62 protein-coding genes and 1 tRNA gene (2 of these 63 cut by a window edge) are annotated in these 55261 nt (G+C 38.8%); 22 read left to right on the plus strand and 41 right to left on the minus strand.

Annotation, left to right across the window (positions count from 1 at the left end):
• The 3 genes in view from EP1X_RS03025 to EP1X_RS03035 are tightly spaced (at most 20 nt apart) and all read left to right on the plus strand, a layout consistent with a single transcriptional unit that may run on beyond the window.
• A protein-coding gene (locus EP1X_RS03025; RefSeq protein ID WP_055281599.1) for a universal stress protein crosses the window boundary here: on the plus strand, positions 1-2 show a 2-nt sliver of it. The gene continues 541 nt to the left of window position 1, outside the view; a 2-nt sliver of its 543-nt coding sequence is all that appears in the window; its start codon lies off the left edge, out of view; its stop codon straddles the left edge of the window (only 2 of its three bases are visible, at positions 1-2).
• A gap of 20 nt (positions 3-22) precedes the next feature.
• Complete coding sequence (locus EP1X_RS03030; protein ID WP_055282079.1) at positions 23-1294, plus strand: SLC13 family permease; 1272 nt, start codon at positions 23-25, stop codon at positions 1292-1294.
• 3 nt (positions 1295-1297) lie between these two features.
• Complete coding sequence (locus EP1X_RS03035; protein ID WP_055281601.1) at positions 1298-1747, plus strand: universal stress protein; 450 nt, start codon at positions 1298-1300, stop codon at positions 1745-1747.
• 123 nt (positions 1748-1870) lie between these two features.
• Here the strand turns inward: EP1X_RS03035 and EP1X_RS03040 are convergent, their stop codons facing one another.
• The 10 genes from EP1X_RS03040 to EP1X_RS03085 form a co-directional block, all read right to left on the minus strand.
• Entirely contained in the window at positions 1871-2143 is a 273-nt protein-coding gene (locus EP1X_RS03040; RefSeq protein WP_055281603.1) for a hypothetical protein, read from the minus strand.
• Complete coding sequence (locus EP1X_RS03045; protein ID WP_055281605.1) at positions 2136-2651, minus strand: winged helix-turn-helix transcriptional regulator; 516 nt, start codon at positions 2649-2651, stop codon at positions 2136-2138. Before EP1X_RS03045 ends, EP1X_RS03040 begins: the two co-directional genes overlap by 8 nt.
• Positions 2652-2724: 73 nt before the next feature.
• Positions 2725-2801, minus strand: a tRNA-Thr gene (locus tag EP1X_RS03050).
• A gap of 243 nt (positions 2802-3044) precedes the next feature.
• A complete protein-coding gene (locus EP1X_RS03055; protein WP_055281606.1) occupies positions 3045-4070 on the minus strand; it encodes a polyprenyl synthetase family protein in 1026 nt (341 codons plus the stop codon).
• A 4-nt stretch (positions 4071-4074) separates the two neighbouring features.
• The gene (locus EP1X_RS03060) at positions 4075-5397 is read right to left on the minus strand and encodes an RNase J family beta-CASP ribonuclease (protein WP_055281608.1); all 1323 of its coding nucleotides are present in this window, start codon (positions 5395-5397) and stop codon (positions 4075-4077) included.
• A gap of 136 nt (positions 5398-5533) precedes the next feature.
• Positions 5534-6658, minus strand: a complete 1125-nt coding sequence (fni, locus tag EP1X_RS03065) for a type 2 isopentenyl-diphosphate Delta-isomerase (RefSeq protein ID WP_055281609.1) — start codon at positions 6656-6658, stop codon at positions 5534-5536.
• Positions 6652-7434, minus strand: a complete 783-nt coding sequence (locus tag EP1X_RS03070; protein ID WP_055281611.1) for an isopentenyl phosphate kinase — start codon at positions 7432-7434, stop codon at positions 6652-6654. Before EP1X_RS03070 ends, fni begins: the two co-directional genes overlap by 7 nt.
• On the minus strand, positions 7431-8432 hold the full coding sequence (locus tag EP1X_RS03075; RefSeq protein ID WP_055281613.1) for a mevalonate kinase: 1002 nt from the start codon (positions 8430-8432) through the stop codon (positions 7431-7433). Before EP1X_RS03075 ends, EP1X_RS03070 begins: the two co-directional genes overlap by 4 nt.
• An 86-nt stretch (positions 8433-8518) precedes the next feature.
• A complete protein-coding gene (locus EP1X_RS03080) occupies positions 8519-8941 on the minus strand; it encodes a hypothetical protein (protein WP_055281615.1) in 423 nt (140 codons plus the stop codon).
• Positions 8942-9045: 104 nt separating this feature from the next.
• Positions 9046-9924: an MEMO1 family protein gene (locus EP1X_RS03085; protein WP_055281617.1), complete on the minus strand. Its 879-nt coding sequence runs from the start codon at positions 9922-9924 to the stop codon at positions 9046-9048.
• Positions 9925-10037: 113 nt separating this feature from the next.
• On the opposite strand from EP1X_RS03085, the gene EP1X_RS03090 reads away from it, so the two are divergent.
• The 6 genes from EP1X_RS03090 to pfkC all read left to right on the plus strand — a co-directional run bounded on the left by EP1X_RS03090 (position 10038) and on the right by pfkC (position 14929).
• Complete coding sequence (locus tag EP1X_RS03090) at positions 10038-10742, plus strand: ATPase domain-containing protein (protein WP_055281619.1); 705 nt, start codon at positions 10038-10040, stop codon at positions 10740-10742.
• Between the two features lie 2 nt (positions 10743-10744).
• Entirely contained in the window at positions 10745-11347 is a 603-nt protein-coding gene (locus EP1X_RS03095; protein ID WP_055281621.1) for a hypothetical protein, read from the plus strand.
• Positions 11340-11969, plus strand: a complete 630-nt coding sequence (locus EP1X_RS03100; protein ID WP_055281623.1) for a hypothetical protein — start codon at positions 11340-11342, stop codon at positions 11967-11969. The genes EP1X_RS03095 and EP1X_RS03100 overlap by 8 nt, the downstream gene beginning before the upstream one ends.
• Positions 11969-12559: a hypothetical protein gene (locus tag EP1X_RS03105; protein WP_055281625.1), complete on the plus strand. Its 591-nt coding sequence runs from the start codon at positions 11969-11971 to the stop codon at positions 12557-12559. The genes EP1X_RS03100 and EP1X_RS03105 overlap by 1 nt, the downstream gene beginning before the upstream one ends.
• A 179-nt stretch (positions 12560-12738) precedes the next feature.
• Positions 12739-13452 carry an aspartate/glutamate racemase family protein gene (locus tag EP1X_RS03110; protein ID WP_055281627.1) on the plus strand — a complete coding sequence of 238 codons (714 nt, stop codon included), beginning with the start codon at positions 12739-12741 and terminating at the stop codon, positions 13450-13452.
• Positions 13453-13543: 91 nt separating this feature from the next.
• Positions 13544-14929, plus strand: a complete 1386-nt coding sequence (gene pfkC, locus EP1X_RS03115) for an ADP-specific phosphofructokinase (RefSeq protein WP_055281629.1) — start codon at positions 13544-13546, stop codon at positions 14927-14929.
• Between the two features lie 164 nt (positions 14930-15093).
• On the opposite strand, the gene xerA is transcribed toward pfkC, so the two are convergent.
• The 3 genes from xerA to sfsA form a co-directional block, all read right to left on the minus strand.
• The gene (gene xerA, locus EP1X_RS03120; protein WP_055281631.1) at positions 15094-15933 is read right to left on the minus strand and encodes a site-specific tyrosine recombinase/integron integrase; all 840 of its coding nucleotides are present in this window, start codon (positions 15931-15933) and stop codon (positions 15094-15096) included.
• Between the two features lie 28 nt (positions 15934-15961).
• A complete protein-coding gene (locus tag EP1X_RS03125) occupies positions 15962-16804 on the minus strand; it encodes a toprim domain-containing protein (RefSeq protein ID WP_055281633.1) in 843 nt (280 codons plus the stop codon).
• Between the two features lie 66 nt (positions 16805-16870).
• Positions 16871-17563 carry a DNA/RNA nuclease SfsA gene (gene sfsA, locus EP1X_RS03130; protein WP_055282081.1) on the minus strand — a complete coding sequence of 231 codons (693 nt, stop codon included), beginning with the start codon at positions 17561-17563 and terminating at the stop codon, positions 16871-16873.
• A gap of 167 nt (positions 17564-17730) precedes the next feature.
• On the opposite strand from sfsA, the gene EP1X_RS03135 reads away from it, so the two are divergent.
• Positions 17731-18777 (plus strand): M42 family metallopeptidase, encoded by a 1047-nt coding sequence (locus EP1X_RS03135; protein ID WP_055281634.1) that lies wholly within the window; start codon positions 17731-17733, stop codon positions 18775-18777.
• A 1-nt stretch (position 18778) separates the two neighbouring features.
• Here the strand turns inward: EP1X_RS03135 and EP1X_RS03140 are convergent, their stop codons facing one another.
• The gene (locus EP1X_RS03140; protein WP_055281636.1) at positions 18779-19042 is read right to left on the minus strand and encodes a hypothetical protein; all 264 of its coding nucleotides are present in this window, start codon (positions 19040-19042) and stop codon (positions 18779-18781) included.
• A 68-nt stretch (positions 19043-19110) separates the two neighbouring features.
• Between EP1X_RS03140 and EP1X_RS03145 the strand changes: the two genes are divergently transcribed.
• A complete protein-coding gene (locus EP1X_RS03145) occupies positions 19111-21051 on the plus strand; it encodes a helicase C-terminal domain-containing protein (protein WP_055281638.1) in 1941 nt (646 codons plus the stop codon).
• A gap of 1 nt (position 21052) precedes the next feature.
• Here the strand turns inward: EP1X_RS03145 and EP1X_RS03150 are convergent, their stop codons facing one another.
• A complete protein-coding gene (locus EP1X_RS03150; RefSeq protein ID WP_055281640.1) occupies positions 21053-21241 on the minus strand; it encodes a PLDc N-terminal domain-containing protein in 189 nt (62 codons plus the stop codon).
• 221 nt (positions 21242-21462) lie between these two features.
• On the opposite strand from EP1X_RS03150, the gene EP1X_RS03155 reads away from it, so the two are divergent.
• Genes EP1X_RS03155 through EP1X_RS03165 form a run of 3 tightly spaced genes read left to right on the plus strand, consistent with a single transcriptional unit; the run spans position 21463 to position 23631 of the window.
• On the plus strand, positions 21463-22281 hold the full coding sequence (locus EP1X_RS03155) for a hypothetical protein (RefSeq protein ID WP_055281642.1): 819 nt from the start codon (positions 21463-21465) through the stop codon (positions 22279-22281).
• Positions 22278-23057: a hypothetical protein gene (locus EP1X_RS03160; RefSeq protein WP_055281644.1), complete on the plus strand. Its 780-nt coding sequence runs from the start codon at positions 22278-22280 to the stop codon at positions 23055-23057. The genes EP1X_RS03155 and EP1X_RS03160 overlap by 4 nt, the downstream gene beginning before the upstream one ends.
• A gap of 49 nt (positions 23058-23106) precedes the next feature.
• Positions 23107-23631, plus strand: coding sequence for an NUDIX hydrolase (locus EP1X_RS03165; RefSeq protein WP_216597215.1), 525 nt, complete (start codon positions 23107-23109; stop codon positions 23629-23631).
• On the opposite strand, the gene EP1X_RS03170 is transcribed toward EP1X_RS03165, so the two are convergent.
• Positions 23617-24786, minus strand: coding sequence for an aldo/keto reductase (locus EP1X_RS03170; protein WP_055281646.1), 1170 nt, complete (start codon positions 24784-24786; stop codon positions 23617-23619). The two genes, EP1X_RS03165 and EP1X_RS03170, sit on opposite strands and share 15 nt — an antisense overlap.
• Before the next feature lie 21 nt (positions 24787-24807).
• On the minus strand, positions 24808-25302 hold the full coding sequence (locus tag EP1X_RS03175; RefSeq protein ID WP_055281648.1) for a hypothetical protein: 495 nt from the start codon (positions 25300-25302) through the stop codon (positions 24808-24810).
• Between the two features lie 236 nt (positions 25303-25538).
• Between EP1X_RS03175 and EP1X_RS03180 the strand changes: the two genes are divergently transcribed.
• Positions 25539-26294: an MBL fold metallo-hydrolase gene (locus EP1X_RS03180; RefSeq protein ID WP_055281650.1), complete on the plus strand. Its 756-nt coding sequence runs from the start codon at positions 25539-25541 to the stop codon at positions 26292-26294.
• A 15-nt stretch (positions 26295-26309) separates the two neighbouring features.
• Here the strand turns inward: EP1X_RS03180 and EP1X_RS03185 are convergent, their stop codons facing one another.
• The 5 genes from EP1X_RS03185 to EP1X_RS03205 all read right to left on the minus strand — a co-directional run bounded on the left by EP1X_RS03185 (position 26310) and on the right by EP1X_RS03205 (position 30607).
• Complete coding sequence (locus EP1X_RS03185) at positions 26310-27059, minus strand: class I SAM-dependent methyltransferase (protein ID WP_055281652.1); 750 nt, start codon at positions 27057-27059, stop codon at positions 26310-26312.
• Between the two features lie 170 nt (positions 27060-27229).
• On the minus strand, positions 27230-28057 hold the full coding sequence (locus tag EP1X_RS03190; protein ID WP_055281654.1) for a bifunctional 2-polyprenyl-6-hydroxyphenol methylase/3-demethylubiquinol 3-O-methyltransferase UbiG: 828 nt from the start codon (positions 28055-28057) through the stop codon (positions 27230-27232).
• A 15-nt stretch (positions 28058-28072) separates the two neighbouring features.
• Entirely contained in the window at positions 28073-28393 is a 321-nt protein-coding gene (locus EP1X_RS03195) for a DUF3795 domain-containing protein (protein WP_055281656.1), read from the minus strand.
• Positions 28394-28873: 480 nt separating this feature from the next.
• Positions 28874-29452 (minus strand): GNAT family N-acetyltransferase, encoded by a 579-nt coding sequence (locus tag EP1X_RS03200; RefSeq protein WP_055281658.1) that lies wholly within the window; start codon positions 29450-29452, stop codon positions 28874-28876.
• 411 nt (positions 29453-29863) lie between these two features.
• Complete coding sequence (locus EP1X_RS03205) at positions 29864-30607, minus strand: CPBP family intramembrane glutamic endopeptidase (RefSeq protein WP_055281659.1); 744 nt, start codon at positions 30605-30607, stop codon at positions 29864-29866.
• A 169-nt stretch (positions 30608-30776) separates the two neighbouring features.
• Between EP1X_RS03205 and EP1X_RS03210 the strand changes: the two genes are divergently transcribed.
• On the plus strand, positions 30777-31637 hold the full coding sequence (locus EP1X_RS03210; protein ID WP_055281661.1) for a hypothetical protein: 861 nt from the start codon (positions 30777-30779) through the stop codon (positions 31635-31637).
• Between the two features lie 8 nt (positions 31638-31645).
• Here EP1X_RS03210 and EP1X_RS03215 read toward each other — a convergent pair whose 3' ends face one another.
• Entirely contained in the window at positions 31646-32494 is an 849-nt protein-coding gene (locus EP1X_RS03215) for a DUF6544 family protein (RefSeq protein WP_055281663.1), read from the minus strand.
• Positions 32495-32640: 146 nt separating this feature from the next.
• Between EP1X_RS03215 and EP1X_RS03220 the strand changes: the two genes are divergently transcribed.
• Complete coding sequence (locus EP1X_RS03220; RefSeq protein ID WP_055281665.1) at positions 32641-33387, plus strand: class I SAM-dependent methyltransferase; 747 nt, start codon at positions 32641-32643, stop codon at positions 33385-33387.
• Between the two features lie 42 nt (positions 33388-33429).
• Here EP1X_RS03220 and EP1X_RS03225 read toward each other — a convergent pair whose 3' ends face one another.
• The 8 genes from EP1X_RS03225 to albA form a co-directional block, all read right to left on the minus strand.
• On the minus strand, positions 33430-34659 hold the full coding sequence (locus tag EP1X_RS03225) for an MFS transporter (RefSeq protein WP_055281666.1): 1230 nt from the start codon (positions 34657-34659) through the stop codon (positions 33430-33432).
• Positions 34660-34757: 98 nt separating this feature from the next.
• A complete protein-coding gene (locus EP1X_RS03230) occupies positions 34758-35264 on the minus strand; it encodes a magnesium-dependent phosphatase-1 (RefSeq protein ID WP_055281668.1) in 507 nt (168 codons plus the stop codon).
• 55 nt (positions 35265-35319) lie between these two features.
• Positions 35320-36663 (minus strand): cyclic 2,3-diphosphoglycerate synthase, encoded by a 1344-nt coding sequence (locus EP1X_RS03235; RefSeq protein WP_055281669.1) that lies wholly within the window; start codon positions 36661-36663, stop codon positions 35320-35322.
• A 167-nt stretch (positions 36664-36830) separates the two neighbouring features.
• Positions 36831-37922: a DUF4157 domain-containing protein gene (locus tag EP1X_RS03240; protein WP_055281671.1), complete on the minus strand. Its 1092-nt coding sequence runs from the start codon at positions 37920-37922 to the stop codon at positions 36831-36833.
• A gap of 28 nt (positions 37923-37950) precedes the next feature.
• A complete protein-coding gene (psmB, locus tag EP1X_RS03245) occupies positions 37951-38550 on the minus strand; it encodes an archaeal proteasome endopeptidase complex subunit beta (protein ID WP_055281673.1) in 600 nt (199 codons plus the stop codon).
• A gap of 97 nt (positions 38551-38647) precedes the next feature.
• Positions 38648-39181 (minus strand): cyclic nucleotide-binding/CBS domain-containing protein, encoded by a 534-nt coding sequence (locus EP1X_RS03250; RefSeq protein ID WP_055281675.1) that lies wholly within the window; start codon positions 39179-39181, stop codon positions 38648-38650.
• 57 nt (positions 39182-39238) lie between these two features.
• Positions 39239-39838 carry a transcriptional regulator gene (locus EP1X_RS03255; RefSeq protein WP_055281677.1) on the minus strand — a complete coding sequence of 200 codons (600 nt, stop codon included), beginning with the start codon at positions 39836-39838 and terminating at the stop codon, positions 39239-39241.
• Positions 39839-39951: 113 nt separating this feature from the next.
• Entirely contained in the window at positions 39952-40227 is a 276-nt protein-coding gene (gene albA, locus EP1X_RS03260) for a DNA-binding protein Alba (RefSeq protein WP_048160373.1), read from the minus strand.
• Between the two features lie 185 nt (positions 40228-40412).
• On the opposite strand from albA, the gene purB reads away from it, so the two are divergent.
• Positions 40413-41768, plus strand: coding sequence for an adenylosuccinate lyase (purB, locus tag EP1X_RS03265; protein WP_055281678.1), 1356 nt, complete (start codon positions 40413-40415; stop codon positions 41766-41768).
• A 1-nt stretch (position 41769) separates the two neighbouring features.
• On the opposite strand, the gene tiaS is transcribed toward purB, so the two are convergent.
• Both tiaS and EP1X_RS03275 read right to left on the minus strand, forming a co-directional pair.
• Positions 41770-43056 carry a tRNA(Ile2) 2-agmatinylcytidine synthetase TiaS gene (gene tiaS / locus EP1X_RS03270; protein WP_055282086.1) on the minus strand — a complete coding sequence of 429 codons (1287 nt, stop codon included), beginning with the start codon at positions 43054-43056 and terminating at the stop codon, positions 41770-41772.
• A 152-nt stretch (positions 43057-43208) separates the two neighbouring features.
• Positions 43209-43850, minus strand: coding sequence for a DUF257 family protein (locus EP1X_RS03275; RefSeq protein ID WP_055281680.1), 642 nt, complete (start codon positions 43848-43850; stop codon positions 43209-43211).
• 200 nt (positions 43851-44050) lie between these two features.
• On the opposite strand from EP1X_RS03275, the gene EP1X_RS03280 reads away from it, so the two are divergent.
• Positions 44051-45007: a transcriptional regulator gene (locus EP1X_RS03280; protein WP_055281682.1), complete on the plus strand. Its 957-nt coding sequence runs from the start codon at positions 44051-44053 to the stop codon at positions 45005-45007.
• On the opposite strand, the gene EP1X_RS03285 is transcribed toward EP1X_RS03280, so the two are convergent.
• Together EP1X_RS03285 and EP1X_RS03290 are read right to left on the minus strand one after the other, a co-directional pair.
• Positions 45000-46250: an HD domain-containing protein gene (locus EP1X_RS03285; RefSeq protein WP_055281683.1), complete on the minus strand. Its 1251-nt coding sequence runs from the start codon at positions 46248-46250 to the stop codon at positions 45000-45002. The two genes, EP1X_RS03280 and EP1X_RS03285, sit on opposite strands and share 8 nt — an antisense overlap.
• A gap of 129 nt (positions 46251-46379) precedes the next feature.
• A complete protein-coding gene (locus EP1X_RS03290) occupies positions 46380-47651 on the minus strand; it encodes an AMP-binding protein (RefSeq protein ID WP_055281685.1) in 1272 nt (423 codons plus the stop codon).
• 129 nt (positions 47652-47780) lie between these two features.
• Here EP1X_RS03290 and EP1X_RS03295 point away from each other — a divergent pair, with 129 nt between their 5' ends.
• Together EP1X_RS03295 and EP1X_RS03300 are read left to right on the plus strand one after the other, a co-directional pair.
• Positions 47781-48839, plus strand: a complete 1059-nt coding sequence (locus EP1X_RS03295; RefSeq protein ID WP_055281687.1) for a hypothetical protein — start codon at positions 47781-47783, stop codon at positions 48837-48839.
• Positions 48840-49958 carry a DUF835 domain-containing protein gene (locus EP1X_RS03300; protein WP_055281689.1) on the plus strand — a complete coding sequence of 373 codons (1119 nt, stop codon included), beginning with the start codon at positions 48840-48842 and terminating at the stop codon, positions 49956-49958. It begins immediately after the preceding gene.
• 23 nt (positions 49959-49981) lie between these two features.
• Here EP1X_RS03300 and EP1X_RS03305 read toward each other — a convergent pair whose 3' ends face one another.
• The 3 genes from EP1X_RS03305 to EP1X_RS03315 all read right to left on the minus strand — a co-directional run bounded on the left by EP1X_RS03305 (position 49982) and on the right by EP1X_RS03315 (position 51739).
• On the minus strand, positions 49982-50611 hold the full coding sequence (locus EP1X_RS03305) for a Ribonuclease P protein component 3 (protein ID WP_055281691.1): 630 nt from the start codon (positions 50609-50611) through the stop codon (positions 49982-49984).
• Positions 50608-51063 (minus strand): RNA-binding protein, encoded by a 456-nt coding sequence (locus EP1X_RS03310; RefSeq protein WP_055281693.1) that lies wholly within the window; start codon positions 51061-51063, stop codon positions 50608-50610. Before EP1X_RS03310 ends, EP1X_RS03305 begins: the two co-directional genes overlap by 4 nt.
• Before the next feature lie 91 nt (positions 51064-51154).
• Complete coding sequence (locus tag EP1X_RS03315; RefSeq protein ID WP_055281695.1) at positions 51155-51739, minus strand: 50S ribosomal protein L15e; 585 nt, start codon at positions 51737-51739, stop codon at positions 51155-51157.
• Between the two features lie 156 nt (positions 51740-51895).
• Here EP1X_RS03315 and EP1X_RS03320 point away from each other — a divergent pair, with 156 nt between their 5' ends.
• Entirely contained in the window at positions 51896-52966 is a 1071-nt protein-coding gene (locus EP1X_RS03320; protein WP_055281697.1) for an mRNA surveillance protein pelota, read from the plus strand.
• Here EP1X_RS03320 and EP1X_RS03325 read toward each other — a convergent pair whose 3' ends face one another.
• The 3 genes in view from EP1X_RS03325 to EP1X_RS03335 are tightly spaced (at most 58 nt apart) and all read right to left on the minus strand, a layout consistent with a single transcriptional unit that may run on beyond the window.
• Positions 52967-53953 carry an AIR synthase family protein gene (locus tag EP1X_RS03325; RefSeq protein WP_055281699.1) on the minus strand — a complete coding sequence of 329 codons (987 nt, stop codon included), beginning with the start codon at positions 53951-53953 and terminating at the stop codon, positions 52967-52969.
• A gap of 58 nt (positions 53954-54011) precedes the next feature.
• Entirely contained in the window at positions 54012-54851 is an 840-nt protein-coding gene (locus EP1X_RS03330; protein ID WP_055281701.1) for a methyltransferase domain-containing protein, read from the minus strand.
• Between the two features lie 46 nt (positions 54852-54897).
• Positions 54898-55261, minus strand: the final stretch of a protein-coding gene (locus EP1X_RS03335) for a dipeptidase (RefSeq protein ID WP_055281703.1). 572 nt of this gene lie beyond the right edge of the window; only the last 364 of its 936 coding nucleotides appear in the window; the start codon falls outside the window, past its right edge; its stop codon occupies positions 54898-54900.

The following is a 55261-nucleotide window of genomic DNA, read 5'->3' on the forward strand; positions in this document are numbered from 1 at the left end:
AGGGGGTGAAACAGTGACAAACATGGAGCTCTTTGCATTACTGGTTTTCATTTTTACTTACGCTCTTATAATAAGCGAACGAATTCACAGGACAGTTGCTGCGATGATGGGAGCTTCTATAGTTTTATTGGCAAATATAGTTCCTTGGGAGAAAGTCCCTATTTTTTTGGATTTAGATACAATCCTCCTTCTCGCTGGCATGATGATAATAGTTAATACAACTAGAATGAGCGGTCTTTTTGAATATATTGCAATAAAAACAAGCAAATTAGCTAAAGGCGAACCTATTCGTGTTCTTTTATTGTTTTCCATTGTTACGGCCCTTGTTAGTGCTTTTTTGGATAATGTAACAACAGTTTTACTTCTCACCCCAATGCTTCTTTATATTTCCAAGTTAATGGAAATAAATCCTCTTCCTTTCCTTCTTTCAGAGATTTTTGCCTCTAATATTGGAGGAACGGCGACTCTCATTGGGGACCCTCCCAATATAATGATAGGCTCTGCTGCTGGACTGAGTTTTAATGAATTTATTAGTAATATGGGGCCTATAGCTCTTTTAGATCTAGTAGTTATGATCATTATAGTCTATTTTGCTTACCGGGAGGTATTACGAGTCAGTGAAGAAAAAAAGGAAAGAATTCTGAGAACTCTAGATAGTTTAGATGAAAGAGCTGCCATCAGAGATTTAGCTCTTTTCAGAAAATCAATAATTACTATCTTCGTTGTGATAGCCCTATTTTTTGTTCATGATAGACTTGGTGTAGAACCAGCAGTGGTGGCATTATTTGGTGCTTCTTTGCTCTTATTATGGAGTCGAGAAAACCCCGAAGGGATTTTAGAAAAAGTCGAATGGGCGACTCTTTTCTTCTTTGGAGGCTTATTTATTCTAGTTGGGAGTCTTGTTGAAACTGGATTTATAGAGCAGATAGCCCGTTGGATGATGTCTTATATGCATGGTGAAGGAGAAGCGATGCTGATTATAGCATGGTTCTCGGCATTTGCTTCAGCTATTATAGATAACATACCTTTCACAGCTACTATGATACCTCTTATTAAGGCTATGGGGACGTCTCTTGATACGTATCCCCTTTGGTGGGCTTTAAGTTTAGGAGCATGCTTGGGAGGAAATGGAACTGCCATTGGGGCCTCAGCAAACGTTGTGGTCATTGGAATAGCTGCGAAGGAAGACATAAAAATCACGTTTGTGGATTTTCTTAAAATGGGAATTATAGTAATGACACTCACAGTTGGGGTTGGTATTGGAGTTTTGTGGTTTAGATATGTGTGGTGGTGAAAGATGAGAATACTTGTGTTAATAGATGGATCAAAATGGAGTCAAAAAGCAGCCCTTCATGCACTCACTATTGCAAAAAAGAAAAATGCAAAGATAGTTCTTTTCTCAGTTTTGGACAGGAGAGAGGCCAAAGCAGTTGCTTTCAACCTTGGTGCAAGACAGGGAAGCTTTGAAAAAATTCGTAGCTTTGAGGAGGAAGTGTGGAACAATATGAAAAGGAGTATTCAAGAAGTAATGGGGGAAATGTTGAGATTTTGTCAGAGTGAAGGTGTGAATTGCTCTATAAAAATTGTAGAGGGTATAGCGAAAGATAAAATTCTAGAAGAAGCAAATAGTGGAAAGTATTCTCTAGTTGTGATGGGTGCTTATGGAAAGAGTGGAAAGACGAGAATAGGAAGCTTGCTAGAGGAGATAGCAGGGAATATAAGGCCTCCTCTTTTAATAGTTCGATGATTTATATGGTCCTTTAGTTTGAGATCTTACTTTTTTCTTTTGAAAGCCTCGCCGTTAAGGGCGGGAAGATGTCAGCTTGCTGTAAATATAGAAGGGGAGAGATTAAGATCATAAGGAAAATTCTCAGTCTCTTTTCACTAAAGCCACAAAAAATAGGAGAAGTATTCCGAGTTCTAGAGTCGTTGAAGTAATATCGATAATATCTAATGAGACTGTGCCGTTGAGCAAATGGAAATTTTCAATAATCTTTTTGATGGTAAACATGAGGAATGCTAAGAGTAATAGTAGGATACTCTTCATTCCGCTCTTCTTGTATGCTTTCCACGCAGTTATTGAAAGTAAACCTCCTAAAACAATTACGATACTATCTAGGATATATCCTAGAAGATTAATCATATTCCTCCCCCCTGAAGGTTAAGGTCAAATCAATTAGCTTATCAGCAAGTCTATCCCAGATTTTGGGTTTATATTCTCTGATTATACGGATTAAAACATCCTTGTCATAATTTGGTTGATAAATAACATTCTTTCCATGTTTAATTTTCCTCACAAGCCCCAGTGCTTCAAGTCGTTCCATGTGGTAGTTTATCGTGGATGGAGTTAGATTGAGCTTCTCTGCCAGTTCGTGCTGGTTTTTTTCATCTTCTGCAAGTAAAATTAAGATTTTCCGTTGACTTTCATTTGAAATTGCTATCATAAGGGGTTTGTAACTTTCACTAAAATCTGCAGGGAAGATGTATTTCCTACCTCCAAGTTTTTTTGCAACAATTTTTTTCTCTCTTTCAAGATGTCGAAGGTGGTACTGGAGATTTCCTATTCCCATCTCAAGTTCTTGAGCTAATTTACGAAAAGTTATTCCTGGATTCTTTGTAATATGTTCTAAGACTCTTTCTCTGCTGGTCATAAGTATCAGAATAAGAATGGTATTAAGACTTTTTAACGGTTTATGGTACGATTCTCAAAACAGAGATCTGATATGGAGCCCCGGGCGGGGTTTGAACCCGCGACCTGCCGCTTACCAAGCGGCCGCTCCACCAGGCTGAGCCACCGGGGCACCGAAAGAAAGAAGCCAAAATCGCTATATAAACTTTTCGCTCTGGACTTTTTAAAAGCTGTGTATTTGGCGTGTTATACGGTATACTGTTTAAGTTATAAGTTATATGTGTTAACGTTTTGCGTGTTAGAGGATGCTCTTGAGCCTTTGGGATTAGAATTTCAAGTACTGATCTCCCCCTTGTTTTGAAGGGCGAGGCTTTCAGAAGAAAAAATGTTAAGAAATAGGAGAAGCAGGCATTAATTAGTATTCTCTTTCTACTATGAAATCTGCTAAAAGTTCGAGATACCTTCTAGCTTCACTCTCTGGCAGTATCTCTAGGGATTTTTTGGCCTCCTCTGCAAGTTCTTTTGCAACTTCAGCAGCATAGTTTATGCTTCCATATTTCTTTAAGAGCTCGATTGCCTTTTTGACCTCTTCTTGAACGTCTTCCTCTATGATGCCTTCTCCTTGTACATCTCCAGCATATTTTCCAAATATCTTAAAGAACTCTCTTTTGTCCTCTTCATTTGCATTTTCTAGGAAGTGGGCTACAATAAGGGTCTTCTTACCCTTTCTTATATCGCTTCCCACAGGTTTTCCAAGTTTTTCTTCATCAGCTATAAGATCCAGAACATCATCCCACACTTGGAATGCTATACCGATGTTCCTCCCATATTTTGATAAAGCTTGAATATACTCCTCATTGTCTGTTCCTATAATTCCACCAATTGTGGCTGAAGCGTCTATTAGCGCACCGGTTTTTCCACTTATCATTTTCATGTATTCCTCAATGCTAACACTATCTTTGCTTTCAAATTCCAAGTCCATTGCTTGACCTTCACATAACTCGTTAGAGGTCTTTGAGATAACATCCAGAACTCTTACAACTTTTTTAGGGTCAGTAGGAATCTTTGCAATTGCCTCAAAAACTTTTGAGAAGAGCAAGTCTCCAGCGAGTATTGCCATGTTTATTCCCCAAATCTTATGAACCGTTGGTCTGCCTCTTCTTTTTTCGTCCATGTCCATTATATCATCATGAACCAGAGAATAGTTATGGAGTAATTCCACCGCTGCTGCGGCATAAATTGCTTTCTCTGGATCTCCACCCACAGCTTCTGTGGCCATTAATACTATAAACGGCCTAACTCTTTTCCCTCCAGCTAAGGGGTAATGTCTTGCAGCATCATAAATAACCTTAGGTTCTTTTTCTGGCACAAGATCAAAGATAGCTTCATCAACTACTTTGCTTTTTTCTTTCAATGCTTTGAATAAAGGATCAAACTTCATTCTATCACCTCACATCAACTTTGTAACCGTTTCTTGACACGAAAACGTCCCTTCCTATTAAATATCCTTCTTCTTCGGCAAGTTCGGCATAATATGTAAGCATCCTAAATTCACCATGAGCGGGAATTATATTTTCAGGATTTAAGAGTTTGATTAAATATCTATGGTCTTCTCTACTAGAGTGGCCAGATACATGTAAATCTTTTACCATCCTAACCCCTCTCATTCTGAGTTTGGTCTCTAGGGCGTAGCGTTGGGCAATATTGAGGGGGTTTGGGATAACTCCTGCAGAGAACACAACAGTATCATTCTTTCCAATATCGTAGAGCTCTCCACTAGCCATCCTTGTTAAGATGGCTCCTGGTTCACCTTGATGACCGGTTACAATTAGAAGATAATTCTCTCTAGCCTGAGAGACCTCTCTGAGGGTCTTTTGTACGGCAGCTGGGCTTCTAACGGCTTTAGCCCCTTTCATTTTTATTAATCCTAACTGTTTTGCTATGCCAGTATATTTGGCCAATGACCGCCCTATCAGAACGGCCTGTCTTCCCATGTTATTTGCTATTTCTATTAGTTCTTGAAGTCGAGCTATATGTGAAGCAAAAGTAGTTGTTATCAGGCCTTTTTCTTCCATCCCTTCGTAGTAGAAAAAGTCTTCAAGAAGCAATTTTGCGGAAGCTTCGCTTGGGGTCTTTGTTTGCTCGGCAACTCTTGTAGATTCAGGTATCAAAATTTTTACACCTTCTTGGCCTATTTCCTTAAGCCTCTTATAGTCGGGTTTTTCTCCTAGAGGGTTGTGATTATCGAATTTATAATCACAGGCATAAACTACGGCTCCTTCTGGAGTATGTATTACAACCATAGACGAATGGGGAATTGAATGTGTTATTTGGACAAATTCTATAGCTAGATTTTCACTTACTTGGACTATCTCACCATATTGAGTCTCATACATGGGGTTTGTAACTTCAAAGTACTGTTCGCTTCTAACTTCCCCTTTTGCAAGTTTTATTGTGTAAGGAGTTCCATAAATTGGGACGTTAGAATAGTGAGGTGCAAGTTTTGCTATGGCACCTATATGATCGAGATGGCCATGAGAGAGGGCTATAGCTACAACTTTTTTGTTTCTAATTGAAGTATCGTCTGGAATAGCTCCCAATTTTCTTAAATCTCGCGAACTCATTTGTTGAAAGTTAACATCTTCATGAATAAGAACTCGATCAAGTCTAATCCCCATATCAATTATTATAACCTCATTTTCATATTCTATGGCAGTCATATTTTTACCTACTTCTTCATAACCACCTATTGTGTAAACTTTTATCATTTCAGTTCCTCCACTATTTTATTGAGGCGGACTTTTTGTCGGCCTCGGCCCTTTGGCTGGTGGAGCGGAACTCCACCGGGTTAAGGTATACTAGCTTCGAGGGTTTAAAAATATGTGCATTAGAAAAGAAAAAGCTTCAAAGTCTTCTATCTTTTAAAAACTCCCACAAATCAATTCTTTGCTCAAGCCATTCTCTTGCAAAACCTGTAACTATGATAGGGGCTTTTTTAAGCTCTTCTACGTTTCTTGCTCCTATAAGGAACATAGCATTTTTGAGTTCATCTATGTATCTTTGAAGAATCTTGATCACTCCCTCAACATCTCCATTGACTGCTGGCTTCAGTAGAGGTAAAGCAACTCCTGCAAGGTTTGCGCCAAGTGTTAAGGCCTTTGCAATTGTTATTCCGTCTCTAATTCCACCTGTTGCTATTATTGGCAAGGTAGTTGCATATCTAACTTCAGCAACGCTTAAAGCAGTTGGAATTCCCCAGTCCCAGAATTTTAAGGCTAGATTCCTACTCTTCTCGTCCTTTGCTCTGTAGTACTCAACGCCACTCCATGATGTTCCTCCAAGACCTCCAACGTCTATTGCGTCGATTCCAATGCTCTCCAACTTTATTGCAACTTCCATTGAGACTCCAGCCCCAGTTTCTTTGGCTATTATGGGATATGAAAGCTCACTCTTAAGTTCTGCCAAAGCCTTTATGACTCCTTTATATTGTGTATCTCCCTCCGGCTGGACGCTCTCTTGGAGAGGGTTCATGTGAATAGCAAGGGCATCGGCTTGAATTGTTTCCACAGCTTTCAAGGCCTCCTCAACACCATAGCGGTTTGGCATATTCTCAGCAAATTGGGGTGCTCCCAAATTGCCAACAAGGAAAATGTCTGGTGCAACATCCCTAACGTAGTAGCTTTCCCAGGTTTCGGGTTTTCTAATCATTGCTCGCTGGCTTCCGACGCCCATGGGGATGTTCAGCTCTTGGGCAGCTTTGGCGAGAGTTTTGTTGATTTTGCCAGCAATTTGAGATCCCTTAGTTCCTCCAGTCATGCCAGCGATCATTATTGGGTAATCAAATCTTCTTCCAAGGAATTCAACGCTTAAATCTATTTCCTCTTTGTCTATTTCAGGTAGGGATGTATGAACAAAATGTATGTTCTCGAATTGGGTACTTACATGAGCTTCAACTTGCTTCTTTAAGCAGTGCTCTATGTGTTCAAACTTTCTAATCACAGTAAGCTCTTCTTTATCCAATTTTACCACCTCTTAATAATTGTCCCCGGATTTTCTCCTTTCAAGATTCTTATTAAATTTCCCTTGACGATTCCATTGGCAAAATACACATCTGTGTAGTGAGCTATTTCTAGAGCTTTCTTTAGTTTATTTCCGATACCTCCCGTTACATCTATTCCAGCTGATTCTGAGCTTTTCAGCAGGTGTTTAATTTCTTCTTCGGTAAGTTCTTTAATGAGTCTTGCTCCTTTTTCTCTTGGATTTCTATCATAGATCCCATCAACGTCCATCAAAAAAAGCACTTTGTTTGGTTTGAACATCCTTGCAAGGTAGTTCACTATTTGATCGCCAGAGAGAATGTCTATTCCCTTATCAAGGGCTATTGCTGTGTCACCAAAGAGAACTGGGATGAAATCTTTCTCCAATAGCTTTCTTAAAACTTCGAGCTCACCATAGACAATTTCCCCTTTTTCTATGAGGAATATTGAGGAAGAAGATACAGAATAGGCAGGCAGGTCCTTTTCGAGGAAAGTTTCAACTATTAGACTGTTTAATTTAAGCATTGCTTGGTGTGTTTTGGAGAATCCTATTCTTTTTCTTTTTACATCTCCCATTAGTCCTTCTCGAATTTTGTACTCCCTAGCGTTTGGATGTCCAAAGCTTCCACCACCATGAACGAGAATGAACTGTTCATTTGGATAAAATTGAGTAATTTCCTCGGCTATCTGTTCAATAATCTCTTGATTAAATGAGTAAGGCTTGTTCTTGTTACTTATAACACTTCCACCAAGTTTGATGATTATCATTTCTCAACCTCCTCAATTCTAAGTCCTTCTTTGCTGATCTTGGTTATCATTGGCATCCCACCAGCGATTTTTATGGCTGTTGCAACTTCACTCTGCTTTTCTGGGGCTAAGGCGTACATGCATCCACCTCCTCCTGCTCCAGTTATCTTGGCTCCCAAAGCTCCAGCTTCTCTTGAAGCATACACTAAATCACTCAGACTTTTTGTTGAAACTCCAAGAGCATCAAGGAGGCCATGGTTTATGTTCATTAACCTTCCCAAGAGCTCGAATTTAATTTCTTTATCATATTCTGCTAGTATTATCTCTCTGGCCTTTTCAACGACTTTCCCCATTGAGTTAAGGATAGGATCAATTATCTCTGGCATCTCATCGAAGCTTTTCCTAACTTTAGCAACAAGTTCCTTAGTGCTTCCGCTTGAACCTGTGTATCCCACAACTATTGGAAGCTCCACCACTGGCAGACTTTCAAAGGAGCCATTTTGGTAGTAAAGAAAACCACCAACAGCGGAAACCGTCGGATCAATTCCACTCGACGCACCTTGCACAAGGAGCTCCACTTTGTGTCCAAGTTTGGCTATCTCTGCATTGTTTAACTCCAAGTTCAAAAGCTTTGAAACTGCTCCAATAGTTGCAACTGCTACAGCAGCTGAGCTTCCAAGGCCCGCACCCACGGGAATTTGAGAAGTTATCGAAACTGTTACTCCTTTTTGCTTATTGGCTTCTTCCATGACGAGATTTATAGCTTCTCTTACATAGCTCAAAACCTCTGCGGCTTTTCCATAATCTGTTTCAAAATATATTTGATCTTCTGAGAAAGAAACTGTTAGGCCAGGAGTCCTTATATCCTTTGCCTCTATCCTTATTCTCCCATTTTTATTGAATTCAGCTTTTACATATGTTCTCAAATCAATAGCTGCCGCTATAGCAGGTTTTCCATAAACAACACTGTGCTCTCCAAAGAGAATAATTTTAGCCGGTGCTGAAGCAAGAACCCTCATTTTTGTCCCTCCTTTTGATGATCTTAACTAATCTAATTTTTCATGCTTTAGAGTATGTTTGTTAAATTTATTTTCCTTTTGGTGGTTCATGATTTTCTTTTTAAAAATGGAAGCCACAAAAGGAAGAGGCCTCCAATCGAAACCACAAAAATAACCAGGCCAACAAGGTTTGAAAGCCAATGCATCTCAAAGGTGCTACATGGTAGACATCCTCTTGTTAAAGGTTCTACCCCAACAGCATATCCTGGTAGTGCGGCTAAACCTAGGAGAGCTGTTGCGGCTAGGAGTTTAACTATGCCATTGAGTTCAGAATAGAGGAAAGAAAAGGCGATTAAGGCTATTCCTACTATTAAGAAATACATGGCAGATTTTGTAATGATCTCTATAACATCTGGATCGTTTAGATGGGGATTATCCAGATTGAGGGAAAGGTGGGTTAGGTATAAACCAGCCAAAATAAAAAGGAGGATTCCTATGGACTGAAACACCTTTTTAATAATGTTTTTCATTTTTCCACCTTTCATTAAAACCTATTATTCCATCTTCTCTTTAACATCAGCCCAAAGGAAGTAGAGTAGAGGACTAAACAAATGGAGAGAATAAAGAAATAGCTTTATGCTTTCTTCATAACGACGCTCGCATATCCTACCACTGCATCCGTACTTCTGCTCACCTCAAAGCTTGTGGTGTAATGTAAAACCTCCGTTTCAACAGCTCCAGCAAGCCTTGAAAACACTATCGCAGTAGCCACTCCTCCAGGGCCGCACATTGTGTGACCCATCTTCCTAATTTCATCAAACATTCCTTTATGGTCAAACTCAAGAATCTTCTGAATAACCCTAAAGTCCCACTCTCTAATTCTTCCGAGCAGATCTTCTCCTCTCGCTCTAAAGGGTACATAACCATATGCATACCCATAGTGCATCATATCCGTGCTTGCTATAACAACGATATCTCTTCCAAGCTCTTGACTTGCTTCGAAAATTGCTTTTCCCAAATCCTCAGCCACTTCTTCATCTTGGAGACCAAGAGTTATGGGAACAATCTTCACCTCTTCTTCAGCTTTTTGAGAGATATATTGAATAAAGAGTATCTGCACTTCTATGGAATGTTCATATTTGTGGGCAAACTCGTCTAAGTCTGCTATTCCTGAGTGTTTTGCTATGGCTTTAGCGAGGTCTCCATCAACTTTAATTTCTCCCATTGGAGTTGCCCATTTTCCTTCTGGATAAATAGCCACTGGTGAACCTAGGCCAGTGTGATTGGGGCCTATCACAACAAAAGTTTCTGGTAAACCATCCTCGTAAATAGCTTTATACGTTCTTGAAGCAGTAAATCCAGAGAACACGTATCCTGCATGAGGAGCAACTCCCGCAGTTATTTTTCTCTTCTCTCCGAGTTCCCCAAGGTCTTTGAAAAACTCTTTCAACATCATGTTGAGCTCTTCTCCAGTAGGATAAAAACTACCAGCAACTGTGGGATATCTAAGCATATCGCTCACCAGAATTGATAGAGAATTTGAGGTTTATTAGGATTTGGTTAGAAAAGCTTTTATATTTTGAATATTTTTTTAATAACGATAGATGTGCTTTAGGGTGTGCCGTTATGGCCCGTATCTCTACGGGGATAGAAGGTTTAGATAGGATGTTACATGGCGGTTTGATTTCTGGAAGAGCATATCTTGTAAAAGGGGGTCCAGGAACTGGCAAGACGACTTTGACCATTCATTTCTTAATGGAAGGTGTAAGGAATAATGAAAAGGTGCTGTATATAACCCTTGAAGAGCCGTTAGATGCTCTTAAGCAAGATATGAAAAAGCTGGGGTTGGACATTAGTGCACCTCTTTTTAAGGGAATTGATGCAACTCCGATTGGAGAAAGAAGCCATATATTTGAAGGAACTTATCATGAAGAATTCGCAAAAAGCTTTGGTAAGCTTGTGAAAGCTATAAAAGAGAGATTAGACACTGAGGAGTTTACAAGAGTTGTTATAGACCCAATAACTATGGTAAAGCTGACAATAGAGAACGATCTTAAGTATAGACGAACATTTATAGGTTTTTTAAAGGATCTTGCAAAGTACAATGTTACGCTACTCATAACTTCTGAGCTTCATGAGACTGATCTTGAAGATTACTTAGTTAGTGGAGTGATAGAGCTCAGAACATACGAAATTTCTGGAAAGGTCGTTAGAGGAATAAAAATCTTAAAATTCAGAGGGAGTTCATTTGATGAACAGATAAGACCTTATAGGCTTACGGACAGAGGTTTTGAGATTTACAGTGAGGAAGGTATATTTGTCGGGGATTGAGAATGAAAATAGGTATTTCAGAGCTTGATGAGGTACTTGGAGAAATTGAAGAAGGCAATATTCTTTTACTGGAAACCATCGGTACTTTGGGCGAAGAAGTTATTCTTGAAATGCTGAAAGAGAATAAAGAAAATGCTGTTGCTTTTGTAACAAAAAAGATGCGTGATAGATTCAAGGAAATTCCAGAGCTGACTAAGTTGAAATTAATAGTACTTGGTGAGGAGGTATTTCCAGCAGAACTTTATGCTATATCCTTTAAACTTAGAAATCTGTTTGAAGGGGCTCATGTTGGATTTTTCCTTTTACATCCCCTTTTGGTTTTCCATCCTCCAACAACTGTTTATAAGTTCTTTTCGGAGATTGCATTAATAGTTCAGGAAAAGAAAGTAGTGCTAACTGCAATCATTGATAAGCGTCTTGTGGATGAGAGAATCCTTGCAATGTTTGAGAACTTGGCAACGTACGTTATTGATATTGTTGAGGTCGTGGAAGGTTTTAAAATACGTAGAGGGATAAGAGTGAAGAAATCCCCAAAAGGAGGAACTGGATTTTATAAATTCGAAATTAGAAATGGGGAACTTGTTATAGGTGAGCCAATTGAATGAGTTTATGCAAGTGATAGTACTTTTACAAATTGTGTTCCTGATAGGTTTAATTTATACTCTCCGTATTGAGTTTATTTTGAATGAGTATGACAAAAAAGTAAAAAGATTCGCTGTTCTACAGATTAGTGGAGGTTTAATGCTCATTGTTGGAATTTCCGGTTATGTCTTAACCACATATTTGAATCTTTTCTCTATGAATAATCTCATTTTTGTCTTTTTGACATATTTGGGAGCTGTGGCCACAGTAATGCCTTATAACTCTTCAAGCCTGTTAACAATAGACAAAGAATTTGTGGTTCAGCTTATTGTAATGGTAATATTTATAATTTACTCATTCATTGTTCATATGTCATATGCTGATATTCTTCTTGGAGCAATCGGTATTGTTATAATCTCCTTAATAAGATCTCTCCTTTTAATACATGTCCTCTCAATCTTCTTGAGAACTCTCCTTAGATTAGCCTCTTGGTTGGTGGTCATCCAAACTTGGATAAATCCGTTTATTCCTGAGACTCCTATTACGTGTAAGCAGTTTATTGCACTTTTTATCTATTTTGTTAGTTTGCTCATCTGGCAGTATTCTACAGTGAGGGTATACGACTGCATAAGGAGGTGGATGTAGTGGAGTGCTATTTTATTCATGACCTTGTAGATTTAATTTTTGGTGTTCTTCTTCTCATGTGGTATTATCACAATAAAGAAGTTGGAAAGAATATAAAAACAGCATTAGTTGCTGGATTAATTTTCATCTTGACTTCACTCTTTTATGGTTTTCTTTCTGAGTATATAATAGCTGTGCTGGAACTTTCTGCCTCGGTTCTTTTCTTTATTCTTTTTGCAAGATTCTTCAAAGAAACACTTGGGGATGGGAATACTATCAAAAGGGTAATTGGGGTATTAGTTATAGCACTTCTTGTTCTTATATTTGCTAATATAATGGGAGTGTACAGATCATATATTGTTGTACAGGCGATTTTTTTAACGTGGATAGGATTTAAACTCTTCATAAACTTTGAGAGAATCAGAATAGGAGACAGGAGTATACTATCTCTCATGATTGTATTTTCTGCGTTAAGTGGGGTCTCGAGGATTCTAAATCTGTTAGTGTTAAGTGATTTCTTGTATTTTAGTGCAGTGTTATTTTTACTGCTATCAATTAGTGAGATGATGTACATTTCATTACCTAGAACTTCTAACTTTTTTAGACATTGAATTTATTCTGGTGAAGAGGCTTTAAGGATAGACAGTGATTCCAACCTTTATTGTTTTCTTTATCTCATTTTTGATGCTATCAGAGAATTAAGCCTGGCACTCTTGCTTGTCCTAGCAGTTTTAAGATTTCCTTAGAAAAGCTTAATATACTCCCCATCATATCAATTTTAGGTGAAAGCATGTACGGGTGGAGAGGTAGAATAGGTTTAATAGTCCCATCATCAAACACCACAATGGAGATGGAATTACATTCTGCTTTGCCAGAGGGTGTTTCATTACACACTGCGAGAATGCCACTAAGAAACGTCACTGAAGAGGAGTTATTGGCAATGAGTGGTCTTGCATTAGAAAGTGCGAGACTTTTAAAAGACGCTGATGTGGATTTAATTCTCTACGGATGTACAAGCGGTTCTTTCATAGGTGGAAGGGAGTTTGATAAAGAGCTCTCCATGAAAATAGAAGACGAAGTAAAGCTCCCTGTGGTAACAACGAGTACGGCAATTGTTGAGGCGTTAAAAATTTTAGATGCCCAACAAATCCTTGTAGTCACTCCTTACACAGATGAGATAAATCAAAGAGAAAGAGAATTTTTAGAGGCAAATGAATTCGACGTTATTGATATTCGAGGGTTGGATATAATTGATAATAGAAAAATAGGTCGTTTGGAACCATATGAAGCTTACCGCATGGTTAAAGCATTGTTCACTGATGAAGCAGATGCAGTGTTTATAAGCTGCACTAACTTCAGGACTTTTGAAATCATTGAAGCGTTGGAAGAGGATTTGGGTGTCCCTATAGTTACGAGCAACCAAGCCTCTCTTTGGCTAGCACTAAGAGAACTCGATGTGAGGGAAAAATTACCTTGGCTTGGAAGACTTTTTGTTGAATATTAAGTCTTTTCCTTGGTTTCTTTTTCATCTCAAGATGAGAAATATTTTTAAGTTATTTTGTACACTTCACCTAGTATTCACTGAGGGTGATAGTATGATGGAGTTCCTCAGGGACTTCCAGAGAATGAGCATGTATTTGGCATATAATGTGAACGTTGATGCTATAGTATACTTAAATGAAAAGCACATTGAGAGTCTCATAAAGGAATTTGGAGTAGAGAACATTAAAAGACGGATAGAAGAGTATCCGAGAGAGATAAATGATCCACTAGACTTCGTTGCGAGACTTATTCATGCCCTTAAGACTGGAAAACCACAAGCTGTTCCTTTAGTAGCTCATGAGGCAGACAAGTGGTTCAATTCCCGCTTTACCTATGATGTTGAAAGAATCGGTGGGCAAGTAGGAGTGATAGCCAATCTCCTTGCTAACCTTAATTTTAATAGAGTGATAGCTTATTCTCCTTTACTTGGGAAGAAACAAGCAGACATGTTTGTAAATAGAGATAACCTTCTTTATCCAGCAATTGAAAAGGAAAAAGTTGTTTTAAAAAAGCCATTGGAATCATATAGGGAAGGGGATCCAGTAAAGATCAACAGGATCTTTGAGTTTAGGCAGGGAACTAAGTTCAAGCTTGGAAATGAAGAGATAATTGTTCCATATTCTGGTAGGTTTATAGTTGCATGCCGCTTTGAGGAATTTGCTCGGATAGAAACGTCTCCAGAGCTTAAGCCTCATCTACCAGAAATTGGTGAAATTGTAGATGGTGTTATTTTGTCAGGTTATCAGGGAATAAGAAAGCACTACAGTGATGGAAAAGACGCAAATTACTATTTGAGAAAAGCTAAGGAAGACATTAAGCTCCTTAAAAGGAAAAAAGACGTCAAAGTTCATGTAGAGTTTGCTTCAATTCAGGATAGAGAACTAAGGAAGAAAGTGATCTATAACATCTTTCCCCTCGTAGATAGTGTGGGAATGGATGAAGCTGAAATAGCCCACATATTAAGTGTTCTTGGGTATAGAGATCTAAGCGATAGGATTTTTACCTACAACAGAATTGAAGACGCTGTTTTGGGGGCAAAAATTTTATTGGATGAGCTTAACCTTGAGATTCTCCAGATTCACACAATTTACTATTTAATGTACATTACACACCGAGATAATCCCCTTAGTGAAGAAGAGCTCTCAAAATCCTTAGAGGTTGGCACTACTTTAGCCGCTACAAGGGCATTTTTAGGAGATATAAAACGTCCAGAGGATGTTAAAGTTGGTTTAAATATACCATTCAATGAAAAAGGAGAATTCGTTAAACTTAGATTTGAAGAAGCAAAAGCGAAGATGAGAACTAGAGAATATAAGATAGTCATGATCCCCACAAGGCTTGTTAAGAAGCCAGTTTCCACGGTAGGTCTTGGAGACACGATTTCAGCGGGAGCCTTTGCAAGCTACTTAAGTTTGTTGAGGAAAAATGGCGTATATTAAAGTTCAGAATGATTTATTGCTTGTGAGGTATTTGTTTCCATTTAAATGAAGAGAGTTATAAGTTAGAACTTATGAGTTATAACTTACTTCTTATACTTTCTTAAGTTCTTAAAATTATGGGAGCAATGGAAATACACTCCTTTTGGATCTTTAAATAAGAGATATCATTCTCCAATGAGTTCATCAATGAGTTTAGCTTTCTCTTGGGCCTTCTTTAAGTGTTCAACAGTAACCTTGGTGTAAATTTGGGTTGTTGAGAGGTTTGAATGTCCAAGAATCTCTTGGATGACTCTTATGTCAATACCCTTTTCCAACATATGGGTTGCAAAACTATGGCGAAGCATATGGGGAGTCACTTTTACACCAGCTTTGTCTCCATACTTTTTGAGCAGATACCACACTGTCTTTGGCGATATCTTATCCTTTTTTTCCCTTCTAATTTCTACAAATAAGTATTCGCTTCCATCCTTCCGTGTTTTTAAATAACCCCTAATCTCTTCAAGAAGTGGGTTCGCTAGCGGTACTATCCTATCTTTTGCGCCTTTTCCTCCTTTTACGATTAAGACCCCTCTGTTGAAGTCTATATCCTCTATCTTAAGATTGCATATCTCACTGACTCTGAGGCCCGTGCCGTAGAGCAATAGTATTATAAGTCGATCTCGTTTTTTTGTTGGAGGCACGGCATTTAGGAGTTTTCTAACTTCTTCTCTTGTTAAGCTCTTAGGTAAGTTTCTTGGGACTTTTGGTGACTTCAATTTCTCGGCATCTTCATCAAGGCCTTCAAATCTGAAATATGATTTTAAAGCCTGAACAACGAGATTAAGACTTTTATTGGAGTAGCCTTCTTTCTTTAGTTTGGCAAGAAAACGAAGTGCAGAACGATAATTGGGATTTTTAACATCTTTTAAAAATCTCTCTACGTAGTAGGTGTACATTCTAACTGTTTGAGGACTTTTCCCCTCGAGTTCGAGATAGGTTTTAAACTCTTCTATTCCATCGTCCATAAGGATCACGAAAATAAATTATAAAAGATTAAAAGTCTTCAAATCTTGTCTCCGGTTCTTCGATTTCTTCGGGGGTTTTTTCTTCTACTTGGGGTTCTTCCTTTTGTGCTTGGGCTATACTTAGGCTTAGATGAACGATTCTGAGAAGCTCAACTATGAGATCCTCGTCTTCTGAGTATATGTATCCTTGGCCAACGATTATCTTTCCTCCAAGGTTCAACTTTTCAACAGCTTCTGCAATAAATTCCTCTTCAGGAGGCGTTGTTTCACCGAAGAGTTCTTTCCAGATTTCGGCTAATCTAAAAACATTGGCCCTTTTCTTTAAGGACTCCTTAAGTCTGTTGTTCTCTTCCAAAATCTGACTATATTCTTCTAGGAGCTCTCCATATTTCTGCTCGAGTTCTTGATAATTCCGTTTAAGCTCTTCGTTTTCTTGGCTTAACATTTCGTATTTCCCCTTTAAGTCAAATAGTTGATTTCTTAGGGCTACGTACTCAGGCAAAACTTGGAGGCTCTTTAGGCCTGCTCTAACGAGAGTGTTTTTGAGCTCTTTTCTTACCAACTCCACATCTATGTGTTCCAAGTCATGCCCCATTGGGATTTTCATTCTTTCCACTTGACCAACTAGCTCACCCAGCTCTCTGAACATTCTCTCCGCAAGCTCTCTTCCGACCCTATCTGCATCTGTAGCTATTATCAGTAAATCTGCTCCAGCTGCAGCACTCTTGGCTATTTCTAAGTTTGTAGTAGGGATTATAGCAGAAATTGTTATATTGTACTCACTCCCAAGAGCTAGTCCTTGGAGAGCTTTACTCACTACCTCTACATCACTTGCTCCTTCCACCAAAATTCTAACATCAACAATAGTCATTCCCAGCACCTCCACGGGGTGTTACCCCCGAGTTTTTATTGGTCAGGCGTTATAAAAGTGTTTGGGCTAAACTTCTATTTCTAGGTTATTGTTCTCCAAGATAATTTCTCCATTGGGAAGGAGGCTTATAGAAATTCCCTTAATTTCAACACCTCTCTCTTTTGCTTCTTTTAAAAGTTTGGCAATTTTTGGGTCACCTTTTTCATATGGCTTAAATTTCTTAACTCCTGGCAAGGCTCCGATAAAAATTATCATTGTCCTTTTTCCACTATCTTTGAGGTTTATGAGCTCTTTTATGTGTTTTTGTCCTCTAATGCTTGGACAGTCGGGGTACATAGCGTATTCTCCCTCTCTCAGAACCGCACTTTTCATCTCGACCCATACTTCTTCTCCATTGCAGTCTAAAAGATAGTCTAACCTTGAATTGCCTATTTTGACCTCTTTTCGTTTTATTCTACACCCCTTGAGCCAAGAAACTAACCCTAATTCCACAGCTCTCTCAAAGGCTTTTGCTTGGGTCCTTGTGTCTATGATTGCTCCCCTTCCATTCGCTTCTAAGAATCCAATTAAGATGAAATCTGTTTTTCCACCTTGCTTTGGAACACAAAATGCCTTTCTCCCTTCTATCATAAACTCCTCTAAACGCCCAGTGTTTGTTATTAAAGCTTTTTTAATTTCTCCATTTACTTCCACTAGGCCAACAAACCGATTAAGTCTTTTTATGAAAGTGCACTCAATTATTGGAAGCTTTAATAACATGAAATATACTGGGTTTTGGGTTAATTTAAACTTATACATTTTTGACTGCGCATTGTCATCCATAAATTCCATAAAAGCATAGTGGATGTCTCATTTTCATCCTGCACCTAAAACCTTAAATATACTTCATACTACATTACGATGAATATCTAAACGAGGTGGTAGCAATGGTGGACTATGAACTTCTGAAGAAGATAGTTGAGGCTCCAGGAGTTACAGGTTATGAGTTTATGGGAGTTAGGGACATCATAATTGAGGCTTTCAAAGATTACGTAGATGAAGTTAAAGTAGATAAGCTTGGAAACGTTATTGCTCACAAGAAAGGTGATGGTCCGAAAGTTATGCTCGCTGGCCACATGGACCAGATTGGTCTCATGGTCACTCATATTGAGAAAAACGGATTCTTGAGGGTTGCACCTATCGGGGGAATTGATCCCAGAACTTTAATTGCCCAGCGTTTCAAGGTTTGGGTTGACAAAGGCAAGTTTATTTATGGTGTAGGTGGAAGTGTTCCGCCTCACATTCAAAAACCAGAAGAGAGAAAGAAAGCTCCAGATTGGGATCAAATTTTCATAGATGTGGGTGCAGAGAGCAAAGAAGAAGCTGAGGAAATGGGTGTTAAAATCGGCACAATAATTACTTGGGATGGTCGTTTGGAGAAGCTTGGTAACCACCGCTTTGTTAGTATTGCTTTTGATGATAGGATAGCTGTTTACACTCTTGTTGAAACTGCAAGACAGCTTAAAGAAACTAACGCAGACATTTACTTTGTTGCTACAGTACAAGAGGAAGTAGGCCTTAGGGGTGCAAGAACTAGTGCTTTTGGAATTGAGCCGGATTATGGATTTGCTATAGATGTTACAATTGCTGCTGATGTTCCTGGAACACCAGAGCACAAGCAAGTGACCCAATTAGGAAAGGGAACTGCAATAAAAATCATGGATCGCTCTGTTATATGCCATCCAACAATAGTTAAGTGGATGGAAGAAATAGCCAAGAAATACGAGATTCCATACCAGTGGGATATACTTCTTGGTGGAGGAACTGATGCTGGAGCAATACACCTCAACAAAGCAGGTGTTCCAACAGGAGCAATAAGTGTTCCTTCAAGGTATATCCACTCAAATGCAGAAGTTGTTGACGAGAGAGACGTTGATGCAAGTGTTAAGCTGATGGTAAAAATCCTCGAGCACATACATGAGCTCGAAATTTGATTTAAATTCCCTCTATTTTTTCTTCTCTTAAAACTTCGGCAATTTTATGTTTTTGGATCTCTGGATATATTCTATAGAGTTTGTAAAGGAGGTATGCGGCCCCAGTTAAAATGCCAGCTATTATGAATGGTATCTTTGGAGGTAGTGGCAATCCACGGTACCATGTATACAGGAGATAGTTTTGATAGTAGAAAAGGTATGCAAGAATCATGAGAATGCCTCCCTCAATTCCAGCTTCTAATAACTTTCTTTGATACTCTTCCATTTTAGACCCTCTCTAATGCTTTAGGAAAAGTTAAAAACCCTCATTAATAACCTTTTTGATGAGTGAAGATGAGCGAATATTTCCCTTATACCTCTCTAAGGCCAAATCAGAAAAAGTTTATTGAATTAGTGGATAATGCCATTAGAAATGGGGAGAATCTGGTTATTGAGGCCCCTACGGGGTTTGGAAAAACGATAAGTGTGTTAGCTGGAGTCCTTCCGTATGCCAAGGAGATGGGGTACAAAATTATTTACCTTGCAAGAACCCATAAACAAATGGACAGGGTAATTGAAGAACTCAAAGCGATAAGTAAGAAAACCCATGTTGGTGGAGTTGAATTTAGAAGTAGAAAAGAACTATGTCTCCATCAATATATTCAGAACTTTGCTCCAGATGCGTATAATGCAATGATTGTTTGTAAAAACTTAAAAAAACTTGGAAAATGTGAGTTTTTTGAAAATTTGAAAAAGAAGAAGGAGGAATTTGATGAACTTGTCCAATATTTCGTGGAAAGACCAGCGGAACCTATAACTGTGTTAACTCATTCAAAAATGCTTGATTTTTGCCCATATGAACTTACTCGAAAAATAGCCCTTAAAGCTGATGTGATAGTTGCTAGTTATCTCTACATGATTAATCCTGGGATTAGAGAGAACTTCATGGCATATTTTGATTTCGATTATTCTGATCTGATTGTAATATTTGATGAGGCTCATAACCTACCTAATCAGGCTATAAATGCTTTAAGCGATAAGATAAGTATTTATAGTATCAATAGGGCGATAAAGGAGGCCGATGAATACAAAGAGCATGAGATTGCAAACTTCCTTAGCATATTCTTAAGAGGGCTAGAGAAGCTCTATCAGGAAAAACTAAAAGACATGAAAGTTGATGAGGTTCCCATAATACCTGAGAGTATATTTTATCATGTTTTTGATGTTTTGAGGATAAATGAAAAACAACTTGTTAGAATTTTAGATCAGATGGTAAAGGCAGGAGATGCAATAAGGGAGGACAAGATTGAGCGAAACCTTCCCCCAAGAAGTTATGTAGGGAGAGTAGGGGAGTTTCTCCTTTTATGGTTTGCACTTATTGGTAAAGAGGATTATTTATTCTTGATGAGCCGTGATAAAGGTTTTTCACTTGAACTTGTTGCTTTAGACCCTTCAAAGGCCCTGAATTTTGTGAAAAATGTTCAGTCTGCAATTTTCATGTCTGGGACCCTAGCTCCTCTTGAAGCATTTGCTGATGTTATGGGAATAAAAGGGAAACTCAAAAAGTTTCCTAGGATGGTAAAGAGAGAAAATGCAATAGTACTTGTTGCTAAGGACGTATCTACAAGAGGAGACGAAAGAAGTCTCGAACTTTATAAAAAAATGACCAAATATATCGTGGAGGCTGTGAAGCTTATTCCAAAGAATGTAGGGGTTTTCACAGCATCTTATGAAGTTCTTGAAGGTCTTCTATCTGCAAACGTTGATATTCAAATTCAAGAAGCAACTGGGAAGAAGGTCTTCATAGAGAAGAAAGGAGGGTCATCTAAAGAAAATGATCTTCTTGTAATGGCTTTTAAGGAAGAGTCTAAAAAAGAAGGAGCAGTTCTTCTTGGAGTTATGGGAGGACGAAATAGTGAGGGACAAGATTATAGTGGAGATGAAATGAATGGTGTGATTCTTGTAGGTATTCCTTATGCTAGACCAACTCCTCGTGTGCAAGCTCAGATAAGATATTTTGAAAGCAAGTTCCCAAGGAAAGGGCGATATTATGGCTATGTTTTACCTGCTCATAGAAAACTCGTTCAAGCTGCTGGAAGGGTACATAGAAGTGAAGAGGAGAGGGGTGCTGTAATAGTTTTAGATTACAGGTTGCTTTGGGGCGCTGTAAAAAAAGATCTACCTGATTGGATGAAAGAAACTCTAAAGCCTGTAACTTTAAGTTCAATGAAAAGACATCTTATAGATTTTTATCGTGGAGATAAAATTGAAATTAAAGAAAAAAGCGTCAAATGAGTTAGCCCTTTCTTTTGACAATAAGGTAATATGCAATTGCCCCAATGACCCCAAAGAGAAATGCCACTAAAATCCATAGAACTTTTTTTGAAGTTCTCATGTCTTTCTGGTTCTTTGCAACATCGTAGATAACCCAGACGGTTGCTAAGAGCCCTATTATTAGACCTACTAACCACCAACTGCCCAGCATGATTTCACCTCAGCTCATAATTACTACAGTAATTTATAAATTTTTTCAAAGTATTTTAGTAAAACATGTGAGTTCGCGCTTTAATTTTTGTGGTAAAAACATGACATTTTCTTTTTCAAGCCTCGTTCTTTAGGGCGGGGAGGAGGTCAGAAAGAACATTTATATAGTTTCAATTCTTATTTTTAATTACTTCACTGTCGTATTTAAGGGGAGGCAAGTATATGGAATTAAAAAATATTACTATAAAAATCCTATTCTTGACATTAATTTTAGCGCTTCTGTTTTGGTTTCCTATTCCTAAGATAAGATCCCCATCAGAGATTGGGAACTTAATATATTGGTCATTAGTGGCATTCTTTGATACGTTAGTGCTAAGCTATGTAATAGTCAATTCCAAGTGGAGCGGCTGGAAACTCGTTTTAACAACTTTTGCTGTGTTTTATGGGGTAATGACGTTTCTGAGCCAGATAGAGACCATTGTATTCTTAACCTACTTTGAAGAGATAATCCCTCCTGAGATGATTCCAAAGCTTTTTGTAGAAGGATTTATTGTTGCAGCGATTTTTTCTCCGATAGCAGTGACACTGCATGGTAAAATGGAAGAAAGTCCTCAAGAGTATACTAAAGAGTTTTCTCTTCCTCTAAAGGCTTGGATTTGGAAATTGCTCTTAATTGGAATTGTTTACATGTTTATTTACATTGCGTTTGGAGCTTTGGTCTTCAAGCCATTGGCAGGGAAAGCCTTTGATGAATACTACGCTAACCTGCAGCTGCCGGCATGGATACTTCCATTTCAAATCTTAAGGGGCATAGTATGGGGCCTTTTGGCAATCCCAATAGTTAAGATGATTGATGACTGGAGGAAAGCCCGTTTAGCTGTGGCTTTGCTCTATTCAGTACTCATGGCTAGTCTCCTCTTAGTTCCCAATCCATATATGTCCGATGTCATAAGAAGAGCGCACTTTGTGGAAGTCCTTTTATCGAACTTCTTATTTGGCTGGCTTGTTGTGACTATATTTCACTGGAGGTATGGAAGATGAGGATTGAGATTAGGGAAGTTGATGAAACTAATATAGAGGACATGATTTCAGTGTGTAATCCTCCTACCATCAGTGAGGCATACAAAAAAGGAGTTGAGATTAAAAGAGCATGGCTTCTTGAGATGCTGAGAACGTATGGGGATGTGGGCTTTGTCGGATATTTCAATGGAAAGCCCGCCGTTCAGCTATTAACCTACCCTGAAAAAGCAGATCCAACAAGTCTGAAGCGAGAAAACGTTTTAGTTGTCAACTGTATATACAATCCTCTTTTAGAAGCTCAAAGAAAGGGAATAGCAAGGACTATGGTCGAGAAACTCATTGAAAAGGCAAGAGGGAAATATGAATTTTTAGTGACCCATGCATTTGAAACGGGAGAATTTTTGTCACAGGCAGAGTTCTTTAAGAGGTTAGGCTTCAGGGAGATAACTAAAGAAGACCTTTACTACTCGTTTAGCGGAAGGGAGCTTAAAGAACCTTATTCTGGTTTTTGGAAGGGTGGAGAGGAATATAAGAGGAACGATAAGGATATTGGTAAAGTCTTCCTATTCTATGAACCTACATGTCCCTTCACTTATCTTTGGGCACAGAGGAGTAAAGAAATAGTGAAGGAAATCGCCCCGGAACTGGAGATAAGAATGTTGAATGGATGGGAACACCCAGAAGAGTTTGTGTCCAGAGGGCGGAATTGGATGCTCGTGAATGGTATTCCAATAAAATCGCTCCCTATAGAAAGGGAAAAGTTCAGGGAGGAACTCGTGATAGCAATAAAGACTTAAGTGCGGGAACTGAGGGGTATAATCCAAATTCAAAGTGGAGATGGTAATTTTGAGAATAAGAAAGATGGTGACGTTTGAAAAAGGGGATATAAGGTTTAATTATCGGGTGGTTGGGATTGTATTCAATAAAACTCATGTTCTTCTCCACAGAGCGGAAGAGGATAATTTTTGGGCTCTGCCGGGAGGACGGGTTGAGCTATTGGAGCCTTCAAAAGATGCGTTAAAGAGAGAAATGCAAGAAGAGCTTGGTGTTGAGGTTCGTGTGGACAAGCTAATGTGGGTTGTTGAGACGTTCTTTAAAAATGGTGGGACACTTTTTCATGAGATGGGACTTTACTATCTGGTAGAGCTTCCCAAGGATTGCTCCCTCTACAAGAAAAGACAGTTTTGGGGGAAGGAACATCTAGAGGAAGAAAAAGAAATCAGGTTGATTTTTAAGTGGTTTTCTCTTGATGAGCTTGAGACTCTCCCGCTCTATCCAAAGTTCTTGCGGAAAGCGTTGAGGAATCTCCCTCAAACCACGCAGCATATAGAGGTGTGGGAAAATTTGAAAAAGAGGTCAAAGAGCATCTAGTGGAATTACTTTTCGCAGCTGGGCTTGGATGTCCTTCAGTTTTTCACTAACACCCTCTTTATCCAACTCCTTCCTCAAGCCATAGAGCTCATAGAAAACTGGCAGTATTTCCTTCTCCTTAATAATGCCAAGAGAAAGTGCAGTTTCAATAACATATATCAAATCAACGAAGGCCCTTTGAGGTTCTTGGAGGGGTTCAGTGAGAATTTGTTTTATGGATTCTTTCTGCTTCTGCCTTAGCCACTCGTCTTCTCTCTTAAAGAACTCATCCAACTCTCTCAAATCCTCTTTGGGGATCTCCCATCCACTCGCTTCAACGTTCTCTTCTAAATGCTTTACCGTTGAAGGTCCAGTTAGGGCGCATATTACCCCTTCATGGGCAAGAACCCAAGCGATGGCAACTTGTACTGAAGTCTTACCATAGTTCTCTCCCAACTCGGCAAACTTTTTGGCTATTCTCAAGCCGTGTTGAAAGCGTTCCCTCTGGAAAAGTGGGTCTAAATAACGTATATCCCCAGGTTCAAACTTTTGATTTTCTTTAAACCTCCCTGTGAGCAAGCCTCTCCCCGTTGTGCTGAACGCAATGATTCCTAAATTGTATTTCCTGTAAAGTGGCAAAAGCTTTTCATAAGACTCTCTTGCAACTGCGCTAAACTCTGCAAGGACTGAGAAGGGCTTTCCAAGCTTGCAGTATTCCTCAGTAACATCTAAAGGTAAGTGACCAACCCCATAATATCGAATCTTCCCTTCTTCAACAAGGTCTTCCAACCCTTCAATGGTTTCCTCTATTGGCGTGGTTGGGTCATGGAAGTGAACTTGGTAGAGGTCGATATAATCGGTCTGCAGTCTCTTGAGGCTTTCTTCACAGGCTTTTTTGATGTAGTCTTTGGAGAGGTTTGGTTTTATGCTGCTCCTAACCCCAACTTTTGTAGCTATATAGATGTCTTCACGGAAGGGTTTTACAATCTCTCCCAAAATTTGTTCAGCGTTTCCATAGGCTTCTGCAGTGTCAAAGAAGTTAACCCCAAGTTCATAAGCGCGCTCAATCATTTTTTTGAACTCTCCAAGGTCTTTTGCCCCATAAACCCCGCTCAGAGCATAGGTTCCAATCCCAATTTCGGAAATTTTCAAACCTTTATGCTTTCGGTATTTCACGAATATCACCTTTCAAATCTTTTACTTCTTCTTCCACAACCTTGTGTATGCAAAAACAAGCAACTCATCATTAACGTAAACATTAGCCGTCATTACAGCTTCACTCTCGCTTAAGAAGCAATAGTGGGTAGTGTTCCGTCTTCTTTCTACATCCCCAGCAGGAAGAACCTCGTCATAGGTCTCGAGGATGTATATCTGATCATCGGTTACAAAACCTTCGAATGAATGGTTTCTAATTTTTGCTCCTGTATTAGGATCTTCCTCCGTCTCACCATCCCAGAGCAATTTATTTCCTTCTATCCGCATCCTTGCGATGCCCACGTAGTTACTTCTCGTTCCATCAGGTCTCACAAAGATATTTCTCTGGATCACGATGCCATTTTGAAACTCAGTTTCGATTATTATCTTTCCCTGTTGTGTCACTCCTCCGGCCCGATTAACGTAGTTAGTAAACTCTCCCTCCCAAATGCTAGTATTTTTTAAAAACGCATCGGTTTTGTTGGTATTTCCATTCATTAGTAACATTCCTCCATTATTCATCTCAAAGCTGTCAATGATACCGTGCAGAGGGCCAAAACACCCCAAAGCTCTTTGTCACCTGAGCTCCCGCATCTGCACTACTAATTAGTTCATCAATTCTTGGAATGTTTACGCATACTAACTTTCTGTTATTGTCCAATAAGTATATAATGTTTTGTAAGAACCATAATTAACTATTTCCAATATTAACTAACTTGGAGGGAAGTTCTGGAATGGAAGTTATAATTCTCGGCTCTGGAGTGTACAGCGGCATCCCTAAACCATTGTGTAATTGTGAGAACTGTTCAAGGGCTAGAAAGTTCCCATCATATAGGAGGACGCGATTTTCAATATATATTCCTAAAATCAGGGCATTAATAGATCCTTCACCAGATCTACACTACCATTTGGAACACATTAATGAGAAAATTCAACATGTTTTCATTACTCATGCCCATTTTGACCACATAGGAGGTTTGCCCGAACTCCAGATTTTTAAGCATATTAGGCTTTATGGGCATGCCACAACCCTCGAAGTAGCAAAAGATATGCAAAAGCGTTTCGTAGGGGAGAGTAGGTGGAATTGGGAGTATTTTCCTTTAGAGTTTGGCAAGTGGCATGACCTTGGCTTTAAGGTTTACCACTTTAGAGTCGTCCACCAACCAATAGAAGTTGCAGGCGGCTTTATATTACAAATCAGGGATAAAAAGATAGTAATTACTGGCGATACTGGTCCAGAAATACTTGATGATAATACAACACTAGAAGAGATCAAAGGTGCTGACTTGCTTGTTGCGGATATGACGCACAAGCATTCAATTCCAAAGGCTCATCTTGGGGTTGATGATGCGATAAAACTCGCTAGGATAGTCAGGGCAAAGAAAACTGTCTTTGCCCACATAAGCCATATGAATTACCCTCAAGAAAAGCTTGAGGAGATGGTGAGGCCATACATCGTGGCGAGGGATTTCATGCACGTTGACATATAGCCGATCGCCTCTACCTTATTTCTGAACTACGAAAAAGACCCTGCCACTATTTGGTTGGGGTTCACTCATGTCTTTTATACTTCCCCAGCAGGCAAGCTCTTTAAATCCTACTCGTTTCAAGCACTCTCTAATTTCTCTCAGGGTGTAGGCCTTTTCTTTATGTTCTTCGTCTATTCTGGTCCATGTTTCTCCTTCTTTAATGAATCCGGTGATTTTTAGGGTAGCTATGTCACTTTCAAAGTCGTAGCTTGCTTGGTGAATCTCAAAAACATCCTCGGTCTCTTGGTCAATGTAGCAGGGGCGACGTGTCCACCCAATAGCTAGGCCGTATTTTGTATTCATATCAAAAATAAAGAGTCCTCCTTTCTTGAGTGCGCTGTACACACCAGTAAAGGCTTTTTCCAAATCCTCCAAAGTAAGTAGATAGTTTAGACTGTCATACCAGCATGTTGCTAGGTCAAATTCTTCATCAAAATCCAGAGAGCGCATATCTCCGCAGATAAACTCTACATTTACATTCTCATTTTTGGCTTTTTCTTTTGCAAATTTCAGCATCTCCTCGGAAATGTCAACACCTACGACTTGGAAACCTCTTTTAGCCATTTCAACTGCAAATGTGCCTTCTCCACAGGCTATGTCCAAAATCTTTTGTGGTTTTACATCGAACATCTCAAGTATTATGGGGAGTATTTCAGCCATTTTCTCGCTGAAGCGAGAGTAACGGCCTTTTACATAGAGATATGCAAAGTTTTTATAAATCTTCATAAACATCCCTCTTGATGTGCATCTCTTCTATGACATTATTTAACGTTAACCATTATGCTCAACTACAGTATCATCATTCATTATTACAGCCATTCTTTTCTCATTGCTAAAATGTAGTGCACTAGCCAGTAAGAGAATTATTAAAGTTCCTCTTGTCCCTGTGCTATCTTTTATACTTTCCTGCAAATGATCATGAAATGTTCGCTGAGCCCTACAACACTTGGGTGAGTACAGGTTTTCAAATGACTCTCCCACCAAATCTTCCAAACCTCTTGATAGTTATTGTAAAAGCTATTTAGCTCTCTTCTATGGGTAGATGCCAAACCTTCTAGACCCACCATTCCTAAAATCTCTACATTTCTCTTTTCTAGTTCTTCTTTTAGTTCTTCAGGTAGATAAAAGTGGGCTGGAGCAAATCCAAGTTCACCTGAATAATCTCCACTATCTCTAATCTCTATAAATATGTCAGGTCTTGATTTTGTAGAGTCTGGAAAGTCCACAAGTTGCCCCACCAAAACCGCTAATCTCCCAATTACTGAAATAAAAATTGGAGCATTTTTCTTTGCGACTCTAATTAGCTCATCAATAGCCTTTTCTCTTCTCTTTCTGTCCACTATGTGAGAAAGCACTCCTCCTAAGCAAATTACCCCATCAAAGCTGTTGCTTTCAAAGGTTGAAAGGTCATCAATAGACCCTTCTATTATTTGTTTCACATTTCTTTGAACTCCTGCTTTTTGGATTCTCTTTTTTGCGATCTCTAACAGCTCTGGAGTTAGATCAAGTAGAACGACGTCATAACCAAGCTTTGCTAGTTCAATTGTATATCTTCCAGGTCCTCCTCCAGCATCTAAAATTAAACCCTCTCTGGGTAAGTATTTCCTGAGAAAATGCATAGTTGTTTCAAACTCTAAGTGATGATATGGATCTTTGACAAGTCTCTCCCATTCTCCCGTACCAGATTTGGAGTAATATTTCTTAACTGAGTGCTCATAGTTCATAGATTTCCCCCCATATTAAGACTTGTTTGCTTTAGGTGAGTGGGGAAATAGCTTTTTAAGTAAAGCAACCCTCTCTTCCACGATTTTCTTGTGCTCTTCTTCCGTCAATGTAGGGGCTTTGTTCTTCCAGAATCTATCACATGGGATTTCCTTACATTGCCCACAGTGCTCCAGACCTTTATCAATTACACAGCACTTATAAAAATCACAAACATCAAGTCCCACTTCATGCAACCAGCACGGCCTGCCTTCTATGGCATAACATCCTTCGCAGTTTTTTCCATACATTCCACAGTCGCTACATATGCATCCACATACTCCAATAACTTTTTCCATAACGATACCTCCTTAGGTTTTTAATGTCTGTTTAACTCACTTTAAGCTTTCCCTTTTCTGCAAGAACGGTTATTTAAACCCTGCATCCGTCCTCATACTTTCATCTTCTCTCTGAGCATGACAATTAGTGAACGCGTCACGTTTTCGCGACATCCTTCCTGTTCTGCTTGAAGTTATCTGCCAATTTTTCCAGAGAATTCGTCTCTGGATAGGCCCATACTTTTCGATTTTTCATATCCCATCTCAAGTCCTCCAAACTATTGAGTCACTTTCCTCATTTGCCTTTCACAACCACACTCTCGGCTATTATTCTCCCTTCTTTAAGTTCTCCATCTCATATTTTGCCAAACCTTGTGCACACACTCTTTCGCTTTTTAGTTCTCTCCTCGAGAAACTCCTCTCAATAACCAGAGAGCTTCCCCAAAGTAAAAGAGAGCCTCATTTATAGCCAATCCTCCCTTTAATTGAAAACCTCCAGACTCATAGCCAGCACCCGCTAAAGGAGAACCCCATGCTTCCCTTATTGTTCTCTCTCAGCAGGTCATAATGTAGCTCATCCACGTAACCAAACTCAGGCAAATAAACATGTTTCCTTAAGCGGCCAACAAACTTGAAGCCATTTTTCTCCAAAACTCTCTGAGAAGCTTTGTTCGGCTCATACACTCTTGCCCAAATCTTGTTGAGATTCATGTTCTCGAAAGCAAACTTGCATAATAAACTCAAAGCTTCACTTGCATACCCGTTCCCCCAATGCTCTCTAGCTATAGCATACCAGACCATAGCATGCCTTGAAACCCAGTTAATTCCCTGTAAACCGATGAACCCAACGAGCTCACCACTGATGTTGTCTACTATTGCAAAATCTACCATTTTCTGTTTGTTCTTTTTGGACACCTCATAGATCTCATCAAATTTTTCTCTGGGGTATATTCTCGCTCCATCATTAAGGAAGGTTTGTATATCTCTGTCATTTGCCAATAAAAACCATTTATCTTTGTCTTCTTTCAAAATAACAGCCAATGAAACCTTCTCCCCTTCCATAATTTTTGGTCGTTCCATTATATATGCCTCCTAAAAACTTTATAGGTAGTCTATTTCTTAATAGCAAATATTTTGTTACTTTTTATCGCTTTAAATTCAAAGCGTGCCAGAGAAAAAGATCCTCTGGCTTAATTTGTTCCTTCTTTTTTATCTTCCGTTTCATCCCGGCCATCTATCTCACATCATGTTCCTGAATTCCCATGCTTCTTTAACAGCCCATTCTTTCACGACTTTGCTCTCCTCTTTGCTCACTCTTGTCCAAAATCTCAAACTCTCAAAGTTAAACACTTTACATCACCTCACTATTTCTTAAAGTGCTCAAATTACAATATTCTAATGGTCAAAACTGAGCAATTTTGAGTCTTTTGGCATCTTTTTAGTGTTATAGTACCCCGGAGGTTTCCAAAATACTTTCCTCAAAAAGCGATGCTACATTAACCCTGGGAGAAAATCGGCGAAATAGTGGGCAATCACTGCCGGAAAAATGCTGCGGCTTTTCATATAGAGTATTCCCCAGAGCCAGCCAAATGCACACTGTCCAAGAAATCTAAATAGAGCTGCAGCTATACTGTATCCTGAAGCTTCCCACAAAGGCCCAAAAAAGTTTGTCGGAATGTGCGCTAATCCAAAAAGCAATCCTCCAAAGAACCAGGCTTTGTTTTGTCCCAATGCTCTCTCAAGCTTTGATTGAAGTGTAGCACGGTAAAACCACTCCTCTTTGAACGATGGGGAGAGGAATCCGATTATCAGCTTATCCATACTTGTGGATACAGAACCCTCAAAGAGGAACGCAAAAAAGCCAAAAAACATGCCAAACCCAACTAATGCAGCTGCGGGCTTCCATGCTATTGGGCTTCTAAAGCCAAGCTCTCTTGCACCTCGCTTGTAGATCACAACCTCAACCACAAATGGAAGCAGAAGGACGAGGAAAAAATGCATAGAAAACTTAATTCCCCCTATTGCTATGCTTGGATAAGATTCAGCGCCAAAAAGCACGATGTATGTGATTGATGCAAATATAATCAGCCAAATAGTGACCGCTTCAAGGAGCTCTCTTTTTGGGTTTTCACTTTTTGGCAGAGGTGAGGGATAACTTCCAATCTTTTTATGTGCGAGGAGTACAAAGAGGATTGTTCCAAAGGCGCCAAGTGCCATTTGAAGAGCCGTCTGCATTTAGCTTCCTCCATTGCGTTTAAATGAATCGAGTTGCATTTGGCCATATAAAAACCTTTGCTTACCCAGAAGTTTTTTGATCTTTTCATGCTAAATTCCAAGTTGCAAGAGTTAAATATAAAGACTTAAATAATGGATTAAACAAAATTCAAAAATTAAGGGGAGCATTATGAAAACAAAACTTATCGCTGTCAGTCTGGTTATTTTTGCATTTTTAATATTTGGTTGTTTGGAAAATAAAGGAGATGTTACTCTAACCGAGCCCGGTTCAAACAGGAAGATAGACTATAACGGCACTGAGCTTATGATGGAGCTCAACTTCTGGAACATTAAGGAATTTAATGGAAGCGTTGAACTGGTCTACCATAGGGATAATGCCACGATAGAGTTTCATGCCAATCTAAGCGACATCGTAATGAGAGAACCCTATCGCTATGTCCAAGGTTATCCCGAGGTGTTCTATGGATACAAGCCATGGACAGGCCATGAAACTAGAGGAGAGCTCCCTAAGAGAGTGGGGGTGATTGAGACCTTCGAAGTTATCTTGAACTATTCCCTCTGGCATGAAAGAGATCTTCCTATAAACCTCGCGATGGAGACGTGGTTAACTGCAGAGGAGAAAGCGAGGGAGGTTAAAGAAGGTGATGTGGAGTTAATGGTGTGGCTCTACTCGAATTCACTTATTAGGCCAGCAGGGAGTAGAATTGAGATCGTGAAAACCCCAATAGTTGTAAACGGCACTCTAAAAGAAGTGGAATGGGAGGTATGGGTTTACTGTAATGCTCTCCCCTGGGACTTAATAACCTTCCGCCTAAAAAGGCCCATTAAAAGTGGAGAGATAAGGTTTGATGTTGTACCTCTTTTACTCATAACTAAAGAAGTTTTTGAAGAGAATCCCTGTAGAGTTAGGAAATTTGACGAACTCTATCTAGAAGATTGGGAAGTTGGGACCGAGTTCGGAGGTCCGCATAAGAGGAGTGCCACCTTTGGGTGGCAGATATCTAAATTTGAGATTAATGATGGAAGGTGAAATCAGCATTAGTATATTGATAAAGTGTTGTACTCGATGTCCACAATTTCAATTTGGTCATAGCAAAAGTCTCCTGTTTTCAGCTTCCATATTATGTTGACCTTGCTTGGGACAACAATGCCGTTGAACACTTTGTATTCCACAATCTGTCCTTCCCAGTCCTCTAAAACGAACTCTCCATCAACCTCCATGTACCGTTTTGCAGTGATTCTCGTTACTTCACCCTTTTCGTTAAAATGGAAAACTGCCGAGGCTGAAACCCCATTGTAAGTTATTGTGGCTTTTGCTGAGGTGTTATCTATAGATTCCCATGTGATGTAGTCGTTTAAAAATGCTGAAGGAAACCAGATGCATTCGGCGAGAAATCTCAAAAGCTCTCCGTGATCAACCTCATCTCCTTTTGCATCGACAACCGTAATTAACCCCAATAGTTTTACTACCAAATTGCCCTTACCCTCAACAAATTCGTCCTTTGCATGTATTGATAGCAGTGGAGCAGCTCTCACTTTTGCTATCCAAATAAACTCGGCGGAATCTATCCTAAAATACTGCTCTGCTGTTATTGGCATCCACTTTTGATCTTCTTTCATACGGAAATACCCGCCTTGTTTTAATCTAACGGTGTTGATTTCTTCCTTACCTATGATCTGGGTATATCTTAAATATCTTTGAACCGGCTCAGGCAAATCTTGTATATCTTCCTCGGTAATGACTTTGGGTTTTGTCATATCACTCTCTTTAAAAAGCTCTTTTGCCTCATTCCTTGTCTTTTTGGTGAATGCAACACCACCAAGAACAGCAGTTGAGACTATTAGAATAACAATTATTCCCAATACAATTAATACGCTTTTTATCATTTTGTTTTACCTCGTTTTGGAAGTTCCATCACTTTAATTTGTGATTACAAATCTCATTATACATAAGCGTTATATAGTTTTGGGTATCCAAAGAAGAATTAAGAGAGTTTTAGTTCGCTGGGTTCTAAACACTGGAGGCATTTTGGATGAATCACTATCACGAGGCTAATAAAAGAGGATGGGATGCCACGGCTGAAGAGTGGCAAAAGAGGGTAGAAAAAATATGGAGAAAAGCCTATGAAGATCCAGAGATTGTTCTAAGTGAGCTCGAACTTAAATATTTGGGAGATGTTAAAGGAAAGAAAGTCTGTGTTTTGGGAAGTGGCGATAACTTAGTGGTCTTTGCTCTTGCGGGGATGGGAGCTAAAGTCACCTCTGTGGATATTTCACAAAAGCAGCTCGATATTGCTGCAAAGAGGGCTAAAGAAATTGACGCTAATATTGAGTTTGTACAGGCTGATGTTGTAGATTTGCCATTTAAAGACGAGAGCTTTGACATTGTCTACACTGGTGGCCATGTGGCTGTTTGGGTCTCTAATTTGGAAAAATACTACAGTGAGGCATGTAGGATTTTAAAGCGCGAAGGCCTCTTCATAGTGAACGAGTACCACCCATTCAGGAGGATTTGGGCTGAAATACCGGATAGACTCGAGATTGAGCATAACTACTTTGACAGAGGACCCCATCAATGGGAGCGGGAGACCCCTAAGGGGATTATTCCTGCCTATGAGTTTCATTGGACGATTGAGGATTATGTTATGGCAATGCTAAAAGGAGGTTGTGAGCTTGTAGCACTTCATGAATATGGAGAGGACAGAGAAGACTTTGAAATTGCCAATTTAGAATGCATTCCCCACTACTTGCTCTTAGTGGGATTAAAAAATAGAGAATAATTTAAAAAACAACGGCTATCCTGGATTTGGGTTTTCCATGGGTTACCCAATCATTTCCCTCGTTTCTACACCGATGTTCATGACACTTTCTCTGAAGTTGAGGTAGTAATACATTGATGCAAGGAGGCTGAGAGTAACTAGGGTAGCCACAAGGGTTGAAACATCAACGGTATCTAGGAGAGGCCCAATAACTGCCATTCCAAGTGGAGTTGTAGCCATTATTGCAGTCTCAAAGGCAGAGAAGAATCTGGCACGGACTTCATTGGGGACACCCTTTTGAAGCTTAGTGAAGAGGGGAACATTAACCAGAATGTTGAAGAAGCCACCCCCTATAAAAATCCCGAGTAGTGCTGGATAAGCTACAGGCCTAATTAGAGGATGTACAACCACTGAAAGCAGAAGCAAGCATATAAGTTGGGCAAAAAGAGCTTTAAATAGCAAATTCTCGGAGGATTCTTTGAGTTTCCCTGCTATGAGGAGGTTTCCTGCCAAGGCTCCAATTGTAGCGGCGGTTTGAATACTCCCGAATTGAACGGAGGAGAACCCTAAAATGACTCGTGACATGTACGGGAGGATAACCACAAAAATCGGATTTAGCAGAGTGTTTAGGACTATTCCGAGGCTAACAAGAATGAGTAAACTCTTTGAATTTTTTATAAATTTAAAACCTTCGAGCATATCTTCCCACACTTCGCCGAGACTTGAAATCTTACGGCTTCCCCACTGGTACTCTATTAACATCTCAAAGAGTCCGGAACCAAAGAAACTCACTGCATTTATTAGGATTGCAAGTCTAAGCCCACCAAATGCGTAAATTATTCCTCCCAATATAGGCCCAGCGATTCTTATTATCTGACCACCGCTCTGGAGTGTAGAATTAGCCTGAGCAAGTTCTTCTCTTTTTACAAGGTCGGGGAACATTCCAGAGATCCCTGCTGAGAAAAATGCTCCCATAATACTCATGATTACTTGGATAGCAAGCAGACTCTGGATATCGAGTAGATTGAAGAGAATAACGCCGAAAAGAAGAATACCTCTAGCTATGTCGAGCCACACCATTAGATTTTTTCGGTTATAGCGATCACCAATTACACCGGCTACTGGATTCACTAAGAGTCTTGGGACCAGTTCAGCTATTATAAAAATGCTCATTATGGCTCCGCTACCAGTTTTATCTAGGACATAAAGAGGAACTGCAATGTCCTGAATTACCCATCCAACTTGAGATATCCACCTGCCGAGGGCATAGAGCCAGAAGTTTCTATTGAGCATTATGTTATCACCAAATTACAGTAAGAATGCTCAATTGCAATTATGTTTGTGATCAGTAGTGATCATTTAATCAAAAAAGCCATGGTGCAAAAGTTTATTTACTTCTTCTCAAGAAATTCCTTCAGATCTTCAAAGCTCTTGATATCAGCCCACATATGGATGAATTTTGTATTCGGAACCTCTCTCTTTACATCTTCTACATGAGAAGCTTTATCATCAACATAAACAACCTCTTTAATCTCATAACCAATACTTTTAAGATGTTCAATTGTTCTCCTGATCATATCCGCTTTATCGGGATGATTCTCCATTTTTGGAAAGAGGAAATACTCCCAAATTCCAAATGCTTCTAAAATTGGCCGTACTATTTCTTCTACGTTCCAACTTGCGATGCTTAAGATAAATCTCTCCTTTGCCCATTCAAGAAACTCCCTAACTCCCTCAAAAAGCCTAACTTCTCTTCCATAAACATCTATGAGCAGATTCCCTTCAACCTTAAATTGAGGATCTTTAAATCGGAGAATTTCAAATTTAAGAACCATTTGTGGTACATCTTTTTGTTCCCAAAGTGTTCCGTCTAAATCAAGAACCAAAAGCTTTTTCATGATATCACCAAAAACGAATTATTATCAAAAACAAGATATAAAAGAAAAGAAGGGTTCACTCCTTCTTAACGTGCTTTTCGACAAATTCTTTGAGGATGTCCCTGAGCTTTGGTTCCCCGATTTCTTCGAGCTCATACCTAACTCTGACAGCTGGTTTATTGAGTTTCATAACGCGTCTGAGATCAATTGGGGTCCCTATCACAACTACGTCAGCATCGGCTCTGTTAATGGTTTCTTCAAGTTCTTTGATTTGTTTGGCGCCATAACCCATGGCTGGGAGAATGACGTCTAGATGGTTGTACTTCTTGTATGTGTCGACAATTGAACCGACTGCATAAGGCCTTGGATCAATTATTTCTTTTGCTCCGAACTTTTTAGCTGCAATGTAACCAGCACCGTATCTCATTCCACCGTGGGTAAGTGTTGGTCCGTCTTCAACAACAAGAACACGCTTACCCTTAATGAGCTCGGGTTTATCAACATAGAGTGGTGAAGCACCATCAATGACGATAGCATTGGGGTTAACTTTTTCGATACTTTCGCGAACCTTTTGGATGTCATCTCTGTTGGCAGTGTCAATCTTGTTGATTATTATAACATCGGCAGCTCTGAAGTTGGTTTCGCCTGGGTGGTACTTGAGCTCGTGTCCAGGCCTGTGTGGATCAGTTACAACTATCCAGAGATCTGGAACATAGAATGGGAAGTCATTGTTTCCGCCATCCCAGAGGATTATGTCAGCTTCTTTTTCGGCTTCACGGAGGATCTTCTCGTAGTCTACACCAGCATAGACAACCATTCCCCTGTCGATGTATGGTTCATATTCTTCTCTTTCTTCGATGGTACATTCGTGTTTATCGAGGTCTTCATATGATGCAAATCTCTGAACGATCTGCTTTCTTAAGTCACCATAGGGCATTGGGTGTCTTATAGCAACTACTTTGTAGCCCATCTCTTGAAGTAATTGAGCAACTTTTCTTGAGGTTTGACTCTTCCCACATCCAGTTCTTACAGCTGTGACGGCCACAACAGGTTTTGTGCTCTTTATCATGGTGCTCTTTGGACCCAAAAGCCAGAAATCGGCTCCTGCTGAATGGGCCCTGCTCGCAAGGTGCATCACGTGCTCATGTGAAACATCAGAATAAGCAAATACTACAATATCTATATCATGCTCCTTGATAATTTTTTCTAAGTCATCTTCACTCCATATTGGAATTCCATTGGGATAAAGTTCTCCAGCAAGTTCGGGGGGATAAACTCTTCCTTCAATATCGGGAATTTGAGTTGCAGTAAATGCAACTACCTCGTATTCGGGATTGTCCCTGAAAAATGTGTTGAAATTATGGAAATCTCTTCCAGCTGCTCCGAGAATAACTACTCTTTTTCTTTTCTTTTCGGCCATTTTTATCACCTCAAAATATTCAGCTTAGACAGGTGATGTTTAGATATTGGCATTTATAACTATTTTTGTTGCCTAATGAAACTCTTCGTCCAAAAATCTTCATTTTAGCTTTAGGGATCAAAAAGAAATTTCGACACTACTAGTACTAAATTAGACATAAAACTTATTCACTGTTTTGGGAGTATACTTCTCAGTGTAAGTATATCTCCATCCAGCGTAATTTGAACCTTTAGAACTTCAGTTTTTCTGGCTTTCTCTAGGAATAATTTGTACATCTCATTTGCGCTCTCTTCATTTCTCCAAGAGCTTTTCCAGATAAGTACGTAATGGGTGGAATTTTCTGCTAGGATAATAAGATCTCCGTTCCAAGCCCGTGTAATTGTCAAAGCGCTGTCTGGATTTACCCCATTTGTTATCATAATGAGATAAAAGTAAAATTCCCCTAGCCTATCTACATGGAGTATTTTGTAACTTTCATCGATGTCAATATCTAGTTTTCTAGGGAGAGTTTTATTTAAATAGAGCTCAGGATGCATTATTTGCTGAGTTGTTTGAGGGGGATTTGAGTAAGCATTGTTAACAAGGTTCCATCCACCTACGGAATAAAGATACTCAACAAAATGATCTCCAAAAACATAGGGGAAGTAGCCAAAATTTAGTGGAGGATCTGCTAAATAAAAGGATGTTATTTTTTCTATTTTAATACCATGTATTTTGCAATATATGTCTGCGGTTAAATCTGCATCTCCTTCTACTAAAGCCTTGACAGCTAAACTCCCATCTAGTGTTTCGGGATACTGTGGATTAAAGTATTGCTTCTGAAGAATATGGGTAAATTCATGTGCCAAAACCCTTTGGGAAGTGGCTCCTGTTCTGAAGAAATTCTCTGAAATAATATAAACCTTGTCGCCCGAAGTTACGGCTATCCAAGAGGCCGTTTCTTTAGTTCGAGTTTTTGTTAAATTGTATTCTAGAGGGACTAATAGAGTCATTTTATAAATGAGTTCCCATTTTTTGATATTTTCATAGTCTCTTTTGCTTGGGCCCCATTTTTTAAGTGCCTCTTCTCGAGTGAGAACTTTTATTTCTGGATCTCCTTTAAAAGGAAGTTCTCTGATTTCCTCAACTTCTCTAGAGATATTAAGGGCAATTTTAAGAACTTTTTGTGCTTCCTCACTTGGATAAGAATAGTTATGATATAAGAAAGCGGCAAGGAAAAAGAGTATTATAAAAATCCCAACAACTTGCTTGTTTTTCATTTAATTCACCAAAGAAAGAATGGAGAGATCACTCTTTAAATTCTACAAATTCCTCTTTCATACCTTCTTTTGTTATTGTAACCACTTGTATTTTCCTTTCACCAGTGTACACATCTCTCTTACCTGCTGTTCTAACAGCCTTTATTGCAAGTTCACGAGCCTTTTTGAGACTTATATTCTCCTTGTATCCATCTTCGAGGATTGCTATGGCAAATGGGCTTCCAGATCCTGTGGCGGTATAATTATCGAAGATTAAACCTCCTAAGGGGTCTAAGTTAGCTAAGGTTGGTTCTTCCACATAACCGCCAATTATGATCTGAACCAGATATGGGAACCATTTGCTTTCGTTAAGTATGTTGCTGAGAAGATTCGCCATGGCCTTGGCTGTCATTGGTTTTCCCCATGTGAATTGGTAGTATCTTGCTTCAGCTTCAAGCATTCTGGCTAAGGCTTGTAAGTCTCCTACACTCCCTGCGGTTGTTATGGCAATTTTGTCGGTTATAGGGAGAATTTTCTTTATATTAAGAGTTTCTACCATGTGATCGAGAGAAGCCTGAGTATCTGCAGCTAACACTACTCCATCCTTTAGTTTAATTCCAACCGTTGTTGTCCCAGTTTTCTTTTCCATATCCTCTCACCTCTAGATGTGTATTTCTTAGAAGAGTTTTAAACCTTTGGGAGTATACACTAAGTTAAAGTAGATTTAAAAATAAGCGAAGGAGTTTTCAACCTTCAAGCATGTCCTTGCAGCTCTCGCAGACCCAGCGTTCATAACCCTCGCGAACGACTCTGTGTAGCTGAGCATATTGGCCACATACTTCACATATTCCATAGACTTCTCCAGCTTCTTCTTCAGACTCTTCTTCCTCTTGATTGTATGCATTTAAAGCTGCAAGTAGATCTGCTGCTGTTACAAATCCCATTGGCATTCCTAATTTTGTTACAAGAAGTCTTCTAACACTTTTCTCCATCATTAGTTCAATTGCATCCTGGATGTCATAATCATACTCTATTGTTATGGGAGTTTTTGTCATAATGTCGCTTACTTTGACTTCTTTGGGGTCTTTTCCCTTGGCAACTACCTTATTAAGTATGTCTCTATCAGTAACGATGCCTATGATTTCGTCTTTTTCCATAACAACTGCACTACTGACTTTGTTTTTTGCGAGAATTTTTGCTACTCGTTCGACGGTTTCAACTGGTTTAACAACAATTGCTTTCCTTTTAACTATCTGCTCCACAGTAATTTTTGGCATCATTGTGATCCCTCCTGATTCATGTTGAACTACGCTAGGAGACTTAAAAATGTTTTGGGCTTAGATTCTTTTGCTCAATAAGTATCGAAAAACTAGGAAAAAGCTTACTACGAAAACCAAAACTGCTAAAATATAAGGCATTGGTGAAGCTTTGGCCAATGTGGGCATGACAGTTTTGTTGATAGTTTCAAGACCTGTGGGGGTAGGAGCTTTTTCAACTGCGTATGTCATGTTTTCAAGGCTTGGTTGGGGTTTTTCTACAAGAAGCTTATTGGATACTATGTAGACACTAGAAGCCAATAATCCAGCTATGCTTAAACTTATAATCTGCATCTTCTCAAAAACTCTTAAAAATCGCTTTTTGGTTGGTATTCTCCTTGGGAGAAGCAAAATAGGCTTTGATGAGGCCCTATAAAGTTTTACCTCTTGTAATCTTTTTCCATACTTTTTCCCAGCCACTTCAACAAGACTAACTCTCACCATTTTATCTAAGTGATAAGAAACTGTAGAAATCGGAATATTGAGCTCTTTTGCTATTTCGGACATTGAAAGTGTTTTTTCTTGGAGTAAAGTGAGAATTGAAAGAGCAGTATCATTAGCTAGAATTTGGGCGAGTTCTCGTGCCTTTTCATCTCTGATGTCAATTGTCTCAAATTCCACTCACTACACCACAGAAAACTTGGTAATGTAGGTATTAAAATCTTTGTTTTCACTTCAAAAGTGATTGAAGTTAAAAATTTAGTAAAGTTATGAAAAGGAAAGAAAAGCTAAATTCATGGCTTTTCGAGGATGATCTCAATTGTTGATGTGTTTGCAGTTCTTCCATCAGCTGTTGGAAGTTCTTCTGTGCCTATCTTTATCTCTTTAACTCTAACCTCTGGAAGGAACCTGTTTCTGACGATCTCTGCAACGTCAACAGCTCTGCTGATAGCCCTACCTCTTGCTCTAACGCTAACTTCCTTAGCGCCCTCGTTGAACTGGGTTATTACAGCTAACACATAGTTCATAACAGGCTTCTTTCCTATGAAGACAACATGTTCCTCTGCCATTTTTGACACCCTCCGAAAGTTTTGTCAATAGCAAACTTTGGATATATAGTTAAATACTTTTCGGTTAAATAGCAAAGTTTCCAAATACTCTCTAAAAACCCAAAAAGTTGGGTTTTGATTTTAACATCTTTGTGTTGATTAGAAAATTTTTTTAAGCTAGATTATAACAAGAAATTGGTGATAATATGGCTATTCATCCAATCGATTATAGGTATGGTAGTGAAGAAATGAAACGTATCTGGGAGGAAGAAAATAAACTACAAAAACTTCTTGATGTTGAGGCTGCTTTAGCTAGGGCTCATGCACAACTAGGTAACATTCCTGAAGAAAGTGCAAAAATAATCAGCGAAAGGGCTAATACCAAGTGGGTGAGGGTTGAAAGGGTTCAGGAGATTGAGGAGGAGATACATCACGATATAATGGCCGTAGTTAAGGCTCTGAGCGAAGTTTGTGGAGAACATGGGAAATACATACATCTTGGGGCCACTTCTAATGACATAATAGATACTGCAAATGCTCTCCTAATTAAAGAGTCTTTGGAGATTGTCCTAAAGGATTTAAAAGAGTTGAGAACAATTTTGAAGAGTCTTGCGAAAGAACATAAGTATACCGTGTGCATAGGAAGAACTCACGGCCAGCATGCAGTTCCAACGACATATGGAATGAAATTTGCAATATGGCTTGATGAAATACAAAGACACATAGAGAGAATTGAAGAAGCAAAAAAGAGAATTCTGGTTGGACAAATGAGTGGTGCTGTCGGGACAATGGCTTCTTTTGGTGAAATGGGCTTAAAAATCCAGGAATTAGTGATGAAAGATCTTGGTCTCAAATCTGCTCTAATAAGCAATCAAATAATTCAGAGAGATGTGTATGCAGAACTTATGAGTATTTTGGCCATTATAGCATCTACTCTTGATAAAATTGCTCTTGAGATAAGGAATCTTCAGAGAACTGAAATTTTAGAGATTAGTGAGCCATTTGGAAAGAAACAAGTAGGTTCTTCCACAATGCCTCATAAGAGGAATCCAATAAGAAGTGAGAAAATTAGTGGGCTCGCGAGAGTTATCTATTCAAATATTATTCCAGCACTTTTGAATAACCCTCTATGGCATGAGCGGGACCTTACAAATTCTTCCGTCGAACGGGTAATACTTCCAGAGACATTTGTGCTCTTAGACGAGATGCTTAAAAACATGAAGAAAGTGCTTTTGGGTCTGGAATTTTTCCCAGAGAACATAAAGAAGAACCTTTACCTTACAAAGAACTTAATAATGGCTGAACCATTAATGTTAAAGCTTACTGAGAAAGGTATGGGAAGGCAGGAGGCTCATGAACTTGTAAGGAGGCTTGCAATGAAGGCGTTTGAGGAAAATAGGGATCTGTTGGAAGTGTTGTCTGAAAGCAAAGAAGCAAGAGAGTATTTAACAGACGATGACTTAGCATCATTAAAGCCTGAAAACTATATTGGCATGGCCCCTCAGATAGTTGACAATGTCATAGCTTACGTAGAAGAAAAAGAGAAAACTGAGGAGTCTTAAACTACTTTTTTAATTTTAACACGTCTAAGATCTTGTCCTCTGCCGTTGGGAGGACCAATGGCCGAGAGAGATGCTTTCGAGCATCTGGAGGTACTTCATAGATCTTTCTTTTAAGGTCTCGTGGAATTCTTTTGGGGATTAAGACTTTTTTCATTTTGTATCCACACTTTTTGCACTTTAGATACTCCCCTTTACTCTTCATAGTGCCTTTACATTTTGGACATTTTGGTTTTTCATATGTTATTTTTTCAGCTAGCTTTATAGGGTAAAACTTTTCGAGGTTGAGGGTTAACACACCATTGAATTCTTTTACTCCACCAGCAGCGATTATTTCATCTCCCTCAATGAGCATTCTTACATATTTTCTAAACCCTTTTGTGGGTTCAAACGCTGCTACTCTTAGGGTTCCACTCTCATCGCATATCTCAAAAAAGACATGGCGTCCTTTTTCCCAGTATTTTTTTATCACTTTTCCTCTCACTATAGCACTCTCTAAGGGTTTTAACTCCCCAATTTTTTTGAATCTTAGATGATCATCTGTGTTTTGGTTAGTTTTGTAAATCTGGAAGAAATCAATGGGTTCTTCAAAAATAATATTTTCAAATGCCCACATAACTTTGTTTTTATCTATTCCTCTAATTCCAACCAACACGGGGTCTTTACCATGAGGGGTTATTAAGACACTGCCCTTGGATAAGTCAACGTTGTCATAGGTAAATGGATACGTAAGATGATCTACTGCAAAAACACTTTCTTTATTCACTTTTCTGACAGTTCCCCAAAACTCTCTTGTCCGATAAGCAAGGAGTTCATAAGTAAAGACTTTGAGTGGATGGCCAATAGCTGCCAATGCTCCTATTATCCCTCGTCCTAATCTGAATTTATGAATTTCAGCATTTAGCTCTTCTGCAATATTTTCAGCGTCCGTTATATCTAGATGCTCCCAAATAGCCTGATATGCAAATCTTTCTAGCTTTTCAGGAACGTCACCTTCAATAAAAACAACGCCTGGGTTAGTGTTCTGATGAGAAAAGTCTGAAAGTTCTTTTACTATTCCTAACACGAGATTTTTTATTTTGGGTATATCTTCTTCCTTGGCATCAAAACTCATTGCAACAGCCCCGTTCCCACGGGTTTTATAAGGCACATTGGGGTTTAACCTGATCAATTTTGGTAGGTCTAAAGGCTCCGCTATCTTGGAGATCTCTCTATATAATAAAGCTCCTAAATATGTGGTGCACATGCCCTCTGGAGAGTCTGTATCATCGATACCTATGTGGAGTTTCACAATTTTGACCTCCTTCTCACCTTTTAAGGTGAGACTTTCAGGTTTTAAAGCATAGGGAGTGGTTAAAAGTTTATCCATCAAGGAGTGTGTTAATGCCAAAGTACTCAAAATTTCATTATTACATTTTAAGGAGATATAAAAAGGAAAATAGACTAAATCCTGAGCTCTATACCATCAAGCTCATTGTCTATCGATTTGACAATTGAGAATAAGATATTTTTCCCAGCTTTATCCAGTTTAATAATCGTTGTGGAAACGCTTTCAATTAGAGGGAGTGCTTCAGGAAAAGCTCTCTCTAAGACGTTTGTTGGGATGTAGTAGAAGGCTATCCTCTTTTCAAATCCAATAAATGGCATAACTTGGTTTATAAGGTTTTGTAGTACTTCTTCTTTGGAACCAGATGTTATTAATAGTTTTTCATAACCTAAAACACAATTGATGACTCTTTCTCTATTGAAATAATTTTCAAAAATCTCTTGATACCTTTTATTGAGCACAGGTATATCACTCCGGCTTATATATCCTACAATATTACCCGTTTTCTGAATTCCTCTAATTTTAATGACTTTACTCTCGTCTAGCACCTTGGTTTCTAGTCCTGCAATCTTCATGTGTTGTTTGTAAACATTAAGAGTATCGAGGATATCATCAATAAGGATTAGATATCCTCGCTCTTTGGCCCAGTTTAATATTAAATGAAAGAGTTTTGAAGTTGGAGTATATGTAGAGTGTTCTACTAAAACGGTTTCCCCCCATTTAAGATTATCTAGAATCCTCTCTAACATTTCAATCATAGTGTACACCTCACATGATACATATGCAATATTTAATATTTAAATTTTTTATGAATGGAAGTGTAGGAAGTGTCACAATTCTCAAGAGGTGGTGCTTTTTCACGCTACATTCCTTAGGAGGGAGAGGGAAGTTAGAGTTGCCAGCATATTTGGGACGATAAAAACTTTTAAACTCCTTTATATTAATTATAAATGAGATGATGGAAAAAGAAAGATTATTGCGGGTTGTTGAAGGTATCTTCAAAGGCACTGGATTTAAAGTTGCTAGAATGGAATTTAGAGGTTCATGCTTTGATTTAGCTGCTAGTAGACTATTTTTACTCTTATTTGTGAAGGTTCTTCAGAATATTGATTCTCTCAGTGAAGCCCAAGCTGAGGATCTAAAACGATTAGCAAAGCTTTTTGAGGCTTCTCCACTTATTATAGGTCTTAAATCAAAGAATGAGGAGCTTGAAGAGGGAGTAGTATATGAGAGACATGGACTCTATGCTTTGAATCCTCAAACGCTCTATGATGTACTTGTACAGAATGAGCTTCCCGCAATTTTTGCTGAAAGGGGAGGTTTCTATGTCAGAGTTGATGGGAACTACCTGAAGGAACTGCGAGAGACTCATGGTTATAGTGTTGGAGAACTTGCTGAATTGCTTGGAGTCTCGAGAAAAAGTCTTCAAAACTATGAAAAAGGAGAGCAGGCCATGAGTCTTGAAATCGCCCTTAGATTAGAGGAGATCTTTGATGCTCCTGTTGCAAAGCCAATTGATATTCTTAACTCGAGAGTTGAGGCTAAAATGAGAGTAGAACCCGAGACGGAATTAGAGAGAGAAATATTTAGACGTTTAGAGACGTTTGGCATGGGTGTTGTTAAGATTAAAAAGGCACCCTTTGATGCAATCTCTAAGGAGGAGGGCCTAAAAATACTCACTGGTATAAGTGAGAGAAAAACCACTTCAACAGTGAGAAGGGCCCAAATGGTAAATGAAGTGAGCAAGATCATTCATAGTGATGGTCTTTTTATTCTTGAAAAGACAAAAACTGAGGTTGTAGGGGAGGTTCCATTGATTCCCAAAGAAAAACTTGATGAAATTAAGGACGCAGATGAGTTAATGGAAATGATTGAAGAGCTTAAAAAAGAGATAAAGAGGAAGATATTCAGCTGAAGATAACTTTCCTCCAGACTTCCCTTATTTTATCAACGTATCTGGCGGGTGATGCAATTAACACTGCCCATCTGGGTGTTTGTCTCCGTTTTAGAGCATTTGCAAGTGGAGTAACTTTGGTAAGAGGTCTTATTTCTCCATTGTGCATTAATACTCCAATTTCTGTGGATTTTAATCGTGGTTCAGTTAGCATTAGGTCTGCTGTAGAGAATTCTATGAGGATTTCTCCTTCTTTTGCCCCTACTGCATTTGCCAATGCCCTTTCAAGCTCTTGACGTTTTTTAATGTCTTTATATATATTCAATAATTCTCTCTTTTCTTCTGTTGTTAATTCATCAGCATTTAGTAACAATGCAGCTTTGAATAAGTCACGGTATTTAATACGCTTTACAATTTCTGCTGGATAACCTTCTAGGTCTTCAAGTTCGACAAGAACTCTACAGTCTGTCATTTTCCAGAATTCCCACAAATATCCATCCTCAAGGGCAAACTCAAGGGCTCGTGTAAGCATGCTTTCAGCTATTTTCACAGTATGATGGAAGTAAACTCTGGAGTACATTAATGCTCTGGCTACCATCATACCCTCTACAGCTTCTACTCCTTTCTCGTCCACTACTAGTTCATTGTCATGTATTCTAAGTATTTTAAGAAGTCTTTCGAGATCAATTATTCCATGTGCCACGCCAGTATAATGAGCGTCTCTGATGAGGTAATCTATCTGATCCACATCTACATCCCCGTGAAGGGCCTGTCCGAGGTATCTTTTTTCGTATTTACCCAAAATAATATCTGCAACTTCTTTTGGTTCGTACCCATAGAACTCTAAAACCTCTGGGATAAATTGTCTTTCTTCAGTCTCCCCATCTATGATATCTATTTTTCCGAGGATTATATTTTGTCCTAGATGCATATGATCGTATTCTCTTACATAATGCTCGTATATTTGCTCGAAAGTATGTGAGAAAGGCCCATGGCCGATATCGTGTAAAAGTGCTCCGGCTTCTAAAATTGTACTCTCTTCCTCAGTTAATCCAAGCTCTTGGGCAAGTCTTTTTGCGATACTGTAAGTTCCAAGTGAGTGTTCAAATCGTGAATGATTTGCACCAGGGTAAACGAGATATGCTAATCCTAATTGTTTTATGTTTCTTAACCTTTGGAATTCTGGTGTCTTTATAAGATCCAAAATGAGTCCACTTATTTTCATACTCCCATGTATGGGATCATGGATTATCTTTGGTTTCATTTTCTTCACCTGTATTAGAGATTAAGAAAAAGAAGTTAAATAATTTTGCATTTTTTGTTTGAAAAACCTGTCCTTTTAATAGGAAACATATAACATTAGATAGGTATTAGAAGGAATAAAATAGAAAAGTCAGATATCTTTTCCAACGATGAAAATTCTTTTAGTCTTTCCTGGTTTTTGGGGTAAGTTCTTTCTAACCTCTTTCGCTGGAACAGCCTCTATTTTGAGCTCTGATGATTTAGCTTCTTCTACTTCATATCTAACTGGATTATTTGCCTCATATATCAACTCTCTTATCTCATCTTCTACACCGGCTGGTTTTTCTCCCATGTATCCTACCCTTATTGTAGCTTTTGGCTTTGGATTTTCTGGGGAGAGTGGGTGATAGATTATCACGAAGTCTATTAGGGAGGGATATCTATGAACTATGTCCATAACCTGGTCTATGTGGAGTTTTGCTCCGGCGAGACTTATCGTGTCCTTTTCTCTTATAACATTTACAATTTTTCCATCAACCACTTTTGCCAAGTCCCCAATCTTGTAGTTAAACAGTGGCAATCCTGTAAGTTCTCCCTCTTTCATAACCTTTGTTATATAAATTTCATGATATTCTTTGTACTCTTCGTCTTTGGTCTGTTTAAGGACTATTAGAGAGTCTGAAAAGGTAAATGGAGTTACTTTTTTCTTTGTGATTAATCTATACCCGGTTAGCCCATCCTCTGTGCTTGCAAATACATCAAAAATTACTGCATTTGGAAAGTTATCAAGAACTACTTTTGCTAACTCTTTTGTTAGTGTTTCTCCACCCATAATTATGAGCTGAATGTCATTTCTTATATCTTCTGGAAGAGTTAGGCTAAGATTGTATACTGCAGCAGTTAACCCAAATATTCCTGTGGCTTTTATCCCTCTTAGTTCCTTTATTAGTGCGTCTCTCATTCGCAGATATTGGATGGGAATTTGATGATACCTAATGTTTGCATCTGAAAATCCTTCAATCGCAAAAACTCCGGATGAAGATGGTAATGGAGCAGTAAACGATGCCATGATAGACCCTTCTAGGTATTCTAGGGCCCAAGAACGAGCTTGACGGCGATATCTCTTTTTGTCATCATGTGTAAAAGGTACTCTTTTTGGATCCCCAGTAGTCCCACTTGTTCTCATCACCCCGTGGAAGATTTCCACATTTTTTATATATGTGGGCCACAGTTTATCTGTATTGTACAAATCGTGGGGTGTTATGAAGACTTTGTCAGTAGCTGAAAGCAAGCTGTTGGGAGTCAATTCATCAATATTTGTTCCCATGAATTTTTCTTTCCAGAATTCTGTAGTTTCACATGCTTTCTCGGCTGTATATCTCAAATCGTTGGTATTAATATCTCCAAGTACTATCCCTGCCATGGTATCACCCTCTTCAATAACGCAGTTCTACTATTTAACCATTTAGTTTTTGGACCATAAAGAAAAATTAATAACCTCTGTGTGTAATTTTATACATCATGTTTTCGAAAGTTGCTAGGAGGATTATAAATGTTAAGATATAGGGATATAATCGAGGAATATGAGAATCCCTTAAATATCAGCGAAAGAGAGACAGTAGAGTATCTTCGAAGAGTTTTTGAACATCACTTTGACAACACTCCCTATTGGAAAAAAATGAAGGGGAAAATAGAGTTAAATCAGATTTTTGAAGGAAGCTTGAATGAGGTTTTTGAGAGGATATTTAACGCTAGGTTGGCTGTTGACGAAGATTATTTACGGAATAACTGGCTGGACTTCCTCCCAGAAAACTATAGTGGTAGGATTCGGTTCTACCAATCATCAGGTACAACCAGAGAAAGAGCAATTGGACACTGGGCATATGAGTATCTAAAGCTTCTTGTGAAATATCTAAGAGTTTCATTTGATGAGGTTTATGGATTGGATAAAAAATATAATGAAAACCACAGGATGAGAGCAATAGCCCATGGTCCATATGGGTGGTATCAGGAAGAGATAAGTGAACTGGTATGGTCTTATGGTGGTTTGCTCTATTTTATTGGGGTGGAGACTGATGGAATAAAACGAGAACTTGAGGAAAAAAAATTAGAAGAGGTATTAAAAGGAAGATTAGCTCCATTGGCAAGATATACCAAAAGGATTTTTGAAAGGGATAGAATCAATACAATTAGAACCGGCCCACAGATGCTTGCTCTTGTTCCAGAGCCGGAAAACATAGAGACCGTAATTTTAAGTGGGCTCGGCATTACTGTTAACTCTCTCAAAGAAATTCAAAAAACTTTTAAAAATTCGACTATCATCCCCCTCTACGGGTATTATGCGTTTGGAGATATAATAGGAATGCTTAAAAATAATGAGGTTGTATATTATCCGAATTACCCATTTACTATAATATTTCCATTAGTTCAAGAAGAGGGCCAATACAAAATAGCTAGATATGGGGAACGGGGAAGAATGGGATTAATAATAGCAAGACCTGAACTCCTTATAGTAAAGATAGAAGATGAGAGTATGAGTAGAGTTCCTCCCGTAGGTCCATTTGGATGGGATGGATTTGGAAACCCCAAACGTGGCAAGAGGGTGATTTGAATGGTAGACTATTCAATGGTCTCCACTATTCAGGGGATGGTTGTGTTAATAGCAGATCTCTTAGCGTTTACTCTTATTCTGCGTGTTTATCGAAAGACCAAACGTAGATCTGCACTGTTTATTTCATTGGCTTGGTTTTTTGACTTTTTAACAGTAATCAATTATACTGTGTTAAACCCATATGCGATTGGATTTTTCTTGAGTATAGCTTCTGTTTTGATGTTTTGTGGTACCGTAGAACTCTGCAAAGAAGAGGACAGAAGAGTACCACTTATAGAGATATTACCATTTTCGTTAATAGGTCCATTACTGGCTTTATACTTTATTGGCCTTGAAATTTTAGCAAAAATGGGAATAATTGACATGATAGAAGGTTTCCTTGTAATGGCAGGTTCTCATGCAACTGCTGGAATATTTTTCCTGTTGGCTGGATACTCTATTAGGGGTATAGAGGACATATATGGAAGGAAAGCAAGATATCTTTTTATTGGACTAGTACTTTTTGGAATCCATCTCTTCCCAATTCCAATAATTTACGGTCTTCCTGAACATCTCCAAAAGATATATCCAATAATTGGATACGCTATTTCAGCAGTATTGGTCGTCTCTTTAACAACTCTCACAATAAAACTAACGTATTCTGATGAATTCAGTGAATTGAGGGCATTAGAAGTTCCTCAAATTACAATAGAACCTGGGGTTTTGATAGTGAACAAGGAAAAATACACAATTCTAAAAGAAACATTGAAAGATATCCCAGTATTGGCATTTGTTAGAGATCTAAAAGAAGCGTCTGATGTTTGGGAACGCTATTTCATAACCACAATCAGTAAAGAAGGCAAGGATAACTTTATCTCCCCAACCAATTTAGAGAGAATGACTGAACTTTCATATAGATATCTGAGAATGATGGAAGAGAAAGGAAGCAGAGGAATTGTGATTTTTGATTGCTTGGAGTACTTGCTGATGTATAATGATTTCAGGAGCGTAATGAAGTTCCTAAATAAAGTAAAAGATTTTGTCATGCACCACAATGGAACTCTTATAATCGTTGCAGAAAAAGACGCTTTTGAAGATCCACAATGGGGCATTTTAACGCGTTTGCTTGAGGAGACATAATCAACTTGCTCTTTACGACCTTTCTACTTTCTAAAAATTTTTTCTGGGTAGAAGGTTAGAGATGCCTTTGCTTGGGGAATTTCCATTCCTAGGGCTATTCCAAAGCTCATGAGATCTCTTGGGGATCGAACTTCCCATTTTGATTCAGCAGAAGACGTTAGAAACCTTGGCACTTTGTATTTATTTACGAGTTTCCAGTTCTGTATCATGAACTTTAACAAGGTAGATCTCTCATAGGGACTTTTCCTGAATAATTGAGAAAGAGAGAATCCTATGGCCACATCATTTCTTGATGCAAGTCTTGCAAGAACATGGTCAAGTCCATTGTCTTTCCTCCCGAGTTCAGGGGAAATTATGGCATCAACTTTACTTTCTATAGCAAAACGAGTAACTCTTAAGTTCCCACCTTGGACATAAATTAAAGCTTTTGGGACCCTCCGTTTTACCTCTCGTATTAGGGAAGGCTTATCTGTGATAATGAGAAGTGCAACCTTCCCATATTCTTTCTTGAGTTCATTAACTTCATTTTTGAGCTTGTCGAAATTTGGGAGACTTTTTAGAATAAGTTTTTTTGTAAAGACTACCTCATCATACCACTCCTTGGCAAGTTCGTAGGCATCTTTACTCCTTACGTCCATTTCAATAAATTTCATTCACTCAACCACTCCCGAACGGTTTTCATTACTGTTTCCTTTTTCATTGGAAATGCTTTTATCTTTATCTTGATCTGTATAACATCCTCGCCTTCGTCAACTTCGGCTTCTCCTAGATATGCTTTTTGTTTGTTGAAGCGAATAAAGAATGTTCCTGTTTCATCAACTTTCTCTTCGAGGTTTTCAAGGAGGTATTCTTTATCCTCATCATTTAAAAGCTCCTTGAGATGTTCAAGCATTTTCTTAACACTTTTGCTTCTTTTTACTTCGGCATTTATCACTTTGATTGGATTTCCAAAGTAACCCTCCGTTTCGAGTATTTCAAATTCGATGTCTTCTGAAGGGACGTCTTCTGGGAAAAATATTCCCATAGCCTCTAAGACTTTTTCGGGATCTTCAGTTGCGTGAGCAAATGTTGAGACTCTTATATGATGAGCTTGAAGTTTTGGCATTGTTTTCACCTCTTGAAGTTTTGTAATAGAAGTTTAAAAGATATCGCAAATCAAGGGATCAAGAAAAGATGAATTAAAGAAGAATGGGGGATCACTTACCCCTTCCTTTATGGGCCCTAATGCTTGGTCTAATTTTCTCAGCACCCTTACCTTTGTTTCTAAGGCCTCTGCTCTTTTTACCGGCGGAGGTTAGTCCTCTAAAGACTCTGCCTTTGTGGGCTTTTCCAGCAATCCAAGCTATTTTTGGATCAGACTTAATTACTGGGTGGTGTGGATCCACCATAATAATCTCAAACCATCTATACATTCCATCCTCGCCAACCCAATAAGAATTGAGGACTTCAAGGTTGGGGAACTTTCTCGCAGCTTTCTCTTCGGCAATCCATTGTAAGGATTTCTTTGGTGAGTATCTAACCTGACCCATCTTTGAGGGTTTTCTTCCTCCTCTCCACCTTGGTCTCTTTCGTCCACCTTTTCTCACTCTAACTCTCACAAGAACATAACCTTGCTTTGCTTGATAACCTAGGTTCCTGGCCCTGTCAAGTCTGGTTGGTCTTTCGATTCTAATAATGCTTGGTTCTCTTCTCCACTTAATCATTCTTTGCTTTAAGAGATCTCCCACATATGTCTTCTTTGGACTTTTCCAAGCTTCTCTAATGTATTTGTACATTCCCATCCTTTTCACCTCGTTCTTTACTGTTTGTGGTTCTCCGCAGAGCGGAACATCCCGCGGTCTTCACCGCCTAGTCAAGGTGAATAAACAAGGTTGCTTTTTAAAAGTTGCGCTGTATATTTAAAAAAGCAGGATGTGAATTTCAAATGGGTGGTGAGGGTGAAGATAATTCATCAAGATCTTAAAGAGGGTAAAATCAAGGTGAAGGTTGAGACTCTTGATGATCTCTGGCACCTTTATCATATTATTGATGAGAATGATATTGTTTATGCCAAAACTCTCAGGAAGCAAAGCCAGAGAAGTGACTCTTTAAGGCCAGAAAAGGTTCAGGCGATTCCAGTATTTTTAGGAATAAAGGTCGAAAAAATAAACTTTCATAAGTTTGCCAATGCTCTAAGAATAACTGGTCCCATAATTTACAGTTCGAGAGAGGAAGTACCTCTTGGAAAGTACCACACAATAGCGGTTGAGGAGAACAATACGATCACAATTCAGAAAGAGAGATGGAAAAAACACCATATAGAACGCTTAGAGGAAGCAGTAAAAGCTTCTCAAAGGGCACGAGTCATGATTGTTGTGATTGATGAAGGAGAAGCAGATATAGCAGTTGTTAGAGAATACGGCGTTGAGACAATAGCAAATATAGTTCATAACCTTGGAGGAAAGAGGTATAATGCTGATAGAGAGAGTGAAGAAAAGAAATTTTTCCATGATCTGGCAAAAACCATAATGGAGATAATGAAAAGGGAAAATGTGGAAAAGACTATTGTGGCTGGGCCAGGCTTTACAAAAGAAAACTTTTACAAGTTTATAAGTGAGAATTACCCAGAACTGGCAAAAAAAGTTGTTATAGAAGATACAAGTGTTACTGGAAGAACCGGAATCTACGAAGTAATTAGAAGAGGGACGGTAGATAAAGTTTATCATGAGAATAGAGTTGCTAGAGAAATTCAGCTTGTAGAGAAAGTGATCGAGGAAATAGCAAAGAATGGTCTTGTTGCATATGGTCTAGGAGAAGTTGAAGAAGCAGCTAACTATGGGGCTATAGAGACACTTCTTGTTCTGGATGAACTCTTAAAAGACGAACTTAAGGAAAGGATAGAAGAAATAATGGAATTTGTGAGGGGGACAAGAGGGAATGTAGTAATAGTGAGCTCTGAACATGAGGGCGGAGAGAAGCTCAAGGCTTTGGGAGGGATTGCTGCGTTATTGAGGTATAAAATAAAGTAACTAATAAATCTCAGCGTATGCATCGCTCTCAAATTCTGGGAATTCTTCTTCTTTTCCTCTTTTAATGAGTATTCTTTCCTTGCTTTCTGTGAACTTTCCAATTCTAAAGGCTTTAATTCCGTGTCTATGAAGTTCTTCGATTAGAGTCTTTGTTTTCTCTTTTGGGGAAATTATTATCAATGTACCTGTAGAGGAGAGCGTTAATGGGTCAACTTTGTAATGATTCACTACTTTTTTGACGAGTGATGGAATATAAACCCTCTCATAATAAACCTTAAATCCCACCCCAGAATTATTGGCAATCTCATGTAATGCCGTCAATCCTCCTTCAGTTGCATCATGCATACCGCGGGCAAATTTTCTTGCTACTAAGGCATCAGGAATTACTGTCTCGAGTCTGTACATCTCCTTCAGAGTATTTATTTCTGATGGAGAAAGTATTTTTCTGAGCTCGTCTGTCTTGAACCATGCGACACCAACTGCAAATTCTATTGCAATACCTTTTGTAATGATGATATCGTCTCCAGCCTTTGCTAATGGAAGTTTTAGTTCATTTTTCTTTACTAACCCCATGGCTGTTGTTGTTGCGGTTATCTCTTTGATGGTATTGTAAACTCCAGTATGGCCACCAAGAATCGATGTGTTATATTTGTTACACTCGTCCTTTAGTGTTTTCATGATGAGTGTTAAATCTTCCTTTGTAGTTTTTGGGGGAAGTAAAAGATCAACTATTATCCATCTTGGGTCTGCTCCAAAGACGGCCACATCGCTTGATGCAAAATGGTAAGTAAAAAAGCCGAATTTCTCTTTGGGGACTCCCAGAATGGGATCTGTGGCAATAACAAGGTAACTATCGTCGTCATATTCTAGAACAGCGGAATCGAATCCTTCTCTTGGCCCATAGATGATTTTTGTATCGTCTAAAGGTAGGTTTTTGAGGACTATTTCCTTAAGGACCTCACTCCTAATTTTGCCAAGTGGGAGCATTTTGAAAGCCTCCTTCTTGGTTTTAAAAGGAAAGAATTAATTTTTAGCAATCTTAGCTCTATGGCTTAAAAGCCACAACTCCTAGGGCTTCCTCAGCCCGTCTCACTTTTATAAATCCAACTTTTCTTAGTCTTTCCATGACACCTTTTTGCAAGTCTTTTCGCCTGTACTTACCTCCAGGCTTGCCTACGTAGTGAAAAATCCTTCCTTTTGGTTTCAGGACTCTAAACAGTTCTTTATAGAACTCCTCACTGTAAAGATGTCCAGCTAGAGAAAATCTAGGAGGGTCATGAATGACTATGTCAAAGGTTTTATCGCTGAATCTTCGGATGATCTCAAATGAATCTCCTTGAATCACTTGAATATTTTGGGAGCTAAAAAGTTCTGAACTCCAGGGGTTTAAATGGGCCAGTTCAATGACATTGGGGTCTTTTTCAATAGTCATCACATAGGCACCACGTTTTGCACTTTCTATAGCTGTATATCCTAATCCCATACAAGTATCTAAAACAAAATCTCCTTCTTGAGGATTTACAGTATCTACTTTACTTCTTGTGTCTTTTAGTGGATTTGTGTCTTTGGTACGATGCATTCTAATTCCATTTATTTCTATTGTGGGGGGAATTGTTGGAACTAGTTTGTAAAATCCATTGCGAGCTATTGCAGCCTTGTATACGTGTCCATCTTTTATGAAATAAACAGTGTTTTCATCTTTTGCTATCTTTTTAAGAACACTCTTTTCAACTTCATCTCCGTTAGGAAATATTACTTTGTTTTCTTTAACAACAATCGTGTGAGTTCTGTTTGTTTTTCTTAAGTCTAAGTTTACTCTCACTTCACCACTCAGGAGCAGTAGCCTTCTGGCTTCTCTAAAGGTAAGGAAGTATATTTCCTCCATGTTTCTCACAACTTAGAAAAGAAAATAGAGATTAAAAAGCTTTTAGTCATCCAATAACTCTCTCAAAAACTCGTTCAAAGTTCTTGAATACGATTGCTTCAATTTCCTTTTTGCTGAAAATATCTTCTAAGGCCCTTATTAATTTAGGGATATCACTTTCATTTTCGAATCCCTTAACTCGTTTTCCACTTTGGTTTCCGAGGTAGTAAACGAAATCGAATCCAAAGCCTACATATCTATACCCCACCAAATCAATTATGTATTTGAGGTGGTTTATCATTTTGTTGAGCGTTGGGACTTCAGGGTCTATAAAACTTGGAATAGCATTAATCCCAATTACTCCATCTCTTTCGGCTATTGCTTTTATCTGTTCATCTTTTAAATTCCTTGAGTGTTTGCATAAGGAATAT

This window comes from Thermococcus sp. EP1, assembly GCF_001317345.1.
Taxonomy (GTDB): domain Archaea; phylum Methanobacteriota_B; class Thermococci; order Thermococcales; family Thermococcaceae; genus Thermococcus_A.

Excerpts from the sequence above, each read along its gene's own strand:
- xerA (WP_055281631.1), bottom strand. The coding sequence starts at position 15,933 with ATGGACGATGGAATAGAAGAGTTTAAAACCTATCTCGAACTCGAGGGG.
- EP1X_RS03330 (WP_055281701.1), bottom strand. The coding sequence starts at position 54,851 with ATGGAGGAAATATACTTCCTTACCTTTAGAGAAGCCAGAAGGCTACTG.
- EP1X_RS03035 (WP_055281601.1), top strand. The coding sequence starts at position 1,298 with ATGAGAATACTTGTGTTAATAGATGGATCAAAATGGAGTCAAAAAGCA.
- EP1X_RS03225 (WP_055281666.1), bottom strand. The coding sequence starts at position 34,659 with ATGCTCAATAGAAACTTCTGGCTCTATGCCCTCGGCAGGTGGATATCT.
- pfkC (WP_055281629.1), top strand. The coding sequence starts at position 13,544 with ATGATGGAGTTCCTCAGGGACTTCCAGAGAATGAGCATGTATTTGGCA.
- EP1X_RS03280 (WP_055281682.1), top strand. The coding sequence starts at position 44,051 with ATGGAAAAAGAAAGATTATTGCGGGTTGTTGAAGGTATCTTCAAAGGC.
- psmB (WP_055281673.1), bottom strand. The coding sequence starts at position 38,550 with ATGGAAAAGAAAACTGGGACAACAACGGTTGGAATTAAACTAAAGGAT.
- EP1X_RS03135 (WP_055281634.1), top strand. The coding sequence starts at position 17,731 with ATGGTGGACTATGAACTTCTGAAGAAGATAGTTGAGGCTCCAGGAGTT.
- albA (WP_048160373.1), bottom strand. The coding sequence starts at position 40,227 with ATGGCAGAGGAACATGTTGTCTTCATAGGAAAGAAGCCTGTTATGAAC.
- EP1X_RS03070 (WP_055281611.1), bottom strand. The coding sequence starts at position 7,434 with ATGATAATCATCAAACTTGGTGGAAGTGTTATAAGTAACAAGAACAAG.
- EP1X_RS03300 (WP_055281689.1), top strand. The coding sequence starts at position 48,840 with ATGGTAGACTATTCAATGGTCTCCACTATTCAGGGGATGGTTGTGTTA.
- EP1X_RS03095 (WP_055281621.1), top strand. The coding sequence starts at position 10,745 with ATGAAAATAGGTATTTCAGAGCTTGATGAGGTACTTGGAGAAATTGAA.
- sfsA (WP_055282081.1), bottom strand. The coding sequence starts at position 17,563 with ATGTTATTAAAGCTTCCAATAATTGAGTGCACTTTCATAAAAAGACTT.
- EP1X_RS03150 (WP_055281640.1), bottom strand. The coding sequence starts at position 21,241 with ATGCTGGGCAGTTGGTGGTTAGTAGGTCTAATAATAGGGCTCTTAGCA.
- EP1X_RS03210 (WP_055281661.1), top strand. The coding sequence starts at position 30,777 with ATGAAAACAAAACTTATCGCTGTCAGTCTGGTTATTTTTGCATTTTTA.
- EP1X_RS03310 (WP_055281693.1), bottom strand. The coding sequence starts at position 51,063 with ATGCCAAAACTTCAAGCTCATCATATAAGAGTCTCAACATTTGCTCAC.
- EP1X_RS03285 (WP_055281683.1), bottom strand. The coding sequence starts at position 46,250 with ATGAAACCAAAGATAATCCATGATCCCATACATGGGAGTATGAAAATA.
- EP1X_RS03140 (WP_055281636.1), bottom strand. The coding sequence starts at position 19,042 with ATGGAAGAGTATCAAAGAAAGTTATTAGAAGCTGGAATTGAGGGAGGC.
- EP1X_RS03305 (WP_055281691.1), bottom strand. The coding sequence starts at position 50,611 with ATGAAATTTATTGAAATGGACGTAAGGAGTAAAGATGCCTACGAACTT.
- EP1X_RS03030 (WP_055282079.1), top strand. The coding sequence starts at position 23 with ATGGAGCTCTTTGCATTACTGGTTTTCATTTTTACTTACGCTCTTATA.
- EP1X_RS03075 (WP_055281613.1), bottom strand. The coding sequence starts at position 8,432 with ATGAGGGTTCTTGCTTCAGCACCGGCTAAAATTATTCTCTTTGGAGAG.
- EP1X_RS03055 (WP_055281606.1), bottom strand. The coding sequence starts at position 4,070 with ATGAAGTTTGATCCTTTATTCAAAGCATTGAAAGAAAAAAGCAAAGTA.
- EP1X_RS03145 (WP_055281638.1), top strand. The coding sequence starts at position 19,111 with ATGAGCGAATATTTCCCTTATACCTCTCTAAGGCCAAATCAGAAAAAG.
- EP1X_RS03290 (WP_055281685.1), bottom strand. The coding sequence starts at position 47,651 with ATGGCAGGGATAGTACTTGGAGATATTAATACCAACGATTTGAGATAT.
- EP1X_RS03235 (WP_055281669.1), bottom strand. The coding sequence starts at position 36,663 with ATGGCCGAAAAGAAAAGAAAAAGAGTAGTTATTCTCGGAGCAGCTGGA.
- EP1X_RS03125 (WP_055281633.1), bottom strand. The coding sequence starts at position 16,804 with ATGACTATTGTTGATGTTAGAATTTTGGTGGAAGGAGCAAGTGATGTA.
- EP1X_RS03220 (WP_055281665.1), top strand. The coding sequence starts at position 32,641 with ATGAATCACTATCACGAGGCTAATAAAAGAGGATGGGATGCCACGGCT.
- EP1X_RS03195 (WP_055281656.1), bottom strand. The coding sequence starts at position 28,393 with ATGGAAAAAGTTATTGGAGTATGTGGATGCATATGTAGCGACTGTGGA.
- EP1X_RS03175 (WP_055281648.1), bottom strand. The coding sequence starts at position 25,302 with ATGAATGGAAATACCAACAAAACCGATGCGTTTTTAAAAAATACTAGC.
- EP1X_RS03040 (WP_055281603.1), bottom strand. The coding sequence starts at position 2,143 with ATGATTAATCTTCTAGGATATATCCTAGATAGTATCGTAATTGTTTTA.
- EP1X_RS03085 (WP_055281617.1), bottom strand. The coding sequence starts at position 9,924 with ATGCTTAGATATCCCACAGTTGCTGGTAGTTTTTATCCTACTGGAGAA.
- EP1X_RS03295 (WP_055281687.1), top strand. The coding sequence starts at position 47,781 with ATGTTAAGATATAGGGATATAATCGAGGAATATGAGAATCCCTTAAAT.
- EP1X_RS03090 (WP_055281619.1), top strand. The coding sequence starts at position 10,038 with ATGGCCCGTATCTCTACGGGGATAGAAGGTTTAGATAGGATGTTACAT.
- EP1X_RS03180 (WP_055281650.1), top strand. The coding sequence starts at position 25,539 with ATGGAAGTTATAATTCTCGGCTCTGGAGTGTACAGCGGCATCCCTAAA.
- EP1X_RS03185 (WP_055281652.1), bottom strand. The coding sequence starts at position 27,059 with ATGAAGATTTATAAAAACTTTGCATATCTCTATGTAAAAGGCCGTTAC.
- EP1X_RS03160 (WP_055281644.1), top strand. The coding sequence starts at position 22,278 with ATGAGGATTGAGATTAGGGAAGTTGATGAAACTAATATAGAGGACATG.
- EP1X_RS03110 (WP_055281627.1), top strand. The coding sequence starts at position 12,739 with ATGTACGGGTGGAGAGGTAGAATAGGTTTAATAGTCCCATCATCAAAC.
- EP1X_RS03250 (WP_055281675.1), bottom strand. The coding sequence starts at position 39,181 with ATGATGCCAAAAATTACTGTGGAGCAGATAGTTAAAAGGAAAGCAATT.
- EP1X_RS03080 (WP_055281615.1), bottom strand. The coding sequence starts at position 8,941 with ATGAAAAACATTATTAAAAAGGTGTTTCAGTCCATAGGAATCCTCCTT.
- EP1X_RS03240 (WP_055281671.1), bottom strand. The coding sequence starts at position 37,922 with ATGAAAAACAAGCAAGTTGTTGGGATTTTTATAATACTCTTTTTCCTT.
- EP1X_RS03205 (WP_055281659.1), bottom strand. The coding sequence starts at position 30,607 with ATGCAGACGGCTCTTCAAATGGCACTTGGCGCCTTTGGAACAATCCTC.
- EP1X_RS03155 (WP_055281642.1), top strand. The coding sequence starts at position 21,463 with ATGGAATTAAAAAATATTACTATAAAAATCCTATTCTTGACATTAATT.
- EP1X_RS03315 (WP_055281695.1), bottom strand. The coding sequence starts at position 51,739 with ATGGGAATGTACAAATACATTAGAGAAGCTTGGAAAAGTCCAAAGAAG.
- EP1X_RS03275 (WP_055281680.1), bottom strand. The coding sequence starts at position 43,850 with ATGATTGAAATGTTAGAGAGGATTCTAGATAATCTTAAATGGGGGGAA.
- purB (WP_055281678.1), top strand. The coding sequence starts at position 40,413 with ATGGCTATTCATCCAATCGATTATAGGTATGGTAGTGAAGAAATGAAA.
- EP1X_RS03200 (WP_055281658.1), bottom strand. The coding sequence starts at position 29,452 with ATGGAACGACCAAAAATTATGGAAGGGGAGAAGGTTTCATTGGCTGTT.
- EP1X_RS03190 (WP_055281654.1), bottom strand. The coding sequence starts at position 28,057 with ATGAACTATGAGCACTCAGTTAAGAAATATTACTCCAAATCTGGTACG.
- EP1X_RS03215 (WP_055281663.1), bottom strand. The coding sequence starts at position 32,494 with ATGATAAAAAGCGTATTAATTGTATTGGGAATAATTGTTATTCTAATA.
- EP1X_RS03045 (WP_055281605.1), bottom strand. The coding sequence starts at position 2,651 with ATGACCAGCAGAGAAAGAGTCTTAGAACATATTACAAAGAATCCAGGA.
- EP1X_RS03325 (WP_055281699.1), bottom strand. The coding sequence starts at position 53,953 with ATGCTCCCACTTGGCAAAATTAGGAGTGAGGTCCTTAAGGAAATAGTC.
- EP1X_RS03060 (WP_055281608.1), bottom strand. The coding sequence starts at position 5,397 with ATGATAAAAGTTTACACAATAGGTGGTTATGAAGAAGTAGGTAAAAAT.
- EP1X_RS03230 (WP_055281668.1), bottom strand. The coding sequence starts at position 35,264 with ATGAAAAAGCTTTTGGTTCTTGATTTAGACGGAACACTTTGGGAACAA.